General features: G+C 38.0%; 53 protein-coding genes (1 of these 53 running past the window's edge). 37 read left to right on the plus strand and 16 right to left on the minus strand.

Annotation, left to right across the window (positions count from 1 at the left end):
• The first annotated feature begins 142 nt into the window (after positions 1-142).
• Positions 143-511: a LytTR family transcriptional regulator gene (locus tag K1X82_02550; protein ID MBX7180966.1), complete on the plus strand. Its 369-nt coding sequence runs from the start codon at positions 143-145 to the stop codon at positions 509-511.
• Between the two features lie 359 nt (positions 512-870).
• On the opposite strand, the gene K1X82_02555 is transcribed toward K1X82_02550, so the two are convergent.
• Positions 871-2,652: an alkaline phosphatase D family protein gene (locus K1X82_02555; protein ID MBX7180967.1), complete on the minus strand. Its 1,782-nt coding sequence runs from the start codon at positions 2,650-2,652 to the stop codon at positions 871-873.
• A 540-nt stretch (positions 2,653-3,192) separates the two neighbouring features.
• Between K1X82_02555 and K1X82_02560 the strand changes: the two genes are divergently transcribed.
• The 25 genes from K1X82_02560 to K1X82_02680 all read left to right on the plus strand — a co-directional run bounded on the left by K1X82_02560 (position 3,193) and on the right by K1X82_02680 (position 31,921).
• On the plus strand, positions 3,193-3,783 hold the full coding sequence (locus K1X82_02560) for a DUF445 family protein (GenBank protein MBX7180968.1): 591 nt from the start codon (positions 3,193-3,195) through the stop codon (positions 3,781-3,783).
• Positions 3,784-3,788: 5 nt separating this feature from the next.
• Positions 3,789-4,427 carry a hypothetical protein gene (locus K1X82_02565; GenBank protein ID MBX7180969.1) on the plus strand — a complete coding sequence of 213 codons (639 nt, stop codon included), beginning with the start codon at positions 3,789-3,791 and terminating at the stop codon, positions 4,425-4,427.
• Between the two features lie 8 nt (positions 4,428-4,435).
• Entirely contained in the window at positions 4,436-4,855 is a 420-nt protein-coding gene (locus K1X82_02570) for an SRPBCC family protein (GenBank protein MBX7180970.1), read from the plus strand.
• A gap of 537 nt (positions 4,856-5,392) precedes the next feature.
• The gene (locus tag K1X82_02575) at positions 5,393-5,848 is read left to right on the plus strand and encodes a hypothetical protein (protein MBX7180971.1); all 456 of its coding nucleotides are present in this window, start codon (positions 5,393-5,395) and stop codon (positions 5,846-5,848) included.
• A gap of 144 nt (positions 5,849-5,992) precedes the next feature.
• The gene (locus K1X82_02580) at positions 5,993-6,718 is read left to right on the plus strand and encodes a carbon-nitrogen hydrolase family protein (protein ID MBX7180972.1); all 726 of its coding nucleotides are present in this window, start codon (positions 5,993-5,995) and stop codon (positions 6,716-6,718) included.
• Complete coding sequence (locus K1X82_02585) at positions 6,715-7,305, plus strand: DUF1572 domain-containing protein (GenBank protein ID MBX7180973.1); 591 nt, start codon at positions 6,715-6,717, stop codon at positions 7,303-7,305. The genes K1X82_02580 and K1X82_02585 overlap by 4 nt, the downstream gene beginning before the upstream one ends.
• 63 nt (positions 7,306-7,368) lie before the next feature.
• A complete protein-coding gene (locus K1X82_02590) occupies positions 7,369-8,178 on the plus strand; it encodes a hypothetical protein (protein MBX7180974.1) in 810 nt (269 codons plus the stop codon).
• 19 nt (positions 8,179-8,197) lie between these two features.
• Positions 8,198-8,689 carry a hypothetical protein gene (locus K1X82_02595; GenBank protein ID MBX7180975.1) on the plus strand — a complete coding sequence of 164 codons (492 nt, stop codon included), beginning with the start codon at positions 8,198-8,200 and terminating at the stop codon, positions 8,687-8,689.
• Between the two features lie 32 nt (positions 8,690-8,721).
• Positions 8,722-9,123 (plus strand): hypothetical protein, encoded by a 402-nt coding sequence (locus tag K1X82_02600; GenBank protein MBX7180976.1) that lies wholly within the window; start codon positions 8,722-8,724, stop codon positions 9,121-9,123.
• 10 nt (positions 9,124-9,133) lie between these two features.
• A complete protein-coding gene (locus K1X82_02605) occupies positions 9,134-9,619 on the plus strand; it encodes a YdeI/OmpD-associated family protein (GenBank protein MBX7180977.1) in 486 nt (161 codons plus the stop codon).
• A gap of 4 nt (positions 9,620-9,623) precedes the next feature.
• Entirely contained in the window at positions 9,624-10,175 is a 552-nt protein-coding gene (locus K1X82_02610; protein MBX7180978.1) for a GNAT family N-acetyltransferase, read from the plus strand.
• Positions 10,176-10,305: 130 nt separating this feature from the next.
• Positions 10,306-12,252: a flotillin family protein gene (locus K1X82_02615; protein ID MBX7180979.1), complete on the plus strand. Its 1,947-nt coding sequence runs from the start codon at positions 10,306-10,308 to the stop codon at positions 12,250-12,252.
• A 3-nt stretch (positions 12,253-12,255) separates the two neighbouring features.
• Positions 12,256-12,720 carry an SRPBCC domain-containing protein gene (locus K1X82_02620; protein MBX7180980.1) on the plus strand — a complete coding sequence of 155 codons (465 nt, stop codon included), beginning with the start codon at positions 12,256-12,258 and terminating at the stop codon, positions 12,718-12,720.
• A 167-nt stretch (positions 12,721-12,887) separates the two neighbouring features.
• Complete coding sequence (bla, locus tag K1X82_02625) at positions 12,888-13,646, plus strand: subclass B1 metallo-beta-lactamase (GenBank protein ID MBX7180981.1); 759 nt, start codon at positions 12,888-12,890, stop codon at positions 13,644-13,646.
• A gap of 309 nt (positions 13,647-13,955) precedes the next feature.
• Positions 13,956-14,456 (plus strand): hypothetical protein, encoded by a 501-nt coding sequence (locus K1X82_02630; protein ID MBX7180982.1) that lies wholly within the window; start codon positions 13,956-13,958, stop codon positions 14,454-14,456.
• Between the two features lie 10 nt (positions 14,457-14,466).
• Positions 14,467-14,775: an MmcQ/YjbR family DNA-binding protein gene (locus K1X82_02635; GenBank protein ID MBX7180983.1), complete on the plus strand. Its 309-nt coding sequence runs from the start codon at positions 14,467-14,469 to the stop codon at positions 14,773-14,775.
• 54 nt (positions 14,776-14,829) lie between these two features.
• On the plus strand, positions 14,830-15,456 hold the full coding sequence (locus K1X82_02640; GenBank protein ID MBX7180984.1) for a YdeI/OmpD-associated family protein: 627 nt from the start codon (positions 14,830-14,832) through the stop codon (positions 15,454-15,456).
• Between the two features lie 783 nt (positions 15,457-16,239).
• Positions 16,240-17,148, plus strand: coding sequence for a T9SS type A sorting domain-containing protein (locus K1X82_02645; protein MBX7180985.1), 909 nt, complete (start codon positions 16,240-16,242; stop codon positions 17,146-17,148).
• Positions 17,149-17,763: 615 nt separating this feature from the next.
• On the plus strand, positions 17,764-18,111 hold the full coding sequence (locus tag K1X82_02650; GenBank protein MBX7180986.1) for a hypothetical protein: 348 nt from the start codon (positions 17,764-17,766) through the stop codon (positions 18,109-18,111).
• Between the two features lie 34 nt (positions 18,112-18,145).
• Positions 18,146-21,751 carry a SprB repeat-containing protein gene (locus K1X82_02655; GenBank protein ID MBX7180987.1) on the plus strand — a complete coding sequence of 1,202 codons (3,606 nt, stop codon included), beginning with the start codon at positions 18,146-18,148 and terminating at the stop codon, positions 21,749-21,751.
• 3 nt (positions 21,752-21,754) lie between these two features.
• Complete coding sequence (locus K1X82_02660) at positions 21,755-22,861, plus strand: hypothetical protein (protein MBX7180988.1); 1,107 nt, start codon at positions 21,755-21,757, stop codon at positions 22,859-22,861.
• On the plus strand, positions 22,830-28,595 hold the full coding sequence (locus tag K1X82_02665) for a PKD domain-containing protein (protein MBX7180989.1): 5,766 nt from the start codon (positions 22,830-22,832) through the stop codon (positions 28,593-28,595). Before K1X82_02660 ends, K1X82_02665 begins: the two co-directional genes overlap by 32 nt.
• Positions 28,596-28,601: 6 nt before the next feature.
• Positions 28,602-29,672, plus strand: a complete 1,071-nt coding sequence (locus K1X82_02670) for a hypothetical protein (protein MBX7180990.1) — start codon at positions 28,602-28,604, stop codon at positions 29,670-29,672.
• 591 nt (positions 29,673-30,263) lie between these two features.
• A complete protein-coding gene (locus tag K1X82_02675; protein MBX7180991.1) occupies positions 30,264-30,911 on the plus strand; it encodes an LUD domain-containing protein in 648 nt (215 codons plus the stop codon).
• A gap of 185 nt (positions 30,912-31,096) precedes the next feature.
• Positions 31,097-31,921 (plus strand): phosphatidate cytidylyltransferase, encoded by an 825-nt coding sequence (locus tag K1X82_02680; protein MBX7180992.1) that lies wholly within the window; start codon positions 31,097-31,099, stop codon positions 31,919-31,921.
• 7 nt (positions 31,922-31,928) lie between these two features.
• Here the strand turns inward: K1X82_02680 and msrA are convergent, their stop codons facing one another.
• The 7 genes from msrA to K1X82_02715 all read right to left on the minus strand — a co-directional run bounded on the left by msrA (position 31,929) and on the right by K1X82_02715 (position 37,345).
• The gene (gene msrA, locus K1X82_02685) at positions 31,929-32,549 is read right to left on the minus strand and encodes a peptide-methionine (S)-S-oxide reductase MsrA (protein MBX7180993.1); all 621 of its coding nucleotides are present in this window, start codon (positions 32,547-32,549) and stop codon (positions 31,929-31,931) included.
• Positions 32,550-32,604: 55 nt separating this feature from the next.
• Positions 32,605-33,237 carry a DUF4412 domain-containing protein gene (locus tag K1X82_02690; protein MBX7180994.1) on the minus strand — a complete coding sequence of 211 codons (633 nt, stop codon included), beginning with the start codon at positions 33,235-33,237 and terminating at the stop codon, positions 32,605-32,607.
• Between the two features lie 42 nt (positions 33,238-33,279).
• Complete coding sequence (locus K1X82_02695; GenBank protein ID MBX7180995.1) at positions 33,280-33,981, minus strand: SCO family protein; 702 nt, start codon at positions 33,979-33,981, stop codon at positions 33,280-33,282.
• 67 nt (positions 33,982-34,048) lie between these two features.
• On the minus strand, positions 34,049-34,522 hold the full coding sequence (locus K1X82_02700) for a cytochrome C oxidase subunit IV family protein (GenBank protein MBX7180996.1): 474 nt from the start codon (positions 34,520-34,522) through the stop codon (positions 34,049-34,051).
• Between the two features lie 32 nt (positions 34,523-34,554).
• Positions 34,555-35,292, minus strand: coding sequence for a cytochrome c oxidase subunit 3 (locus tag K1X82_02705; GenBank protein ID MBX7180997.1), 738 nt, complete (start codon positions 35,290-35,292; stop codon positions 34,555-34,557).
• Positions 35,293-35,372: 80 nt separating this feature from the next.
• Positions 35,373-35,762 carry a cytochrome c oxidase subunit 3 gene (locus tag K1X82_02710; protein MBX7180998.1) on the minus strand — a complete coding sequence of 130 codons (390 nt, stop codon included), beginning with the start codon at positions 35,760-35,762 and terminating at the stop codon, positions 35,373-35,375.
• A gap of 413 nt (positions 35,763-36,175) precedes the next feature.
• Positions 36,176-37,345: a T9SS type A sorting domain-containing protein gene (locus tag K1X82_02715; protein ID MBX7180999.1), complete on the minus strand. Its 1,170-nt coding sequence runs from the start codon at positions 37,343-37,345 to the stop codon at positions 36,176-36,178.
• 210 nt (positions 37,346-37,555) lie between these two features.
• Here K1X82_02715 and K1X82_02720 point away from each other — a divergent pair, with 210 nt between their 5' ends.
• From K1X82_02720 to K1X82_02750, 7 genes are read left to right on the plus strand one after another with little or no spacing between them, the layout of a single operon-like run.
• On the plus strand, positions 37,556-37,882 hold the full coding sequence (locus K1X82_02720) for an iron-sulfur cluster assembly accessory protein (GenBank protein ID MBX7181000.1): 327 nt from the start codon (positions 37,556-37,558) through the stop codon (positions 37,880-37,882).
• A gap of 38 nt (positions 37,883-37,920) precedes the next feature.
• Positions 37,921-39,372 carry a Fe-S cluster assembly protein SufB gene (sufB, locus tag K1X82_02725; protein MBX7181001.1) on the plus strand — a complete coding sequence of 484 codons (1,452 nt, stop codon included), beginning with the start codon at positions 37,921-37,923 and terminating at the stop codon, positions 39,370-39,372.
• 18 nt (positions 39,373-39,390) lie between these two features.
• Positions 39,391-40,143 (plus strand): Fe-S cluster assembly ATPase SufC, encoded by a 753-nt coding sequence (sufC, locus tag K1X82_02730; GenBank protein MBX7181002.1) that lies wholly within the window; start codon positions 39,391-39,393, stop codon positions 40,141-40,143.
• 4 nt (positions 40,144-40,147) lie between these two features.
• Positions 40,148-41,422 carry a Fe-S cluster assembly protein SufD gene (sufD, locus tag K1X82_02735; GenBank protein ID MBX7181003.1) on the plus strand — a complete coding sequence of 425 codons (1,275 nt, stop codon included), beginning with the start codon at positions 40,148-40,150 and terminating at the stop codon, positions 41,420-41,422.
• A gap of 2 nt (positions 41,423-41,424) precedes the next feature.
• Positions 41,425-42,663 carry a cysteine desulfurase gene (locus tag K1X82_02740; GenBank protein ID MBX7181004.1) on the plus strand — a complete coding sequence of 413 codons (1,239 nt, stop codon included), beginning with the start codon at positions 41,425-41,427 and terminating at the stop codon, positions 42,661-42,663.
• A gap of 1 nt (position 42,664) precedes the next feature.
• Positions 42,665-43,075, plus strand: a complete 411-nt coding sequence (locus K1X82_02745; GenBank protein MBX7181005.1) for a SufE family protein — start codon at positions 42,665-42,667, stop codon at positions 43,073-43,075.
• A gap of 1 nt (position 43,076) precedes the next feature.
• The gene (locus tag K1X82_02750; protein MBX7181006.1) at positions 43,077-43,406 is read left to right on the plus strand and encodes an iron-sulfur cluster assembly protein; all 330 of its coding nucleotides are present in this window, start codon (positions 43,077-43,079) and stop codon (positions 43,404-43,406) included.
• A gap of 353 nt (positions 43,407-43,759) precedes the next feature.
• Here the strand turns inward: K1X82_02750 and K1X82_02755 are convergent, their stop codons facing one another.
• From K1X82_02755 to K1X82_02780, 6 genes are all read right to left on the minus strand, one after another.
• Entirely contained in the window at positions 43,760-45,919 is a 2,160-nt protein-coding gene (locus K1X82_02755; protein ID MBX7181007.1) for a gliding motility-associated C-terminal domain-containing protein, read from the minus strand.
• Between the two features lie 559 nt (positions 45,920-46,478).
• Positions 46,479-46,958, minus strand: coding sequence for a hypothetical protein (locus tag K1X82_02760; GenBank protein ID MBX7181008.1), 480 nt, complete (start codon positions 46,956-46,958; stop codon positions 46,479-46,481).
• Complete coding sequence (locus K1X82_02765; protein ID MBX7181009.1) at positions 46,958-47,338, minus strand: SRPBCC domain-containing protein; 381 nt, start codon at positions 47,336-47,338, stop codon at positions 46,958-46,960. The genes K1X82_02760 and K1X82_02765 overlap by 1 nt, the downstream gene beginning before the upstream one ends.
• Positions 47,335-47,559, minus strand: a complete 225-nt coding sequence (locus K1X82_02770) for a DUF3820 family protein (GenBank protein ID MBX7181010.1) — start codon at positions 47,557-47,559, stop codon at positions 47,335-47,337. The genes K1X82_02765 and K1X82_02770 overlap by 4 nt, the downstream gene beginning before the upstream one ends.
• An 8-nt stretch (positions 47,560-47,567) precedes the next feature.
• Positions 47,568-51,404, minus strand: a complete 3,837-nt coding sequence (locus tag K1X82_02775) for a PKD domain-containing protein (protein ID MBX7181011.1) — start codon at positions 51,402-51,404, stop codon at positions 47,568-47,570.
• Positions 51,405-51,449: 45 nt separating this feature from the next.
• Positions 51,450-51,791 (minus strand): septum formation initiator family protein, encoded by a 342-nt coding sequence (locus K1X82_02780; GenBank protein MBX7181012.1) that lies wholly within the window; start codon positions 51,789-51,791, stop codon positions 51,450-51,452.
• 242 nt (positions 51,792-52,033) lie between these two features.
• Between K1X82_02780 and K1X82_02785 the strand changes: the two genes are divergently transcribed.
• The 4 genes from K1X82_02785 (at position 52,034) to rnc (ending at position 55,188) form a co-directional block, all read left to right on the plus strand.
• Positions 52,034-52,846, plus strand: coding sequence for a DUF3825 domain-containing protein (locus K1X82_02785; GenBank protein MBX7181013.1), 813 nt, complete (start codon positions 52,034-52,036; stop codon positions 52,844-52,846).
• Between the two features lie 95 nt (positions 52,847-52,941).
• Entirely contained in the window at positions 52,942-53,178 is a 237-nt protein-coding gene (locus tag K1X82_02790; protein ID MBX7181014.1) for an acyl carrier protein, read from the plus strand.
• A gap of 14 nt (positions 53,179-53,192) precedes the next feature.
• Positions 53,193-54,446 (plus strand): beta-ketoacyl-ACP synthase II, encoded by a 1,254-nt coding sequence (fabF, locus tag K1X82_02795; protein MBX7181015.1) that lies wholly within the window; start codon positions 53,193-53,195, stop codon positions 54,444-54,446.
• Positions 54,447-54,453: 7 nt separating this feature from the next.
• A complete protein-coding gene (rnc, locus tag K1X82_02800; protein ID MBX7181016.1) occupies positions 54,454-55,188 on the plus strand; it encodes a ribonuclease III in 735 nt (244 codons plus the stop codon).
• On the opposite strand, the gene K1X82_02805 is transcribed toward rnc, so the two are convergent.
• Both K1X82_02805 and K1X82_02810 read right to left on the minus strand, forming a co-directional pair.
• Entirely contained in the window at positions 55,185-56,117 is a 933-nt protein-coding gene (locus tag K1X82_02805) for a polyprenyl synthetase family protein (protein MBX7181017.1), read from the minus strand. The genes rnc and K1X82_02805 overlap by 4 nt on opposite strands.
• 97 nt (positions 56,118-56,214) lie before the next feature.
• On the minus strand, positions 56,215-57,671 hold the 3' portion of the coding sequence (locus tag K1X82_02810) for a SpoIIE family protein phosphatase (protein MBX7181018.1). 655 nt of this gene lie beyond the right edge of the window; only the last 1,457 of its 2,112 coding nucleotides appear in the window; the start codon falls outside the window, past its right edge; its stop codon occupies positions 56,215-56,217.

Here is a 57,671-nt window from a genome sequence, read left to right on the forward strand (position 1 = left end):
TATGGAAATTACCATCAGTTTACCTCAAACAGGTAAAACTTTGACCAAAACACTACTTCTAACAGATGAACAAAGGCAATTAAATACCATTTTTGATTTTGGGTGTTAAAACGCGGAAGTCAGGAGAGCAACACAAAAGGTATTGGACGCCTGCCAATTGAGAACGAAAAAGGTTTTAAAGAATGAGACTTATATCTACCTCAGAGCAGATTATAGTTTGCAAAAAATAGAGCTAAGTGAGATTCAATGGATTGAAGGTTTGGATGATTATTTGAAAATTCAATTAAAGGATAAGAAACCGGTAGTGGTTCGAATGACCATGAAAGCTATTTTGGAAAAATTGCCATCTTCAGAATTTGTTCGTATACACCGTTCCTACATAGTGCCCTTTGAAAAAATTCAGCATGTTCGAAACAAAACTGTTTTTTTAGAACAAAAGGAATTTCCTATTGGAAACAGTTATGAGGAGGAGTTCATGAAATTATTTTCTGGGAGTTCCCGGTCGCTTTAACCCCAATACTATATTAGAAATCGCATTGAAGTTTTCAAATGCAATAAAGGCGAGGGATTAACTTTATTATTCCGGTTCTTTGCTAAGTTTTCTATAGGGAAATTGGGAAATAGTATCAAATAAGTGGTCGTTTATCGATACATTTTATTTTTCGCCTCAACTTTTTTCCTGTTTACCTCAAATTATTTTTCATAAGCCAGATTGCATCCACCTTTGTATCATCAAAATTGAAACAAAGTAATTAACCATTTATAAATAGCAGATGAAAACAGGATCAACAAACATTTTGGAGTACGGAAAAATCAAAAATCTTAGAATAATTATTAAGAAATAGTTTTTCCATTCAGAATTCGGCCTGCTTATTCTTTCAGCAGTTTCTTATTCCAAGAATCTCCGTTACAAGAAATTTGTACGAGGTAATATCCGGGAGTAAGTGATTGAGTTGAAATCATAAGCAGGCCGCTTTGTTCTTGCCATTGTTGAAGAAGTTTGCCTTCTAAGTCAAACAACTGAACTTTAACTAATTCTTTGGTGTTGTAGTTGAATGGTAATTCGATAAATACTTGATCCAGGCTTGGTACCGGAAATAGTTGAACCTCATTGCTAAAAGTCTGAATTGGTTTATTTCCAAGTATGGAAGAGTGTATAGAAGTGAAGCAACTCAGGGCAATATCGTCTTCATCAATTACACATAATTGAACCGAGTCGCTCCCAAAAACCTGGATTTCTCCAAAAGCATTTTTGAAATTCATATTACCAAGTCCATTTCCCCCTTGGTTCCACAAGGAATCTTGTAAGGATGGTTGGCCAAAAACCGGGGCATAAAGATTGAGGTAATAAGCCAAGCTGGTATTGGTTACGCTTAATCCGCTTGCGTTAATTTCCGGAATACCGGAGTTTGTTCCATCATCCATCACATTGTGGTGAGTATCGCCCGAAATAAATAAAACGTCATGCAGGTGGTTGTTTTCAATGAAATCCAGCAATTCGGTTTGGCTGGTTGGGTAACCCGGCCAATAACCGGCAAAGGCCAAGGCCAAATGCATTCCGGTGCTGTTAATTCCTTGAGACGATAATTGGAAGGTATAGGATTGTAATCTAATTCCAATTTCAATCAAACGACGCATACTTTTATTAAAAGGAACTCCACCGGCAATAAATTTCCAATCTGCAGTAGATTGAAGCAAACCGGTTTTAAGCCAATCCATCTGAGCCTGGCTGATGATTCGATGGCCGGTGTCAGGAACAAAGCTCCATAAGTTGCTGTCGGGATTGTAAACAAATGCATCGGCTTCGGCATCTTTGTCGTTTCGAGTGTCGAGGAAAAAGAATTCGCAATTTCCAACCTTAAAAGAATGGTATAATGCCACGGAAGTGTCGGGTAATTCATAGCCGGGGAAATATTCTACGTATGCTTTTTTGACGTTGGTGCGGTGAATTTCCGGGATGCTATCAGTGAGAATAAAATTAACCAAGTGACCGTTTATGGAGTCGAAGGTGTAGTAGGTGTTTTTGTATTTTGCAGAGCCCCAACCATCGTCATCGTCGTTGATATAATCGATGGGAACCGACCATAACATTTCTTTGGTTCGGTTTTCATTGTATTTCCTACGCCACGATTTTTGCACCTGGCTGTATACTGCCGGATAGGAGTTATCAAGTTGGTAACTGGGGTAAGTAAAGTCCCCTGTATGAATAAATAAATTCGGACGATGAGCTTTCATAACATCGAAAACCTTCATATTAGCGGTTTCCTGGCAGCTGCCGGTAGTAAACTTCAAATAAGTTTTACTTCCCTCCATCGGAAAAGTTTTGCAACTTCCAATCCGTGAATCGATTTGTGAATCGAAACGAAAGCGGAAGAAATAGTTGGTATTGGATTGCAAATCAGAAAGGGTAACAATTTTAGAATAGTCGAGCAGACTATCGGTAGCATCGGACCAGGTGTTAAAGGATGAAAAAAGGGAATCGATGCCATATTCAATGGTAAAAGCCTGTGCAGAAGCTGTGCGAATGTATACCCGTATGGAATGGTCGGTCACCCCACCAAAGACAGGACCATGGCTTATGAACTGTGATTTGGAAGAAGGTAAAAATGAAAAAAGGAAAAGAAAGGTAAGCAGGTTAGTGAAGTGCTTCATACAGGTATTTGGTAAACAGTTGGAAAGGTGAAGATAGGAAAACAGAAGGATCCGGATACAGGAAATGAAGAAATTAGTAATAACTTAAGATTGCAAATTAAACTCGCCAGCATATTCTATTTCCGGACCTACTTGTTGGGAGAATGCAGCCTGTCCGGGTAAATGGAAGAAAAAAACTTAGAACTCTATTTTATAAAATGACCAATTGGAGCATTGCAGAATGTTGGGTTGGGGTCGGGTAGGGATAGAGGCAAGTAGCCCACAGGCACACGCGGCGTTAGCCAAGTGGGCCGAGGACTACAGCCGATAGCCCGACCATGAGCCTTGCCGTTCTTGGGAAAATGGAAGATGCCGGGTGCGAATGGGACCCGCCAAAAAATCAAACTCTAAGAAAGCGGAGGTCACCGAACCTTGATTTGGAGGAAACGTTTTATTAACATTTCGGTAATGCTCGGTTGTGGAAAACCTTTGGGTGGCAACGAAACCAAAGCAAGACTATGTCGTTTACATTTATCAACTGTTTTACCTAACGCCTTCGGAATGCTATATTCATTGCCCTTTATTGCTGCCTTTGTAGGGTGGTTAACCAACTGGATTGCTCTTAAATTGATGTTTTATCCTCAAAAGCCGATTAATTTTTATTTTTTCGAATTGCAGGGAATTTTTCCGAAAAGGCAGCAGGAAGTAGCTCAACAAATTGCCAAAATGGTATCGGCAGAATTAATTTCATTCAATGATATACGTACTAAATTGAATAGTCCGGAGCAGTTGAATGATATAAAAATGCATATTGATGAGAAGATTAATGATTACTTATGTCATACATTCCCTTCAAATTATCCAATTACATCCTGGTTTTTTGGCCATCATCAACGTCAAGGAATTCGTGAAGATTTAATATTGGAAGTTGAGAAATTTACTCCTGAAATTATTCAGAAATATACGGATAATTTGGAAGGTGAGTTAAATATTGAACGAATGGTTGGAGAGAAAATATCGACGATGGACCCTATGCATTTTGAAGTAATAATTAATGGAATTATGAAAAAAGAGTTTGCCTTGCTAAGCATAGTAGGCGGAGTATTAGGGTTTACAGTAGGTTTGGTACAACTGGCCATTTTGAGTATTTAGTGCAGATGGAAAATGAATACGAATACCTTAAATTAAACAGGTTTACATCGGTTCCTTTTGTGTTTGATTTGGTTAATAGAAAGGTGTTGACCTTGGTTAATCCTGAATTGTGGGAGGATTACAACGACCGGGCAACCATGCAGGTTTACAAGGAAAAAGTGGGTGCCAAAAGTATTTATGCTTTGTGTTTAACCCACCGCCATGAGACTATACATCATTGGAATGCATTTGCTAATGGACCGGGTGGTTGCAAAATTGAGTTCAGGTATAATCAGTTAATAGCTGAATTGGAGCAAAATAAGGGTGTTTTGCATGGCGAAACCAAGTATATGAAGGTAAATGAATTGACTCAAAATGCTAATTTTCCAATAGCACAATTACCTTTTGTTAAACGATTGCCATTTAAGCCGGAGAATGAATACCGTATTCTGGTTGTATCCGATTTAGATCAAACATCGGTGCTGGATATTCCGATACAGTTGGATTGCATTCGAAGTATTACCTTTAGTAACAAATTGCCTAAACCTACCTATGAGAGTTTGAAACGAACCTTGTTATTGGTAGAACCCGGTTTAAAAGGAAAGATTTTGAGGTCGACCTTGTACAAAAATTCACAATGGATAGATTATTTTAATTCGATTTAATACCCTATATGAGCACAAATTTTATTGAAATTGAAGTAGAAATTGGATTAACTCCGGAGAAAGTATGGAGCTATTGGACAGAATCCAAGCATATTATGAATTGGAATTTTGCTATTCCGGAATGGCATTGTCCGTTTGCCGTGAATGACCTTAGAGTAGGCGGAAATTTCACCTATCGCATGGAGGCAAAAGATGGAAGTTTCGGGTTTGATTTCGGCGGAACTTTTACAGAAGTTGAACCACATAAGCTTGTGGCATATACCTTGGGAGATGGTAGAAAAGTTAGGATAGTCATAGAGCCGGTGGAAAATGGGGTAAAGATTACCGAATTTTTTGAGCCGGAGAATCAGAATCCATTGGAGATGCAACGCGGAGGCTGGTTAAGCATACTAACTAATTTTAAAACCTATGCGGAGTCGCAAGGATAAGGCAATTGGGTAGTTAAAGTAAGCTGAAAAATTCTGCCGGGATGAAGGTCTATTTTTTATAAATTTATTGTATGCGGGCCCCCTCCGCCCAACATACTAATTTGCATGCCCCAAAAACTTGCACGGGCGTTCGGGTCACGCTTTCGGCTGTAGTCCAAGCCCACTCCGCTTAATCGCTTCGTTGTCTTGGAGCTACTTGCCTCTATCGTTGCCCGAGACGGTATCTATTCGTGTGCTTGCTAATCAAACTTAGTATGGTATCTATTAGGTTTCTGCAAGGGGAACTTTTTCAAACTCAGGATAAATTTCTATTGACTTAAATCAAGGATGCTAACAAGAGAAGTGTCTTTCAGAAGCAATAAAGTGTAAAGAGTAGAATAATAGGCAATTGTATTCGAATGGCACTTTTTTCATCTTCGCTTAACACAGAAGGATTCCACTTTGAAGGATGACAAGGTTGAAAAAAAGCTCAATACTGATTTTAGATTTTAGAACAGATCCCTTACTTTTGACTAAACCAAATTCAAAATTCCACCTATGGATAATCCGCATTACCACCTTTTGTTTAACCACCTTCCCATTTTGATACCTTTTGTTGGACTTTTGGTTATGGTAGTGAATTTCAAGTTTAAATCCAATCCGGTTACCCGAATGGCCTTAGGGATTTTTATTCTTGGTGGTCTTTGCACTTTTTTAGCCCATGAATCAGGCGAAGGGGCAGAACATGCTTTAAAAACAGACTTAAGCATTAGCCATGAATTAATTGAGAAGCATGAAGAAGCTGCAAAGCCATTTACTATAGTTAATAATTTGTTGGCTCTTATTTCAATCATAGCTTTATGGGCCAATTGGAAAGAAAAGTCCTTTAGCAATATATTGACCATGTTGGCCTTGTTATTGGCCTTACTTTCTTTTTATTTTTCATACCAAACCGGACTTACCGGAGGACAAATCCGTCATCCCGAGATTAGGTTTGACAGTATTGGTATGTAGACAGATAATGCAGATTAAAAGGAAATAGCCTTAAATTTTGGTAAATTTTAATAAAATCCACCTTGTGTTTCGATACAGGAAGATGGAATATGCATTACTATTCATTTTTAGTGTTTCTTTGTTAGTAAGAAATAAATATATTTTATGAAAATAGGGCTGGCTCAAATTCAGTCGAAAGTTGGAGATATTGACCACAACATCCAATTGCATCTGAAATATTTTCAAATGGCAGATGATAATGGTGTTGATTTAGTTTGCTTTCCTGAATTGTCTCTTATGGGATATGAGCCACGAATAGCACGAGAACATGTTTCAAATACCTTATCGGAAATTTGGAATTCCTTTCAGTTATTCAGTAATAGAACAGGTATGATTGCCTGTATTGGTATGCCTTCTCCGGGTAAGGAGAAACCTAGAATTTCCATGTTTGTCATAATGCCTCATAATCCTATTAAGATTTATTCCAAGCAAAGACTACATTCCGACGAATTGCCATATTTCGAGGAAGGCGATTCTGACTTGCTTTTAGAATGGGGCAATCATAAAATTGCACCGGCCATTTGTTATGAATCTTTATTAGAGGATCACTCTAAGCAAGCTAAATTGAATGGAGCTACCATTTATTTGTCAAGTGTAGCAAAAGCAGATACCGGAATAAGCAGGGCCAAAAGCTATTTTCCTGAAATGGCGGCCCAATTAGGTTTAAATGTTGGAATGGTAAATGCCTTGGGTCCCAATTCCGGATTTCAAAGTATGGGTCAATCTACAGTTTGGAGTTTAGATGGTAGTAAATTGGGTAGTTTGGATTCCATGAATGAAGGACTGTTAATTTGGGATGTGAGAAACTCCACTGTAAGTAAATCACAATGAAACAAATAGATAACATATTGGGGATTAGAAAGCTCTTTGAATATTATAAATCATTGGGTGATAAAACCTTAAGCAGAGTTACAGATGAACAACTTTTTTGGCAACCAAATTCAGAGAGTAATAGCCTGGCAACCTTGGTTTATCATCTGCATGGAAATATGTTGTCAAGATGGACTGACTTTTTGACCTCCGATGGAGAAAAGGAATGGAGGGATCGGGTTTCAGAATTTGAGAATAATCACCATTCAAAAGAAGAGTTATTAAACAAATGGGAAGAAGGGTGGATGTGTTTGTTTTCTGCAATTTCAACCTTAAGGGAAGAAGATTTGGATAAGGTTGTATATATCCGAAACCAGGGACAAACAGTCATGGAAGCTGTTCACAGGCAATTGGCACATTACTCGTATCATGTTGGTCAGATGGTTTTTCTTGGTAAGATGTTGGTAGGAAAGGAATGGGAGAGCTTATCGATTCCCAAAGGAAATTCGAAAAATTACAATGTGGAGAAATTTTCTAAACCTTTAAATCAGGATCATTTTACCGGAGAATCTTTACCTGAAAACATCAATAAGGCAGAAAACCAATGATGCTTTAAGGAATCAATAAATACCCGGAGAAAAATTGAGAATGAAAAAAAAACTATCGACCAAATGAATAAAACTTTTTCGATGCAATCCATTATTCATCTTAGAAAATTGGTATGGGGAATTGGACTAATGGTAATTTTCCTATGCGCTTGTAGAAATAAAGGTGAACTTACCAAAGATGAGCAACTTAGCGTGAATCCTGACGATGAAACAGCGATGTTAGATAGTGCAGGTAATGAGCTTACAAACACCATGATTATGAATGATACGGCAACCTATCCAAGTTCTGTTGTTCTTACCGGATTGCCCCAACATCGATTGGTAAGTATTTATAAGAAAATGAAGGTAAAGAACTCCCGTTCCGGTTCCTTTTACTCCTCCGGTGAAACCGGATATTCCGAAGAAAATAATGAGCATTTTATGCCTGGAATTGATGTGCTATATGGCTTCAACCTGGTCAATATTGCACATTATGATTTTCTGACAGAAAAACAAAACCTATTGTTTAAGAAACCGGTCTTGATAAAATCCTTATACTATCCTTCATTTGTGCAGGATTCCATTGATAAAAAGCCTGTAAATAGGGATTATTATTTAGTTTCGGTGTATGATGAAGATACGAATAAGGATACCTTGTTAAATAAGAAGGATTTACGTCATTTCTATTGGTTTGATGCAAATGGTTCCCAGGTAACCAGGTTGCTACCGGATGACTTTTCAGTTATTCGATCAGATTATGATCCTGGAAATGATGTGATGTTTTTGTTTGCCAGAAGGGACAAGAATAAAAACGGGGAAATTGATAATAACGAGCCACTACATTTGTTTTGGATTAGCCTAAAGAAACCCGAAAAAGCAAAACAAGTTTATTAAAGCAATTAAATTGTAGAGTATGGAATCCATTGAAAGGCAAGCACTCGAACGGAAAATTAGAGTTTTTACCATTCTATTTATGGTTGGATTAGTTTTAAGCGGATTAACGGCATTTCCAATTGAATCTCAATTAGATTTTGGAGCAAACATTATTAGTTTTTTCCCGGATTTGTTTCAAGCTTGGTTTAATAAGATTTATTTGGCTGTAAAGGAAACTAACCAAAAGTATCCCTTTATGTCTTACGGAACAGATTGGTTGGCTTTTGCTCATTTAGTTATTGCGGTTGTTTTTATAGGGCCTTTAAAAGATCCTGTCCGAAATAATTGGGTATATCAATTTGGGATGATTGCCTGTGTAATGGTTTTCCCGCTTGCCTTTATCTGCGGCCCAATTCGAGGAATACCTTGGTTTTGGACATTAATTGATTGTTCGTTTGGAGTTTTCGGATTCATTCCACTTTATTTGTGCTATAAATGGACAATATTATTGGAAAAAAATCGGACCAATTAATTCTTTATTTTCGAAAAAAAAATATGCAAAAAATGATAATTGGTTCGAAAGATTCTCCGATGGTTTTGAAAACCCCTCCGTTAAGTTCTGAATACACCATGCATGTAGAAAGCAAAGATGGAAAGGAAATTTTAGTTTGTACAGTAGGGAAAACGGTACTCCATTACAATATACAGTGCTTGCAAGATTTGCATGCCATGTTGAAAAAGCATGGAGATTGGATGGAATTAGGTAGTGCAGACGAACAAAAACCTGCTAAAGAAGGTACCGTAGAAGCATGGGGTAGGTCTCCGGAAAACCCGGTTGGAGGATGGTATGGATTAAAGAAAGGCTTAAGAGGAAGGTTTGGAATGTACATTCCCCCATTAATGGAAGCTCTTGGATTAGCGGAACTAACCCACGAACCCAAAGGAAATAAAATGCGTGCAAAATAAACTTTGGTAAGTGTATAGATTTGAAGCCGTAATTCATTTAATTGGAGTAAATCCCTTTGTTTTCGTCCCTGAATTGATTTTGGAGAATTTGTTCTTGAAATCCGGCAAAAGAAAAGGCAGTATTCCAATTTCAGGTCAAATTAACGGTAAAGATTTTCAACAGACCTTGGTCAGGTTTGACGGCGAATGGCGGTTGTATATAAATACTGCTATGCTGAAGAATTCTCCTAAACGAATTGGGGAAACAGTGAAGTTGATGATTGATTTTGACCCATCAGACCGAAGCATCGCATGTCCGGAACAGTTAAAACAGGCCTTGGATCAAAATCCGGATGCCAAATTGATTTTTGAAAAATTATCCCCTTCCAGGCAAAAAGAAATTGTTAGGTATATCGCCAGATTAAAATCGGAGCAATCCATTCAAAAAAATTTGGAAAAAGCCATTGCCTTTCTCAAGGGACAAGGTAGATTCGTAGGACGAGCTAAACCTGAGTAATCTCATGATAGAAATTGAAACATCCAGACTTCTCTTGAAAGGCATTGATATTTCAACCTTTCATACACTTTTTAGAAACCATACCGATCAAGAGTTGATGGTGTTTTTTGGAGTAGAAGGCGACGGATTTGATTTTTATAAGGAAATACATGAAAAAGGAGGAGCAACCTTTCGGATTTCTCAATTCTTTTTTGTTATACAACGGAAAGAAGATGGAAGAGCAATTGGTGAATGTGGTTTTCATACCTGGAATACCTTTCACAAAAAGGCTGAACTGTATTATAAACTTCATCAGGATGCATTTAAAAACAAAGGGTATATGGGCGAAGCATTGAAGGAAATAATTGAATTTGGATTTTTGAAACTGGATTTGCATCGAATTCAAGCATTAATAGATCCCAATAACCTGCCCTCCTTTAAGTTGTTGAAGAAAAATGGGTTTGAATTGGAAGGTAGGTTGAAAGAGGATTATTGTGTGAATGGAATATTTGAAGATTCTGATTCTTATTGTTTACTCAGACCAAACTGGGAATTGAGGAATGTAAGACAAAAATAACGAAGTTTTTTGTTCTGAAAAAGTTTTCAACTCTTCTGAATTGGTATATAAACCCTTGTATTTTTGGAAGGTAATTGCATGCATAAATATGTAATTTCCTCTTATTTTTTTAATTCTTAATTTTTTTCAAATGGGCTTTCTTCTTTCTTATGGTTGGATAATACTATTGGTTTTATGTTTAGTATTATACAAATACATTCTTCGATTTATAATGGGAATGGTTATTGTTCCTGAGGATAGAATTGGTTTGGTAACCAAGAAATTTGTCTTGTTTGGCCCGAATAAAGAATTGCCCGGTGGACGAATCATTGCAACTAACGGAGAAGCAGGTTTTCAGGCCAATACATTAGCACCCGGTTTATACTTTGGTATGTGGTTTTGGCAATACGAAATAACCATGGAACAATTTACCATCATACCTGAAGGTAAAATTGGTTTGGTTTTGGCCAAAGACGGAGCGGAAATTCCAACTGGTAATATACTTGGACAGAAGGTAGAATGTGATAATTTTCAGGATGCAGGTAAATTTCTTCAAAATGGTGGACAACGAGGTCGGCAAACAACCTATATAACAGCCGGTTCTTATCGGATAAATACGATGTTGTTCCAGGTATCTATTTCAGAAATGATTCGGATTCAGGAAAGCAGGGTTGGGATTGTAACAACCTTGGACGGAATGCCGGTTGAACAAGGGCAAATTGCAGGAAAATTGGTTGATGGTCATAATAATTTTCAAGATTTTGATGCTTTTATAAAAAATGGAGGTAACAGAGGTTTGCAACCTCAGGTAATTTTGGCCGGCTCATACAATTTAAATCCTTGGGCAATTCAAATTGAAGAAACCCCAATGACCGAAATCCCTATTGGTTATGTAGGGGTGGTTATATCCTTCGTAGGTAAGGATGGGGCAGACTTAACCGGTAAGGAATTTACCCATGGTAATATAGTTGAACGCGGTAGCAAAGGTGTTTGGATGGAACCACTCGGACCCGGTAAATATCCTATCAATAAATACACTATGAAAGTGGAGTTGGTGCCAACTACGAACCTCGTTCTGAATTGGGCATCTGCACGCAGTGAAGCACATAACTTGGATAAAAATTTGTCCACTATCACTGTTCGGTCTAAAGATGGCTTCCCTTTTAATTTAGATGTTGCACAGATTATTCATGTTCCATCCATCGAAGCTCCAAAAGTTATAGCACGATTTGGTAATATGGTAAATTTGGTTTCGCAGGTATTAGAACCAACCATTGGGAATTATTTTAGAAATTCGGCACAGGATAGCGATGTCATTGCATTTTTGAGTACAAGGAAGGAAAGACAAGATTCTGCAAAAGCCCATATTAAAAAGGTTTTGGATGAATATAACGTGAATGCAGTTGATACCTTAATCGGAGACATTGTTCCTCCTGAAACCTTAATGAAAACCTTGACCGATCGTAAAATTGCCGAAGAACAAAAAATTACCTACGATACCCAAAAACGTGCTCAGGAAACAAGGCAAGGTATGGAAAAGGAAACCGCTATTGCCGATATGCAAAAGGATATTGTAAGAGCCCAGCAAAGTGTAGAAATCGCAGAACGAACAGCCAATGCTACCGTTAAAAAGGCAGAGGGAGATGCTGCAAGTGTGAAATTGGCTGTAAGTGCAGAAGCAGAATCTACTAAAATGAGAGCTCATGCCGAGGCCGAATCTACGAAATTGCGTGCAGAAGCCGAATCCCAAGCCATTAAATTAAAAGCATCTGCCGAAGCAGAAAAGATCTCTTTGACCGGTAATGCCGAAGCTTCTAAAATTTCTGCCATTGGTAAATCTAACGCTCAAGCCTATGAATTAGCCGTTAAAGCTCTGGGAGGAGATAACTTTACCAGGTATAAAATCACCGAAGAATTGTCAAAAGGTCATATCAAATTAATCCCGGATGTATTAATTGGTGGTAATAACTCCCAAGGTAATGCAATGGATGGCTTGCTTGGCCTGAAGCTGATGGAAATGATGGACCCTAATAAAAAAGTGGAAGGCTCTCCTAAAACGACCACCGATCCAACCGGTAGTCCGGATTTAAATCAATAAGGAATGCTCCCAAACTATGAAATAACAGTAGATTCCAATTGTGTAATTGAATCTATCCACGAATTTAACTTCTCCGTCAATAGATTGTATACGGCTTTTTCAAATGCTGAATATCTTCAACAATGGTGGGGACCTCATGGTTTTACCAATACCTTTTATATTTTCGACTTTAAACCCATGGGAAATTGGAGTTTCGTCATGCATGGACCTAACGGAGCAAACTACCAAAATGATTGTCAATTCCTGGTAATTAAACCCAATGAGAAATTGGTATGGAATCACCATTCCAACCCCAAATTTCAAATGAATGTGCAGTTTGTCCCGTTGGAAGAACAAAAGTCGAAATTAATCTTCGGCATGAGGTTTCTTTCTTCGGAACAATGTCAGGCTCTTAAAGCGTTTATTCTTGAGAAAAATGAAGAGAATTTTCAAAGGTTAACCCCAATTCTATTTAAAATTCCAGGATAATAGCTGCTCGTTTTTTAAGTATGCAAATCCCTGTTTTTTTGTCTTCACAGCATTGCATTTCCAATAGAATGGATGCTTTTATTGAATAGTTGCTGTGCCCGATTCCTATTCTCATTTTTTTTTCGGAAGGAGTACCTCGAATTAATTTCATTTTACCTTTGAAAAGCATGCGAAATTTAAAAAAGGCCAGGTTTCTAATTTGCATTGTATTCATATTCAGTTGGATACGGCCTTGTTTCGCACAAGTTGATGTGCCTGGACTTGCTATTTCCAAAGTTACTGAGAACCTGTATGTTTTTACAAGCTATCGTTTAATTGGCGATAGCCCTTTTCCTGCTAACGGACTTTACATGGTTGCCAAAGATGGTGTATATATGATTGATACTCCCTGGGATACTACCCAATTTCAACCTTTACTCGATTCCATTGAAGCAAAACACCACCTCGCAGTTAAAGCCATTGTTTCCACTCATTCCCATGATGATCGTACCGCCGGACTTACCTATTATCGAAAAAAAGGAATCGCTACCTATACCAGTAAATTAACCGATAAACTCTGTATTAAAAATAAGGAATCAAGAGCCGAGTTCCATTTTGATCAGGATACCACATTTATTTGGGGAGGAGTCAAGGTTTTGGTCCATTATCCAGGACCCGGACATAGCCCTGATAACCTGGTAATTTGGTTCGAAGATCAGGCTCTGCTATTTGGCGGTTGCCTCGTTAAAAGTGTAGAAGCTACAAACCTTGGAAACCTAGAAGATGCGGATGTGAAAAAATGGGAAAGAACCTTGCTTCACCTCATGGATCGTTTTAAACAAGCAAAGTGGGTTATTCCCGGACATCAGGATTGGTCTGGAAAAGTCGCTATAAAACATAGCTTAAATTTGGTGAATGGTTATCTGCACTCCAATCCTAAGAAGTAATTGGCGGTTTTTATTGGAGGTTCAGTAAGGAAGATTTTTGAAAATTTATACTTCCCCAAACGAATGCTCCCAAAAATAAGCTTAAGCTCAAATGAAATTAGTTGAAAGGAACGAATTTTACCGGAAAAAGGTATTCTATTAAGGCCTCCCCATTTTTTTCTTCCAATATTCCATTTTCATTCCTAGCCCATTAATTGGGGTGGAGGTATTTTCAATGTTTCGTTCACATGCCTGTATTTTGGCATTTCACTCTCTTTTACCCAAAAAAAAGTTTGATATTTCAACCTGATTTAGAACTTCGCAGATTCCATGTTTAATTTTTCCATTTTTCCAACCCAAACCTATCGTTTGAATCTATCCCATTCATCCGAGAAGGTACTCCAGATACTTCGAAAGCATACTACTGAACTTGGTTCCGATAACCAGCAAAATTTCCTTTTTGAAGGTGAAATAGGTGTCAATTCGTTTAAAATCAGTTTGTTAGATAAAAGTTCTGCCTTGCTTAAACAGCCTTTCCCTACAATTTATGGAAAACTTGTTGCTGATCATGACAAAGGTTCTACCTGGGAAATTGGTTTTTATGCCAATCGACTTTATGCATTTGTTTTGCTACTTATTTTAATTAATAATTTCTACCTAGCTGCCAAGAAAGGTTACTCCTGGGGATATTATGGAGGTATGGCAATTTTCTTCTTCGTTTTCTATTCAACCATGTTTTTAGTAAATAGAAATCATTCCCGAAACTCCAGAATGCAACTGGAAGAACTCTTGAGTGAAGGCATTGCTGAATTTAAATCATTTGATAACTAATTCAAATAATATGAATTTTGAAGAATTGAAAACGGTAGTTTATTCCTTGCCAAATGTGGTAGAAAAGCCTCACTTTGACCGTGTTTCTTTTTCCTCTGCCAAACGAATATTTGCCACCTACCATCAACCGTCCAATTCGGCCAACCTGAAACTGTCTGATGTGGATCAAGATGTTTATTCAGTTATTTGCAAAGGGATGGTTTATCCTGTTCCTAACAAATGGGGAATACAAGGTTGGACTACCTTCGAATTAACAAACATACCTGAAGATATTTTTTTGGAAGCATTGAACCAAGCCTATCAGGATTCCTTAATTTAGACCTATCAAAACTAAGATTCCATACAAATTAACTTTTATTTTTTATTTCCGCTTATGGCAATTACTCGTGATATAAATACCTATTTTGAAAGTGGTTGTGGTCGGTGCGAATTGGCCGGAACTCCTGAATGTAAAGTGCATACCTGGCAACACGAACTCAGGCTTTTCAGAAAGTTACTTTTGGATTGTGGTCTCACCGAAGAGGTTAAATGGGGCTCGCCAACCTACACCTACAAGGGAACTATTCTTTTTATGCTGGGTGCCTTTAAATCCAATTGTGTCCTCAGTTTTATCAAAGGTGTTTTGTTAAAGGATGAAGCTAAGATCCTTCAAAGCCCTGGTGAAAATTCACAATCTGCCAGGGTTTTTAGAGTTGCTAAAGTGGCTTCTATACAGGAAAATTATGATGTGTTGAAGGCTTATATTTTTGAAGCTATGCAAGCCGAAGATGCCGGATTGAAAGTTGAATTTAAGAAAGCAGAAGAGCATGAAAAACCGGAAGAATTACTAGCCTGTTTTGATAAAATTCCTGGATTAAAAGCTGCCTTTGAAGCTTTAACTAAGGGTCGTCAAAGGGCTTATCTGCTGCATTTTACCGGTTCAAAAAATTCGTCTACCCGCATGTCCAGAATTGAAAAATATGTTCCCAAAATCCTAAGTGGCAAGGGAATGATGGATTAGCTTTTTCTCCAATTTTTAACTCCTGCCTTTTTCCTTGGGCCATTTTTTGTTCATTTTTTAAATTATAAGGGGGGCCCATTCGCATACGATTTTTTTCCTTTTCTTTCATTGGTAAGGCTCATGGCCGGGCTTTCGGCTGTAGTCAGCGTTACCCTCCGCCAAAAGGCTGCGGGTAACGCTGAGCTACTTGCCTCTATCCCTGCCCCGACCAAACCCAACCAGTGTGCAAGGAACTAGTTGGTGCTGAACCAGCGTTGTTGCTTCCGGTAGTATCCAACTAAACTTAGGGTCTGCAAAAAAAAACTAAAACCAATGATTAGCCGGAAAATAAATAGTCTTTTGCTCTATTGGATTGCATGGTGTAATCTTAACTTGCCTGGAATTCCATGTTTCCCTTTTGCACTGGATCAATAGCTACAGAAATAGGTTGGAAGAAAACTTTCAGGTTGAGGTTGCGCCTCGGGCAACGATAGAGGCAAGTAGCTCCAAGCCAACGCAGCGTTTAGCGGAGTGGGCTTGGACTACAGCCGAAAGCGTGACCCGAACGCCCATGCACATTTTGGGGATTTTGCAAAAAGTAAAGTAGGGCGGAGGGGGCCCGCAAAATAGGAATTTTAAAAAATAGGCAATTCGTCTTGTTTGACCTTTTTAGCCGACCCTGAAATCCCCAATACACGGGTAGATTGCTGTGTTTTTGCAAATTCTAACTAGTAAAAGTCACCTGCTGATAAGTTCCGGTTGCTGAGGTAAATATGGAGCGAAATTGTTCTAGTTTTGCAGGAGATGAAATTTCTGAAATGCTTGTTTTTATTGATGTTTCTAAACGGAATAGGTGTAAAAATTTGCCATTCTCAAACTACCTTGGAGTTGAGTGATACAACCAATAAATGGTACGAATTTGGTTTGTACTATGGGGCAGATTATTACCAGCGTTCGCATTTGGTTAATTATTTTGAAGGGGATACCAATTTGTATAACATGGATTTCAGGAAGTTATACAGCAAAAACAAGGACACTGTTTTTTATCCAAGCACTATTGTTCCAATCGAAAATACCATATACAGAGGGTGTTTCAGGCAAGAGGGACAAAAGGTTTACTTCATTTTACCAAACCAGGAAGTTCCACGTTTGTATTGTGATTTTGATATGCAGGAAGGCGATACGTTAAAGTATTATTACAATCCGTTGGGTGCCAAAGTGCTTGAGATTAATTCTGTTATGTTTGGGGCTCATGTACTTAGGGAATATCGCTTAGATAACGAATTTGTTTTTTTTGAAGGAATTGGTAATGGCTTGGGACTATTTCGTGATTTCAGTGCCGGATTTGAAGGTGGGCAGTATTTAGTATGTTTTGAAAACCAGGGATTAGACCAGGATGTTTATCAATTGTTTGGAGATGTGCCAACTTGTATTACTGATCAGGTTTTATCTGTTCAGGAGATCAAGCCGGAGCATGAAAAGAAGAATTTGTATCCCAACCCGGTTCGCGACAATTTATATTTTAATAAGCCGGTTTTAGGAAATCAGCTTCGTTGTTTGGTCTATACCGGCATGGGAATGCCTGTAAAAGTGGAGGCCTCCTGGCTTCATACCAACCACCTCGAAGTAAGCGATTTGCCTTCGGGAATTTATTTTATACAGGTTTGGAGCGGCAAAAGCATATTGCTTTGGGAACGATTTGTGAAGGAGTAGGCAAATTTTTATTCCAGGTATTAATTCAGGAACTTTATGGTTGGTTATAAACTATTGCTCCTATTCCTCCTATTGCATTTTATTGTTCTAGTCGGGTAGGATACATACTAATCCATTTGGGTATTGTGGAACTATAAGAAAGGCATTTACTGGAAAAAGCCGGGAATGGGAAAATAAGGTTAGGATAATAGGGAATAATACCCCCAACTTTATGAATATAGTAGTGAAAAAATCGAAAAAATTTTAAGAAATCAATAGTTTTGAATAATTGATTTAATATGCTAAAATTGTCTATTGGTATAAATAAAATGCTAGTTTATAGATAACGCATTGAAAAAAGTATAGATAAAAATCAAAAAAAAATATTCATAATATATTGTAAATCAATATAATAAAAATATAATAAGGTCAAAAGTGTCAAAAAAAACCAAAAAATAATAATGAAAATTCAAGGTAAAATTAATATTTAAATATTTGATAAAGAATATTTTATGGAAAAATTAAAATAAAATCATGTCGGAAAAATTAAAAAAGTTTATGGAATGGAAATTTTTCATTTTTTGAATTTTTGCTTCATCAAATTTTTTAACTACTAACCTTTAAAATTTTTAACAAATGCTAAAAAACAATTACGGTGGTTTGGAAGGTTTATCGTCTTTCTCTACCAAGAAGTCATGGAGTAATTCAAATGTTACCTTAGACAGTCAGAAGTTTCGATTTGTAGATCAGGAGTTCCCTACCTATTATGATCGGAGGACTTATTCGGACAATTTCGGAGCGGAGGTGTTTCCAATTCGGATCGTTCATGAGCCTGAAGAAATCCTTGGTTATTATCCGAGTAACAACGAATCGAGTGGGGATATAATCGGGGGATTGGAGTTTATTCCTTCCAGGGCCATTTATTGCCTGTACCTGCCACACACCTGGGGTGGACGCACTTTGCCTCCTGCACCTAGGAGTTAAGACAGACTTTTTATTATTTATTAATTCTTTTTTTATGAAAAATATACACTATTTAATTTCGATGGCCATGGTATTATTGGGCTATCAAGGTATTTCTCAAAATGGTTTTCAATTAATTACAACAAAGGCTCAATTGGCCGGAGGCTATGATGTATCATGCAACAATGCTATGGATGGGAAAATTTTTGTAGCAGCATTCGGAGCCAATCAATTGGATTTGGAATTGTATAAGGAAGGAGTATTGGTTAGTAGTTATTCCAATGTTGATTTGCCATTTGGCTTTAATAATTTGGGGGCAGGGAGGTATTTGATCAAAGGTAGGAACCAAGGATTTGAGGCTTTTTCAGATACTATTCAGCTTTTTCAACCTGCTCCTATTTTGATAACAAGTAATTTAATCAGGGCTGCAGGCTGTTATCCGGGAAATGATGGAACAGTTGAAGTAAATATGCAAGGTGGGGTAGGTCCATATCAATTGGTATGGGAAGGACTTCCTGTTATTGGCAATCGATTAGAAGGCCTGGGCCAAGGCAATTATACGGTTCAGGTAGTAGATGGGAATCAATGTTCGTTTTCCACCGAAATCAATATACCGTTAGCCTTGGCGCCACAAGTAAATCCGGTAGTTGTTCCACTAAATTCTCATGGCTTCCATTTGAATTGCGCCAATGATAAAAATGCCTGGATTCATTTAAATATATTAAACCCTACAGGATCAGAGCGGGTTTTTTGGGAAGTTGACCAAGTGGAACGAAGTTTCCAGGAGAATTCTATTTTCGGCTTAGATTCCATTGAATCAGTACAAACCAATTATTTTGCAGGAGTTGATTCATTGACTAATCTTGGACCTGGTACTTACAGATATAAAGTTTATAATGATGCAGGATGTCAAACAACTGGAAATCTAGTTTTATTGGCGCCCTGGCCTTTTTATGAAAGAAGAAATTTGGAATGCAATCCAAACTATACGCCATCGTGTAATTGTGCTCCTTTAAATTTTCAATACCTAAATGCAATTGGAGGGATTGAGCCTTATTCATTGGTAGGAATCTCAGGTGGATTATACGATGTGCATGGACTTGAAATGGGACAAACCTACCAGTTTAAAATGCAAGATGCATATGGTTGCTCCGGACAAGGTGAGGTGCATTTGGCAGTGAATGATGGATTAATTAGTGAATTGTGTCCTATTGTTCAGATGCAGCTTTCGGAATTGAGAATTGGAGGTGTTCGAACCAGTTTATATGCAGGATATCATATTTCTAAAGAAAACGCAAACGATGGAGAAATTAATTTTTCTGCCATAGGAGGGAGCGGAAATTATGAATACAAAGCAAGGAAAATACAAGATCAGACAGAATTGGTACAAAATCATGGAAATTTTTCAGGTTTAAGCAATGGAAAATACTTTCTTTCAGTAGAGGACCTCCAAACCGGACAAAGAGATACAACCAGCATAGAGTTAAAGCAACCCGGCGAGCTTGCAGTAACAATAAATCCGCAGTTCTATCAATCTTGTGAAACACCCCAAGGTTTTTTAACTGCTTATGTTACCGGTGGCACACCTGGATACAAATTGGAGTGGCATTACCAGGGAAATGCAGGTGAAACAACAGATTTATATGGAGATATAGTTAAAATGGAAGGGTTGGGTTCTTATCATTTAGTGGTGGTAGATGCGAATGGAGATCGAGTTGAACAAGATTATTCCTTAACTCAATGGGCACCATTGTCGGTAACTGCAAATGCAATAACTCTGTCAAATGAATATCATACTCGTTGTGATCAACAAGATGGTAAAATTTCAGTTGAAATGTCCGGTGGATTTCCTCCATTTATTGTTCAAATGAAAAATTTAAAAGTGGAATCCGGTGATTTTGAATTTCAACCTGTGGTAACGAATGAACATCAGGCAATAATTGAAAATTTAGGCAGAGGTTATTATGAATTGACCATTATTGATTCTATGGGATGTAAGCAAGTGGTTTATACCGAAATTAAATCACCTGAAAGTGCAAATTTTGCTGTAACGGTAGATACCTATCCCAATGGTTATCATTTTAGTTGTGAGACTTGTGGTGATGCAAATGCCACAGCAACTAGTTTAAATGGGACAAGCAATCAATATAGTTGGTACCAAGATGTAAATCATGTAATGTCTCAATTGCCTCAATTGGAAGGAGCCAGTAGTCGGCAGGTTGTAGCTTTACCTGCCTCATTTGATTTTAGTCAATTGACTAGTCTTGGAGATGGAAATTCAATGCAATTAAATACACCTGATATGAACTATTTGGTGGTTGCCAGAAATGAGTTTGGATGTCTTTCTGCAGTTGGGATTCAGTTAGAAAAGCCAAGAACAAGAGATGGTTGGGGATTTAATGGAAACCAATTATTGGGGCAAGATGCGTTTTTAGGCACGACTGATAGTTTGCCATTGGTATTAAAATCTAATCAATTGGAAGGGCTAAGAATAACCACTCAAGGCAAAGTGGAGGTTCCGGTTTCATTAAAATCTGCCAAAATTTTTAGTCCTGAAATTGGTACACAGGAATTTGCTGATTTTCAAATTAAAACAAATGGAGAAAATGCCATTCTAGTAAAAGCCAACGGAAATGTAGGTATTGGAACTCAAATGCCACAAGCTAAATTAGAGGTGATGGGTAATTCTGTATTTAATGGTAATACCAATTTTTTAGGAAGCCTGGTTGCTCCAAATTTGCCTGTTTCTTCAGGTAATTCGGTTTCAGATTTGTCCCTTTTAAGTATTAATTCTCAAGGTCAGATAAGCAAACAGCCTTGGACTTCTAATCAGGATGGTTGTGCAACGGTTACAACTACCGGAACTACAATTTCTGCACAATATAGCGTAATACCACAATGGGAGGATGAAATCAATAAAATTTATACACTTTGTGGTAATGTAGGTATAGGTTTGGATAATCCTAACAGTAAATTACATGTAGCAGGAAATGGATTGTTTGATGGAGACCTGACTACTTATGATATTCATGGCAGAAGAGCTTATTTGCAAAGTTGCTTTATTCAGGAAAACATGGCTCAGAATGTTCCCTTTTTAACCTTGGAATCCAACAATTCCGCCTTAAGGTTTATTCCTAATTTGTCAGGAGGTGGTTATAATAATGTATCTCATGCCAATGATTTCGGAATAATTTGGTCGAGTGGCAATGCAAATACCCAAGGAAAAGGATTGGTAATTGCACCTGCATCAACGAGTGCAATAGGATTGAGAATCGATGCCAGCGGGAAAGTTTCAATCAATTCAACTACCCAAGTTCCGTATGGATTTTCTTTAGGTGTTGGAGGGGCCATTATTTGTGAAGAATTGGATGTTAGGTTGCAAGGGGCTTGGGGTGATTATGTTTTTGACAAGAACTATAAAAGGTTAGGCTTAGAGGAATTAAAAAAATACTTGAATGAGAACAAGCATTTACCGGGTTATCCTAGTGCTCAGGAAGTGGAGGATAAAGGCCATTTTTCATTAGGTCAAAATATTCAAAACCTAACTGTAAAAACGGAAGAACTATTCTTGTATCTTTTGGACCTCAATGAGCGACTCCTAGAAGTTGAAAAAGAGAATAAATCATTAAAAAATCAATTATTACAAACCATTAAAAATTAAGCCATGAGAAAAATTTTTGTAAGCCTATCCTTTGTTTTCTGGATCTTTTTTTCAAACGCACAAACTGTCCGAGTTGATTCTATTCAGGCAAAGGCAAATTGTAGGTATTTTCTAATGGAAACACCCAATCAAATTCAAACAGTATTGGAATTTCAAATTCCAAACTATGAAAAAGGAGAACAACCTGTAATTTATGATTTAAAGTCCAAAAAAGCACTTCGTATCGGAAAGGATGAAAACTTGATTGGAGGAGCAGGTAGCAGAATTGTAACAACAACGTTACCGGATGCGAAAGTAGGGAAATCTAAATTAACCATTTATTCTTATCAAAAGGATGAGGTTGTAGTTGAGAAAGTTATTGAAAGGGAGGATTATTTATTCGCCCAGGAAGTAAATGATCGCTACATGGTTATTTCAAATACCATGGACGCCAATACAACCAAGCTCGAACTTTATGAGTTTGCAAATGGAAAATCTTACCCTATTGAATTGCCTGCCAAGGAGTATGGATTAATTAAAATCTCATTTAATTTGGAAGAAGGAGTTGTTGCTTTTGGCGGTGTCAGAAAGGGTGAAGAAAAGGTAGGTGATGTTTGGGTTTGCGATTTAAATGGTAAACGACAATTTTCTACTAAAGTAAGTGGTGGAATGTCCGTAATAAATTACCTAAGCTGTATTTCCAGAGACAAAGTATTAGTAAGTAATTTTGGTGAGAACCTCCTTTTGGATTCAAAGGGAGGTTCTATCAATGTTTCTGACAATGGTCGGAAATTCTTTGTTGATTTAAAACTTTCTGCCAACACCTACTTTGGCCATTATTCCGAGAAAGAAGTTGGGGTTTTTAATTGGGAGACTAAGCAATACAGCAGTGTGCCCAATGAGGCCAATTTCTCCTTTGGTTCGGTGCACGTAGCCGGACTAACACGAGGTGATTATAAAGCCAATGTATTGGATTTGGGTAATAATTTATTTTATAAAAACGGCGAATATTATAACCTAAATTTAGGTGGAAATGTGTCCTATTTTAATTCTGTTTTCTCTCAAAAATATAATTTATTAATTTCAAAATTTCACAATTATGTCTACATTCTTAAACCAATTAAGTCTTAAATTTTTTATAGTTATATTAACACTTCATTTTTCAGCTTTATCACAAAATTTGAATTGGCCTTTGGATCCTGTTACGAGTCAGCACCGGATAGTTGGCACCACAGGTGAATACAGGCAATTCCAGCGTTTTCATCAAGGGGTAGATATACATGATGCAGGATTACAACAAGTGAAAGCTATCCTTTCAGGAATTGTCACCTCGGTTCATGATGCCGGTTCAAATTCCTTTGTTAAAATTACCTCAAATGGCGGTATAACGATAACATACATTCATATTCAAAGATTGCCTGGAATTGAATTGAATTCATTGGTAACTACAGGCCAGGAAATTGGAACAATGTATAATTGGAGTTCCCCGCATGTTCATTTAGAATCGGAACAATTTAACTTTCTGGATCAGCATTTAACTCCCTTTCAAAATTATACCAATACCTTACCTGTAGTTTCCGGACCAACTCCTCCTGCTTATGCTAACAAATTCTTTTTTAAGGATGGGCTTAGGCATTCCAATACTACCTCTGCATTTCCTTTAATACCAGGTTCTAATCAACAGTATATTTTTGGGAAAGCCGATATTGTTGCCAATATTGAACATTGTCACATCCTTGCCAATGGTGGTTATGAACAGGGCAGCTGTGCTCCTTACATTATTAATTGGGAAATCAGTGATGCAGAAGGTCATTCTTCCGGTGAAATTGAAAATTACAGGTTTAGTTATGTGCCGGATGATGCAGATGCTGATGAATGTTTTCTTTATGGATCCACCATGGACAATCCCAACTACATCTTAACTGCCAGACCCAATCATGCCAGTTCCTCTTATCCGGATCTCCCTGTTGAACGGTATTTTAATTCTAAAGAAAAACTAGGTTTTATTGAAAACACATGGAATACCAATAGTGCCATTTCAGATGCATCAACCTCTGCTCAAACCAAATATCCGGATGGACTTTATAATTTGTTGATTCAGGCAAAAGTTGCTGATCAGGATGGAATTCTCGAGGATCAAATCGGAAGCAGAAATGTTTCTTTTCGCATTGATAATTATCGCCCCTACATTTCCAATGTCCAGGTAAAAGAGATTAGTCAAACCGGGAATGAAGAAACCCTTCTTTATGATGGTACTTGGGAATACACCAACTCAACTCTGCATTTGGATCCCTTTCAACTTGGAAATAATCAAACGGCCGGGATGAACAACGTTCGGCTCAAAGAAATGTACCATAATGGTAAGGATATTGAAATAGTAGTTCATTTTAGTGAAGCCATACCAAATATTCCGGGAAACCCAAGAGTAAGATTAAGATGTGGAGCAACCTATTCCACATTAACATCGGCTAATTCAACCTATTATGCATCTTCTGATTTAAAATACTATACTTACCATGTTCCAAGTTCAACCTTATCCGCTTTGTTTCAATCACCGGATGAGAATGTATTTATCGAAGTGGAGGCCAAGGATTATACCGGTGCTGATTTATTAGGGTTTAATCCAAATCAGACTGCAACGAATTACATTTCAGGAAACAATGAGTTTTCGTATTTGCAAATACCTTATCGAAATTGGAATGGAGGGCAAGTTGAATGGTCACAGAATCAATTATTTTCAAGTTCAACCATTGACAAATCTCACCTTTTTAAACGGGTAAATCCTTGCAGTGGAGGAACACCAACACTCGGAGGTTCATCCGCATGTCCTTTGGCAGATTTTTCTGCAAGCGTAGTTAGTATTACAGCAGGGGAATCTGTTACCTTTCATAACCTCAGTGAGAACTTAAATAATGGATATACCTGGGATTTTGGTGATGGAAATACAGGTACAACAATTACTGTAAATCAAAGTATTTCACATACCTATAATGTTGCAGGAACTTTTACTGTTAGGCTAAATGGAGTAGGAGTGGGGGTTAATGGTCAAGAAACTTATATAAGGCAAAGGTTGAATTATATTGAAGTTTTGGAACCTGAAAGTGTATCTAATCCCGGTGGAAATGGAGGTACCAATGGCGTATTGTATTGTGATTTTAATTTCTATCCAAGCAATCCTTTAGTATTAGAAAATGTTGATTTTGAATTTCTGGGAAGCGGTGGTGTTCCTCCATACCAATATTTTTGGTCATTTCAAGATGGTAACCCTGCCAATTCCAGTTCAGAAAATCCATCAACTGCCTTTATTTCTTCTGGTTCTGTAAAGACTATTACCTTAATCATTACAGATTTTACCGGGCAAACAGCTTCACATACCGAATATATTCCGGTAGGATCCAATGAACCGGTATTGGCATTTACCAATGGTCCGGGTCAATCCTGTATGACGCTTGTTCCCGGTTCCACGAACCAGTTTTCTACCGGACAAATGGTTTCTTTTGTGCCTGCTCCTATTAATAATTCACAAGGACTGGTAATATACCATTGGGATTTTGGAGATGGAAGTTTTTCTCAGGAGTTTAGCCCTGCACATGTTTATTCAAATCCGGGAAATTATTTGGCAAGCTTGACTATTACTGCCTTTAATGGGCAAACCCTTTCCTGTAACCAAGCACTTTCCGTTACAAATCCTTATCAAATTTCTAATTTAACAGTTCAAAGCACTAACGGAACAAGTCGTCAGTTGGTTGGTAATACGGCAGAAGCATTCAATTTACAGGCTAGTTTTGATGGTGCCGGTGTTAGTCAGCCTAATATTTACTATTGGAATTTTCATTTTATTGGTTTCCAAAGTACAATTCAACAGGCTGATATTTCTGTACAAACAACCTCTCCTACCCTTAGCCAATATCCCGGAATGATGCCGCCCAATTTGGTTCCAGGGAATTGGTTTGTTACGGTAACTGCCTGTAATTCTCAAGGTTGTATTAGCTCAGAGGCATTGCATTTGATAGTAAACATGGATCAACAAATTACGGAATCTAGTCCCTTGGAATTTGGTAACCTTAATTTTCAGGAGCAATGTTATTCCACTGAATCGGATGCAAATCATCGAATTGGTCTTGATTTAACGATAGGTGTATTGGAATCAAGCTATCCCAATGCCTTGAATCATCAGTGCATGTGTCAAGATCCAAGCATTCCAATAAGTTTAGCACCTTATGGGCCCTATATAACCTTTGCACCTTTACAAGCCAATGCGGATTATTATTTTGACAATACAATTGGTCCTAATAGTTTAAACAATTGGATGGAATATGCGAATTGCAATTGTACAAGTGGTAGAGGGTTTGCATGTGTTGTTTTAGACAATTTTTCAACTACGGTTTTTCCAAAACATATTGAAGGTAAAATATCTGCTGCAGCATGTGAGGTTGGTACTATGGTTGGTGATCCTGCAACCTTAGTTACTCGGACATTTGAGTTTGATATGTACAAATGTTTGAAAGCCTCTGATATTTCCATGCCGGCTTCTGTTGATTTATGCCCTGGCACTACTTATCAATTAAATGCAATAAATAATAATAAAGCCAGACCACCTTTTACTTACCAATGGACTTCAACTGATCCGGGTGCCATGGACTATATTTCTGATCCTACTATCTTAAATCCTCAATTTACTTTTCCTTCTGGATTAGATGCCGACATCACTTATAAATTGCAAATTCATTCGGGTGAAATGACTTGGAATTTTAACCAATATGATCCTTACAAGTTGATTACGTTTCATTTGCATCCAATTGCAGTTGAATTGCCGGTAACCACCTATCATGTGTGTCTTGGAAATACCATTGATTTACATGCTTCTAGTACCGGAGGGGATGGAATGAATAACCAATATATTTGGATGAGGAACATTAATATTTCACCTACTACACTGCCAAATTTTGTTCCTTCGCCTAACCTAACTAATGCCAATACGGCCGATCCAACATTTGAAGGTCCTTCAAATGGAAGTTATGATTTATATGTATTTGTAAATTCCTTGCATGGACAATGCATGGGTTATGGTATGGTTACTATTATTGTAGATGATCAGGTAGAACCAGTTTCAGCCGGAGAGGATATTATTTCATGTTCAGGCAAGGAATTGCATCTTGATGGAGAAATGCTATCGACCGCCAGCAGTGCGATGTTTCAATATCGCTGGTATAAATCAGGGGTTGAAGAAGGAGATTTTCAGCTTTGTAATCTTATTCAACCAACTGGTATTTCAATGTTTTCTCCAACATCAGTGGCTCCTTACCAAACCACTGAATATACTTTGGAAGTTTTACAACCCAATGGTTGTTCCTCCACAGACGAGTTGGTAATCTTCATTGATGAAACTTTAAATCCGATTGTTACCTATCCTGAAGATCAATTTTTATGTCATGGTGTTGGTGATTTGGAATTAAGCCTGCAAGTTCAAGGTGGAATAGCTCCTTATTGGATTGATTGGTGGAAGGAATTAGGAAGTACAGGTTATATTCAGCTTGCTAATGACCAACCTTCTATTTTATTAGGTTACAATACTATTTTCCAATCAATATCACCTCAAGATCATGTAGTGAATATTGTGACAGATGTTGTAGATGCCAATGGATGTCATACGAAAAACTTTGACCATCCAATTCGGGTGGAAGCTAATTCGCAAATTAAGGTAATACCTTCAGGTGATCAACAATATGTTTTCTACAGGGACGGTAATCCTCTTCCTCCTTTTGAAAATATTCTGCAAATTGAAGGTGGAGTTCCTGACTATTCTTACACCTGGACAAAAAATGGGGACGTTGTGTCAACGGCTTTTTCTTTCCAACCGGATGTGGTTCATGCTGGAGAATATATCTTGGACGTTTTTGATTCGAAAGGGTGCCACCAAAGCACCAGTAATTCCGTAGAGATAAATTTCTTTGATAAGAACCCCAATCCGGTTTTAGACCTCCCTATTGAAGTTTGTGAAGGACATCGGTTTTCAATTTTTTTAAAGCCTTACCTGGAGGATCCTTTTAATCCATATTTGAGTGGTTGGGGTCTGGCAATTTTTGTAAATCATCCGGATTTTGTGCCGCCAATGGATATTATAGGAATTCCCATTATTCCTGCCACTGGAGGTGAAATTGAATTTTTCCCTGAACAAGCCGGTGACTATAATTTACACTTTCAATTTGGATTTAGAGATTTGGACTGGATTCCTCCACAACCAATTTATGTTGGCCCCAATTCTATTTATGATTTTACCATTCCTGTTCATGTGGTTCCAGCAGTTGGTGTTGTTGAACCTAACGTGAGCCAATGTTCGGACATAAATACTCAGAATGAATTAGAAAATACGTATTGGGCCCAGCAAATCTTAGCTTGTCCTTCAGGTCCAGTCTCTGTGGAACCATGGGCCGTTGGAAGGTATTATGCCGGTCAAAGCATTAAGTTGTTACCAGGATTTAAGTCAAATTTCCAATCGGATTTTATAGCCAAAATCCAATGTGTTGAAACAATTGTCGAACGCTTGGATGAAACTAACCCTAGTTCCAATCAACCTGCTGTGGATACCTTGGTGAACCATCGATTTGATTCCTTCAATTATTTCCCCAATCCTTCTACCGGCAAACTCAATTTCGAACTGAATTTGTCTACAGATCAAAGGTATTTCATTGATTTACTCGATTTAACTGGTCGAAATGTGAAAAAAATAACTGCCGGGATTGGAAGTTCGGGAAAAGGGACGGTCGACCTTTCTGATTTAAGTCCGGGAACTTATTACATTAAATTAACCTGTGATTTATCATCCTTGGATCAGCGGACTTATAAACTAATTAAGCTTAACTAAACAAAAATGAAAAACTATAGCCTCTTTTCTCTGCTAATTTCAATAGCATTTTTATTTAACTCTTGCAAAAAGGACCTTAGTGAAAACGATTTATTAGCAAGACATGGAATTGCAAACAATAGCACTTATTCGTGGTTTCCGGATACGATTACCGGTTTTGGAATGAATTCGGATGGAAAATGGGCTATGGTTTTTAATAGAAAAAAATGTTATTTCGGTAGATTGGAAAACTTGATGTTGGTACCGGAAGATTCATTGGTTTTTAATATGCTTTTTTTGAATGATGAGTATATGGATTGGAATGAGTTTATTTATACTGAAAATAATCGATTAATAGGGAATTGGAGGTCATCCAGTTTAATCAACATTACGGAGGATACGGCACAACTTAATTTCTTTGTTGATTCTATCAGGAATTTGACTTTTTTCAATGATTCCATTTGGTTTTCAGGAGGAAATTTGAATATGAATTTTGTTTATCAGTACTATGAAACTAATTCAAATCTTGTATTAACGAGTTTTAGAGATTCTATTAGTGATTTTTCACTGATAATAAAGTCATTTGACATAGATCAGAATAATAATTTTTGGTTTTTAAGCCAATATCATAATCGCTTATATCACTATTTATATGGTGATACCAATCGAGTATTGGTTCCGGTTTATTCTGATACCAAGGGGTATAATAGTTTGGATGGTTTCTTGAATCCTTGGACTAGAGCTTGCATTCAGGTGGATGAGAGCCAACAAGTTTGGATTCTGTTCCAAAGTAAAATTTGCCTTTATGATTCAAAACTAAATTCGTTTAATTATTCATTTCACCTTCCTTATTACGATCCCGCTCAACATTCATTTTATAATTTATTCTGGGATAAGGTTAACAAACGCATGTGGTTAATTGGTGACAATAATTCAATTTCTTATTTCGAGAATAATAAGTTCTACACTTTGCCGGTACAAACCCTGGTTGGAAGTTCAGATTTAAAAGAAGGTTATTTTAAATCAATGGCTGTTACGAAGGATGGGACTTGTGTTTTTTGGGGTAGGCACCAACTATTTGTCTATAAGCCAAATTAATGACATCTCTTGTTGATAGATGGGATTCTCTTTCATTTAGGAAGAGGTCCCATTTTTTTTTTGATTATTGGTCGGGCCCCCTCCGCCATCCGACTGGTATGCCAAAAATCTACTTTTTGTTGTTGGCGTTCGGGTCGCGCTATCGGCTGTAGTCCTCGCCGCACTTGGCTAGCGCCGCGTGCGACTGTGGGCTACTTGCCTCTATCGTTGCCCGTGGTGCAAGCCCCAACTAGTTGGCTTTTTATTGAATTGGTCAAGTAAAAATGTTATTTCTGTGTATCTTTTCTTAAGGTCGAAGGAGAGCTGTTTGGGGTTGCACGGACCCTCGGGTAGGGATAGAAGCGGAAAGCCCACAACCCGAACACTTTCGGGTGAGGACTTGTAGCGGATAGCCCGACCTGAGCCTTGTTTCTGTATTTATTTTGCACAAATACTTGTGGCGAAGGGACCCGCCCAATAAAATTTAAAAAAGTTCGCCTCCGGAATAATTTTCCAAATATTATACTTGGGTAGTTTGGTTACCTCATTTTAATCGTTATTAAATCCTGTTAAGATAGATTTTCCCCTTTCTTTTTTTTTATTTTTGCCCTAATGCTAACAACTAAAGATACAGAGAGTAGGGAGCGGGTTTTAAAGAAAGTCCGAAATGCCTTGATTCCTAAGTCCAACGACCATTATGCACAAGTTGATTTGACGAAATCAGTGTACAAGGAAGACCATGACCCATTGGAGGTAGTATTTGCCAAGAACTTTACAGCCCTTTCCGGGAAATTCACCTTTTGCGAAAATGATGATGATTTGGTGACCCAATTAAAAGAGACTGCCGATCTTCAGAAGTGGTCAGGTATCTTATGTTTGGAACCGACTATTCAGAATCTGTTAACAAAGGCAGGAATACCTTATGTTTCGGATTTGTCAAGAATTTCGGAAACTAGAATTGGCATAGGTGCTTGTGAAAGTCTGGTGGCGAGGTATGGTTCGGTAATGGTATCTTCGAAACAAGCATCGGGAAGAAAACTTCCCACCTACCCGGATACGCATGTGGTAATCGCGTATACTCAGCAAATTGTAATGGATTTAAAAGACTCCTATTCATTGCTGAAGGAGAAGTATCAAGGTAATTTACCCTCATTAATTTCAAATATTGCCGGACCTAGCCGAAGTGCAGATATTGAAAAAACTTTGGTCATGGGGGCTCATGGGCCAAAAGAAATTTTTGTTTTCCTGGTAGAGGGTTAAGAGATTGTAGTAGGGCTTATTAATTTCTTCAAACGCTTTACCTAGGTTTTGTTGAATTACTATCAATGGCATGCAAAGAAACAAGGATGCTTTAAAGAAAGTGGTCCTACTAAAAATCAAATACAAGAAAGTTGAATTAGGATAACAGTCTAAGCTTTGTTTCATTTACCCACACATTCAATCTCATGATTAATATAAAAGATGCAACTACCCGAATTGGTTCAGGGCTCATATTCCTTTCCATTTTTATTGGTAGTATTTGGTATGGTGGGTATTCCTTTGTATTGTTGTTTACTTTACTTGCCGGAATGGCTTTAAAGGAGTATTTCAGTTTGTTTAGGAATGGGGGATTATCGGTTCTGGTATATGTACCTAGTGTTTTGGGGGCATTGTTATTTTTGGTATTGGGTCTTGAGCAATTAAATATGATTCCTTCAGGAAAGTATATAGGAATACCAATTGCTTTATTTTTCTTATTTTTCTTTTATGAAATGTTGAAGAATGAAACGAAGCCAATCGATAATTTATCAAGTTATGCACTTGGATTAATTTATGTTTTATTGCCTCTTATCTTTTTTCAATGGATGGCATTTTATAAGTACCAAGAATATACTTTTCAGGTAATTCTTGGACATTTAATTATCATTTGGGCGAATGATACCGGGGCTTATGGTTTTGGAGTCACCTTTGGAAAGCACAGGATACTGGAGCGAATTTCTCCGAAAAAATCCTGGGAGGGTGCTGCAGGAGGTTTGTTATTTGGTTTAACGGCAGCTTATATATGGAGCCAATACAATCCAATATTATCTACTGTTAATTGGATAGTAGTGGCAATAATTATTATGGTAACCGGAACTTTAGGTGATTTTGTTGAATCCATGTTTAAGCGACATCTTGGAGTAAAAGATAGCGGAAGCATAATGCCGGGCCATGGAGGCATGTTGGATCGATTTGATAGTGTATTATTATCAGCGCCTTTTGTTTGGGCCTATTTAGAAGCTTTTTGTTAGAAAGGCTTTATTGCTTGAAAACCTTTTTGAATTTTTCAACTTTCGGGGTAATCACAAAACTGCAATAAGGCTGATTTCCATTTAAATTGTAATAATTTTGGTGGTAGCCTTCAGCTTTATAGAACACGGTAAAAGGTGCAATTTCGGTTATTACAGGATTGTTAAACGCACCTGATGCATTTAGCTTGGCCTTGTATTCTTCAGCCAATCTTTTTTGTTCCTCGTTGTGGTAATAAATTACGGAGCGGTATTGGGTACCAACATCATTTCCTTGTCTATTCATGGTTGTAGGGTCATGACTGGTCCAAAAGGCTTCGAGTAACTTGGTAAAATTCACTTTGGAGGGGTCGTAGGTAATTTGGCAAACTTCGGCATGTCCTGTAGTTCCGGAACATACTTGTTCATAGCTTGGATTTACAACTGTTCCACCGCTGTACCCACTTTCAACTTTTATGACACCATCTACCATTTGGAAAATGGCTTCAACGCACCAAAAACAACCTGCACCAAATGTTGCTGTTTCCATATTATTCGTACTACTTATTTTTTTTTCTGAGCGTTGGGAGCAAGAATTCAAAGGTGATAATTGAAGGATTGCTCCAACTAAAAGAATTAATTTCTTAAACATAAACCAAAAGTAGTTGATGTTTAAGAAATTAAAAGGATATTAAGATAAATTTAGACTATCTGGCTTGGTTGGGTTGAACAACAAGTTTTGGCGCTACGAAGAGTGTTTTTTCAACCCCGTTTGGATTGATTTCAGTAACTTGAAAGGAGGAAAGTTCAAAACCATTTTTATCCTTTACAACTGACTTTAAAGGCATTCCTTTTAAGCCTAGTTTATGAATGCTTTGGGCGGTTGCATCGTCTTTCAAATAGGGAGCAATGGAGCTGTAATCAACCGGACTAGATTCGGTTATCCAAACTTCAGTTATATTACCGTCTTTTCCCAGAATTTTAACCAATTCACATTCATAACCCAAGATTTGGGCTTTTTCACCAGTTCTCATTACTTTTTCTACCTGAACACTTGATTTAATATCATTGTCTGAAAGTTCAACACCTTGTTCATTACCCATGATATTGTATTTCAAGTATTTCTTACCTGAGTTTAAAACAAGGTAATCAACTGAGTTGGCTTGTCCATTGGCTTCCAAATTATATCGAATGAGCAAATTTCCATCGCATACGTACATAGAAGCTGGTGCTGTTTTTGAATCTTTTGATATTGTCAAAGAAATAACACCACAGAAATTTTGAGCAGATAAAAGTAAGGTGTTAGTCAAAAAGAGGGTAAAGATGAAAATTGTTCTCATAGTAAGATGATTGGTGCAAGTTTAGTGAATTATTAAATAGGATTAGTCTTTATTTAACCATTTATTGCTTTTTAGTTCTAATTGATACTCAGCCATAAGAACTTTGATATCTTCCATTAATCGATCAACTTCAGTTGTTTTGGTTCCATCATAATAGCCTCGGATTCGTTTATCCTTATCAACCAAAACAAAGTACTCACTATGTAAAAAACCACCTGGTGCTTTGGCATCTTCTTGGGCGGGCAATTTATAGTGATCAACTCCCAAGGAATAGATTTCATCTCTATTTCCTGTGCATAAGTGCCAAATACTGTCATTTGCACCAACCAGTTGGGCATAATCTTGCAGAATTGACAAGCTATCGGCAACAGGGTCAACGCTGTGACTTACAATGGCAAATCCCGGAAAAGTTCTGAATTTCTCTTGAACTCTTACCATTTGGGAAGCCATGTCTTTGCAAATTCCAGGACATCTGGTAAAGAAAAAATCTGCTACATAAATTTTCCCATTTAAATCAGCCTGGGAAATAGTTTTTCCGGATTGATCGATCAAGTTAAAATTAGGAATTTTATGATAGATGGTGTCGGTCGTTTTTTTGCCGTTTATAACAGTATCCTTTGTTCCTTCCGGATAAAAGATAGGAAGATGAACAAAGTTATGCCTACCTGTTGTGAGCAGTAGGTATAAAATGGAGGGCAATAAAAGTACTCCGAAAAGAATAAGTGCTTTGGTACTAAATTTCATTTTTAATCAAAAAAAAATCCAATAAACGTAATCATACATTTATTGGATTTAAAAGATAGTCTAAAAATTAATGGTGCTCTTCGGCTCCATGACTTTCGCTTGAATGAGTATCTCCGTGACCTTCAGATGCAACTGGGGCAGGAGTGGAGGCATTAAGTTCTTTGTAACTGATTTCAATTCCGGCTTTATTTTCAGAATTGTAAGTTGCTTCAGTTAAGCAAATCCAAATCAGGTAGCCGATTAGGACAAAGTAAGAACTTAATATAATGTAACGAAAGTTTTTTCTTTCATCTCCTAAGTGCATAAAGTAATAAACGATTCCTCCCGCTTTAACCAAGGTCAAAGCAATGAATAACCATTTTAGAGTTTCTTTTAAACTCTCAACTCGTGAAAATTTAAAACCTAAACCTACCTCAACTGCGGTAACAATGGAAAGCAAAATCAATACTACATAAATCTTTTTACGTACTTCCTTTCCTGTTGCCTCATCATGATGGGTGTCTAAAGAATACTCGTAAACGTCGTCTCTTTCGTGGCTCATGTTTTGTAATTATGAAATTAAAAGTTAGAAAATTAAATAAGATAGAAGAAGGTAAATACGAATACCCAAACCAAATCTACAAAGTGCCAATAGAGTCCTGATTTTTCAACCATTTCATAATGGCCTGTTTTTTCAAAGGTACCATTCCAAGCCATCAAGAAAATGATGAAGTTGATAACCACTCCTGAAAATACGTGAAAACCATGGAAACCAGTAATGAAGAAGAAGAAGTCTGCAAACAATGGATGTCCGTACTCATTATAGGAAAGGTTGGCACCATGTATTACTTTGGTAACATATTTTCCTGTTTCTTCATCCCAAATACTTCTCAATGCACCATGTTCGGTTCCATGAATAAAGTGCATCCATTCCCAAGCTTGAGACCCAACGAAAATAAGACCTCCAACAATGGTTAATGCCATCCAAAACAATACTCCTTTCTTATCCATTCTATGTCCGGCTTCCACAGCCAAAACCATAGTAACCGAAGAAGCAATTAAGACAAAAGTCATAAAAGCAACATAGGCTAATTCAATATGTCCTTCATAAAAAGGGAAGTGTGTAAATACATCACCTGCTAATGGCCAATTGTCTGCGTACTTGTGACGCATGTAACCATATGCTGTTACTAGGGCAGAGAATGTAAAAGCATCGGAGACAAGGAAAAACCACATCATCATTTTTCCATAGCTCATGTTGAAAGGGGAAATTCCTCCTCCCCAAGGGGTAGTGCCTGTTGGCTTGTTTACTGCTGCGTGTCCGTGGCTCATTGTAGCAAAAAACTTAAAGTTTAATTGTTAATTGAAATAAAATTGCTAAAAAACTAAAATTCGGCGCAATATTAGCGATATTACTGAATGAAATACAAAAAGGCAAATAAATATATCCACAAAATATCCAGGAAATGCCAATACATGCCACAAAGTTCAATATCTAACATGTTGCTAGCAGTGTATTTTGCCCTAAATGCCTTTATTAATACAATGAAAAGGTAAATCAGTCCACCGAATAAATGGGCCAAATGCAGACCCGATAAAATGTATTTGAATCCGCTGGAAACATTGAAAGCCTTATTTATTTTCTCATCCAATGGCTTTTTTAACTGTAAATCCTGTGGACCATAGAAATGACCATTGTTGTAAATGAGGTCTTCACCCTGAACTTTGATGGAATAGTCAACCCCAAAATCACCTTTTAAATCCGATATTTTACCTGCTAAAAAATTTCCAGTACCAATCATTTCCTTCCAGGAATAATACTGAGTTGCACTAAATATCAAACCTAAAGTAAAGGTCAATAATAGTCCGGTTTTAAGTCCGGATTGATTATTGGATGCCAAAGAGCGTTTTGCAAAAATTAAGGTTGCGCTACTAAGTAAAATGGTTCCTGTGCTTATCCAAAACATGCGGGGTAAAGGTGCACTAACCCAAAAGTTATCTCCTTGAACCACTACATAACCGGAGGTTAATCCGGCAAAAAGCATAATTATGCTTATAATACCTAGCCATAATAAAGGCTTAGCAACTTTATTTCTGGTTTCTTCTTTTTCCTTGGCAGAATACATTTCTCTTTATAAAATCGGTGCAAAGATAGCATAAACAAAAAAGCCCCCCGATAACTTCGAGAGGCTTTTTGGAAAATAAATTCGATGTATTATTTAATCACAATGAATTTGCCATTAGCTACGGCATTACCATTGGATAAAGTGTAGATGTAATTTCCTTCAGCAAAAGTTGAAGTGTTTACAGAAATAGTGTTACTTCCTTGAGTGGCATTCACTTTAGAAGTATAAACCAAAGTTCCGATAGCATTGTAAACATTCAATCCAACGCTAGTGTTTTTGTCTGAACCAAAAACTATTGCAGTTGATTCGTTAGCAGGATTTGGGAAATTAGCTAAAATGCCAAAACTGTTAGCATCGTAAGTAATGTAACCAATCGGACCTTGAATTACGATTTTGTAACCATTAATGGTAGTTGATTGAGGAACTGGGCCAAAAGGAGTAACAACAGTTGCAGTTACGTTAACTCCCAAAGGATAAATTCCTACAGCAGAAGTTACGTTTGCAGCAGTTAAATCTAAACAAGCTGCAGAACCACCTGGGAAAACACCGGTTGCTGGATTAGAAGAGTAAGAAAATTCTGCTGGTAATCCTGAAATGTTGTCCAAAGTAAAATCTTGAATTGGTAAATTACCCAAACCTGGAACAACAGTATCGGAAGGTACATAAACTTGGATGGTAGCACTGTATGGAGTGCCTTGAGTGGCAACTGCCAGGTTAACAATGGTATCAGGAACGATGTCGCCACCAGGACCGGTTAAACTTGGAGTACATCCGGAAGAAGAAGCTGCATCAATAACGATTTTATAACCATTTAGGCTGGTGCTTTGTGGAACTGGGCCAAATGGAGTAACAACAGTAGCTGTAACGTATACATTTAATGGATAAGTTCCAGGAGCAGATGAAACATTGCCTGAAGAAGCAATCAATAAACAAGCTGCTGAACCACCTGGAAATACTCCGGTTTCAGGACTGCTTAAAAATCCAAATTCAGATGGTAAACCTACCACTGAATCTAAAGTGAAATCCTGAATAGGTAAACTTCCTAAACCTGGAACAACAGTGTCTGAAGGAACATAAACTTGAATTACAGTGCTGTAAGAAGTTCCTTGAGTAGCTGGAGGAAGATTGGTAATGGTGTCAGGTACAATATCACCACTTGGTCCGGTTAAGGACGGAGTGCATGGTGATGGTGGGCCTACTTGAGCAAAAACTGCTGCTGAAATAGCAATTGATAATACAGTAGTAAAGATTTTTTTCATTTTGATTAGAATAATTGAAGTTGTGCAAAGATAATCAAAATTCTTTTCATCGATTGGATTTTCGAAATCATACCCTTTCAGCCTATTTTAAAAATTCAATAGTAGTTTTTGGGTAATTTTTATTAAAATCGAATCCTCCTACCATTTTTGTGGTATCTTTGCACCATAAATTCTTATTTAGAATTATTATAAATAAGTAAATTTCTATCCATGATTACTGTAAGTGAAAGTGCCAAAGCAAAAATTTTAAGCGTCATTTCAGAAGAAGGTGCCGCAGCAAATAGTTTTATTCGTGTCGGTGTTGAAAGTGGTGGTTGTAGTGGTTTAAATTACAAACTTAATTTTGATACCGATCTTAAACCCGAAGACCAAGTTTTCGAAGATAAAGGAGTGAAAATTGTTGTTGATAAACGAAGCTTTCTTTATCTCATCGGAACGGAATTGGATTATTCCGGTGGCCTCAATGGAAAAGGGTTTACCTTTAATAATCCAAATGCCTCCAGAACATGTGGGTGTGGAGAAAGTTTTGCTGTTTAATTACTTGATAACCAGTCTCTGAAACTGGATTTTTGTCTATGTCAAAGGATATTATTGAGGAAGTAACCTCATCCGACTATAAGTATGGTTGGAGTACCGCCGTTGAAACCGAATTTGTACCAAAAGGACTTTCGGAAGAAACCATTCGCCTGATCTCAGCTAAAAAAAATGAACCTGAATGGCTTTTGGAATACAGATTGAAGGCCTTTCAATATTGGCTCAAAATGACTGAACCGGCTTGGGCCCATGTTCAATATCCTACCATCAATTTTCAGGATATCATTTATTATGCAGCTCCAAAACCTAAACCTGAACTGGAAAATCTAGATCAGGTGGATCCGGAGTTGTTAAAAACCTTCGAAAAACTTGGAATATCCCTCGAAGAACAAAAACGATTGACTGGAGTAAAATCCAATATAGCCATCGACGCTGTTATTGATTCGGTTTCTGTAAAAACAACCTTTAAAGAAACTCTTGCCGAAAAAGGAATTATTTTCTGCTCCTTTAGCGAAGCTGTGTTGGAACACCCGGAATTAGTCAAGAAGTACCTGGGTTCAGTAGTGCCTTACACCGACAATTATTATGCAGCACTTAATTCCGCTGTTTTTTCAGATGGTTCTTTCTGTTATGTGCCAAAAGGAGTGAGATGTCCTATGGAACTAAGTACCTATTTTCGAATTAATTCAGCAGGTACCGGACAATTTGAAAGAACCTTACTAATTGTGGATGAGGGTGCTTATGTGAGTTACCTGGAAGGTTGCACTGCCCCTATGAGAGATGAAAACCAATTGCATGCCGCCGTGGTGGAATTGGTTGCTCATAAAGATGGAGAAATTAAGTATAGTACTGTCCAAAATTGGTACCCCGGTGATAAAGAAGGTAAAGGTGGTATTTATAACTTCGTTACCAAACGAGGAATTTGCCTTGGTGATCATTCTAAAATTTCATGGACTCAGGTTGAAACTGGTTCAGCCATTACCTGGAAATATCCTTCCGTTATTCTGAAAGGTGATCACAGTATAGGTGAATTCTATTCCGTTGCAGTTACCAATAACTATCAACAAGCCGATACCGGTACCAAAATGATTCACCTTGGAAAGAATTCCAAAAGCACCATTGTTAGTAAAGGTATTTCGGCCGGACATAGTAACAACAGCTACCGTGGCTTGGTCAGAATGTCTAAAAAGGCTGATAACTCAAGAAATTTTAGCCAATGCGACTCCTTGCTATTGGGCGATAAATGCGGTGCACATACCTTTCCATATATTGAAGTAAATAATCGTTCCTGTAAAGTGGAACATGAAGCAACTACTAGTAAAATAGGCGAAGATCAAATCTTTTATTGCAAACAAAGAGGTCTCAATAATGAGCAAGCCATAGCTTTAATTGTGAATGGGTACTGCAGAGATGTTTTGAATCAATTGCCAATGGAATTTGCTGTGGAGGCTCAAAAGTTGCTTTCCATTAGTTTGGAAGGTAGTGTAGGATAAATTAAACGAATTAAGATCATGTTGTCTATTAAAAATTTATGCGCTAGAATTGAAGAAAAGGAAATTTTAAAAGGATTTTCTTTGGAGGTGAAACCAGGTGAGATTCATGCAATTATGGGACCGAATGGTACCGGTAAATCTACCTTGGCTTCGGTTTTAGCAGGTAGGGAAGAGTATGAAGTTACCAATGGCTCTGTTACTTTTAACAATAAGGATTTATTGGAATTAGAACCGGAAGACAGAGCTCGAGAAGGTCTATTTCTGGCTTTCCAGTATCCGGTAGAAATTCCGGGTGTAAGTAATATTAATTTCCTCAAAACCGCTCTAGCTGAAATTCGAAAATACCACGGACTGGAACCTTTTTCTGCAAAGGATTTTCTAAAGTATTTTAAAGAAAAACAAGCTTTGGTGGAATTAGGTACTGAATTAGCTAATCGCTCGGTTAATCAAGGGTTTTCCGGTGGTGAAAAAAAACGAAATGAAATTTTTCAGTTAGCTATGCTTAATCCTTTATTGGCTATTTTAGATGAAACAGATAGCGGACTCGATATCGACGCTCTCCGGATTGTTGCGCAAGGGGTTAATAAAGTGAAGAATGAAAATAACGCATTTATCGTTATTACTCATTACCAAAGGTTGTTAGATTATATTGTTCCTGATTTTGTGCATGTAATGTACGATGGGCGAATTGTTAAGTCCGGTACTAAGGAACTGGCTCTTGAATTGGAAGAAAAAGGGTACGATTGGATCAAACAAGAGTTAGCCAGGTAGTCTAATGGAAAATAAACTTGAAATTCAAACTGAAATGGAAGCTACCAATCTAGGTTGGTCTCCTTCTATCAGACAATTGAAAAATGATTCCAAGAATATTTTTCAATCCAAAGGATATCCGGCAACTTCCAATGAAGAGTATAAGTATTTGCCTATCCAGAAACTAACCAAAGCAATTAATCAGGAAAAACTAATTGCATCCACCTCCGACTTTTCTCTTCCAATTAATCTGGATGCTTACGTGGTTTTTATTGAAAATGGACAATTTAGGAAAGATCTGTCCACATTGAATGGATTGCCCGAGAATGTGCTGGTTGATACCTTTACAAATGCATTTTCCGTCCTTCCGGAACTTGCTGAAAAAGTTGGTAAGCTTGCGGATATTTCAGATGGTTTTGTAGCTAAAAATACCGCTGAATTTGATAATGGTATTTGTATTTTTATCCCCAATAACCTTCAATTGAATAAACCAATTTACTTGGTTCATTTTTTTTCAGGATCGAGTTCAGGTTGTGTTTATTGGAGAAATTTAGTTGTTTTAGGCGAACAATCCTCGGCCGAACTGGTTTCACATACCTATGATGCTAACTTAAACGCCCCTGTTTTATTAAATACTGTTTCAGAATTTTCTGTAGCAAAAAATGCCCGTTTGGACATAAGTTCTTTACAAGAAACCGGCTCTTTGCTGAGTGAAGTCAATTATTCCATCGGCAAAATTCATTCATCCGGTTTAATCAATCATTTTGCCTTTTGTTTGAGTGGAAGTTTAATTCGAAACAATACGCAATTTCTCCTCCATGGTGAAAATGCAAACTGTAATATGTTTGGGGTTTTTCTGCCAACAACCGGTGAAACAATCGATAACCATACCTTGGTCGATCATAGGGTGCCTAATTGTCAAAGCAATGAATTATATAAAGGTGTTGCTTCGGGTAAAGGAACCGGGGTTTTTAACGGGAAAATCTTTGTCCGTAAAGATGCCCAAAAAACCAATGCATTTCAAAGCAACAAGAACCTTCTTCTCAGCGATGATTCTGCCATTTACACGAAACCTCAACTTGAAATTTATGCCGATGATGTGAAATGTAGCCATGGCAGTAGCACCGGCCAACTAGACGAAAAGGCTTTGTTTTATTTGCAAACTCGTGGAATTGGATTGGAAGCCGCCAGAAAACTCCTTGTTACTGCTTTTGCTCAGGAAATTTTGAACGAAGTTGGCAATTCAACTTTGAAGGAATACTTGGAATTGGCTATTGAAAATAAATTATCCACTTTCTAACCATGATCACTAAAACAACCGAACTGCTTGATTTAGTTGAAATTAGAAATGAGTTTCCAATCTTAACTAGAACTGTTAATGGAAAGCCTTTGGTTTATCTGGATAATGGGGCAACCACCCAAAAGCCTTTATCAGTCATTCAAGCCATTTCAAACTATTATTCCTTCCAAAACGCAAATATCCATCGAGGTGTGCATACCCTAAGCCAGGAAGGTACTGAAAGTTACGAGCTTTCCCGAAAAGCTGTTCAATCCTTTATCCATGCTTCTTCCGCTAATGAAGTTATTTTTACCAAAGGAACTACCGATAGTATCAATTTGGTTGCCAGTTCTTTCGGTAAAAAATACATTCAAAAAGGGGATGTTATTCTGCTCTCTGCAATGGAACACCACAGCAATATTGTTCCGTGGCAACTAATTGCCGAAGAGAAAGGTGCAAGAATTGAGGTTATCCCAATGAATACTTCCGGGGAATTGATTTATGAAGCTTATTTGGATCTTCTGAAACTGAATCCAAAAATTGTTGCTATTACCCATGTATCTAATTCCTTAGGTACCATTAATCCGGTAAAGCAAATGATTTCCGATGCGCACCAACTAGGCATTCCGGTATTGATTGATGGGGCTCAGGCAATTCAACATACCCAGGTAGATGTTCAGGATCTGGATGCTGATTTTTATGTCTTCTCCGGCCATAAAATGTATGGACCTACCGGTATTGGAATTCTGTACGGTAAGGAAAAATGGTTGAATGAAATGCCTCCTTACCAAGGTGGTGGTGATATGATTAAAACAGTAAGTTTTGCCAAAACTGAATTCAACGAGTTGCCATTTAAGTTTGAAGCCGGCACGCCCAATATCGAAGCTGCTATTTGCCTTCATTCCGCTGTAAATTATTTGCAAACTATCGGCCTGCAGGCAATTGCCGCACATGAATCCGATTTGCTTTGGTACGGATTGGAAAAATTGTCCGAAATTCCGGAAGTGCAACTGGTCGGTAATGCAAAAAACAGATGTTCTCTTATTTCATTTAATCTGGCCAATATTCATCCCTACGATGCCGGGGTTATTCTGGATAAAATGGGAATTGCTGTTCGAACAGGCCATCATTGCGCTCAGCCTGTTATGGACTTCTTTAATATTCCCGGTACCATCCGTGCTTCTTTTGCATTGTACAATACCCGAGAGGAAATTGATTTACTTTTATCCGGCCTGAAAAAAGCCATCCGAATGTTATCCTGATATGAGCATTGAAGCCAAAAAGCAAGCATTAATTGAAGATTTCGCCCTGTTTGATGACTGGGAAGGTAAATACGAGTATATCATTGATCTTGGTAAAAATTTACCCCTCATTAGTCCCAACCTGAAAACCGACGATAAGTTGGTGAAGGGATGCCAAAGCCGGGTATGGATCGATGCTTCTTATTCCAATGGATTAGTTTTTTTTACTGCCGATAGCGATGCCATCATTACCAAAGGTATAATTGCTTTGCTCATCTCCGTTTTTAATGGGGAATCTCCCCAAACGATTGCGCTTTCAAATACGGATTTTATTGACCAAATCGGTTTGAAAGAACATTTATCTCCTACACGTTCCAATGGCTTGGTAAGCATGATTAACCTCATGAAATCCTTTGCCTTAAAACATTGCTAAAATGCCCGCTATAATTGATTCGAAAGATAGTGTAATGGTCGAAAAAGTGCTGGACGTTCTTCGCACCTGCTATGATCCCGAAATTCCGGTCGATATCTGGGAATTAGGCCTCATCTATGAAATTAAAATAGACGATGACAAAAATTTGGATGTCCTAATGACCCTAACTTCGCCTTCTTGTCCTGTGGCTGAAACATTGCCGCCCGAGGTGGAAGATAAACTGCGCGAAATTGAAGGGCTACGTTCGGCCAAGGTTACCATAACTTTTGAACCTTCCTGGGAAAAGGATTTTATGAGCGATGTGGCCAAAGTTGAACTAGGCTTTATGTAGTTTTTGGGGATTAATTTTTGCATTTTCTCCGGTTAATACTAGTCTTTCGCTTAAATTTCCTTTCTACTTCACCTGTATTTCTCCTTCCTTATTATTTTATTTTTTTATTATTTGGCGGGTCCCTTCGCACAACTAAGCATTTCATCCATAATTTTATAAGGCTCAGGTCGGGCTATCCGTTCCAAGTCCTCGCCAACCTTGGCTAACGCCGCGGTTGTCTGTGGGCTTTCCACTTCTATCCCTACCCTGGGGGAAAGTGCAAGGTATGATTGACTTAACTTTCACCGAAAGCTAATCTGTATAAGTGCAATTAGGATATGCAAATATTTACCTGAAATGCTTTTGCTTCGGCCTTACCTAACTAAGGTAACATGACCATAAAATAACCTCGTTTCAAGGTCTACACCGTATAAGTATAGCTTATAGGCATATACATCGCTCGGACAAGTTCCCAGGTCCTGACCACGGTAAGTACCGTCCCAGCCTTCATTAAAATTGTTCGATCTGAAAACCAGTTCCCCCCAACGATTGTATATCTCAATCTTAAATTCTTTGGCTCCCATTCCCACCGGTTTAAATGTTTCATTCATTTTGTCGCCATTCGGGGTGAAACTATTGGGTATATAAAAAACGTACTCAGGCTGAATATAGAGGTAAACGTAATTTACATCCGGACATCCCAAATCATTGGTTACAATTTGTTTTACCACGATGGCGCCGGTATCGCCTTCAAACCTATATTTTAAATCACAGGTATCCACCATGACGCCGGTACTAAACTCCAGCCTGCAATCAACCGAACCGCTTGAAATATCCTGGAAATTAAATTCGGGATCAAATTGGGATGCTGTTAAGGTGTCAACTTCCAGCATGGCAGTTGGTGTGGGTAAAACAGTTATTAAATTAATGGCTGTATTCATTACCGTATCTTTACAACCAAAATCCGACATAACGGTTAAACTTACGGTGTACTGTCCCGGATCGCTGAAAATGTTAAATGGGTCAGTTTGGGTAGAAACTCTGCCATCTCCAAAATCCCATAAATAATCCAAACCAAATTCATATTGGCTGGTATTGGTGAAGTTTACCTTGAATGGTGCACAACCGGTTTGGGGAATTAAGTTAAAGGATGAAATCGGGTTTTCGTATAACATCACATCCAGGCTGTCGGTGCTAAAACAACCATCTGATTCAATGGTTAAAAATACCCGAAACGTATCTGCCGCATTAAAACTAATATCGGTTGGATCCTTTAATGTACTTGTACTAGGATTACCCGAAGCGCCAAAATTCCAGGAAAAGGTTGAATAACTCTGAAATACTCCTCCTGCTTGAAAACTAAAATCATTGCCATTGAAGCATTGACTTTCCACAGAAGGTATATCTGCCTCCAAATATTCTTTTACAACATAATCTAAAATGGCAGTATCTGCACAAGGCCACCCCGGATTTGCAATTAAGGAGATTTGATAGGTTCCGGTATCCTGGTATGAATAGGAGGGGGTTTCCAAATTGGAAGTATCGTCTGTTAAATTGGTAACACCAAAATCCCAGTGGTAAAAGGTGGAGTTGACACTGCTATTGGAAAAGCTGACATTTCTACCCAAACAAAAACTGGTTTGATCCGGAATAGCTGCAATAACATTGGTTGTACAATTAACTACATTGAATTGAAAATCCCTCTTATTGGTACTGATTAATTGCCCATTTCTATATTCTTTAACACAAACGGCAACCACATATTGTCCAACCTGCGAGGGTGTTACAGTTAATACACCTGTATTAGGGTCAATTGCCAAAGCAGGACTGGATGGCATAGGGAAGCTTGCAGAATAACCAAAGCCATAATTGACAAAAGGATAAGCCGGTGCCGGTGCGGTGGTTGGATAAGGATCGGTTGAGTTGGCACCTTGGTAGGCATCACATAATTCATACACCAACAAATCACCATCCGGGTCGGTTGCGGAATGGTTAAAAATTAGCTGTTCGCCGGCGCACAATGCGATGGGCGGAAATTCATTATACCGTGGACTGCTATTGCAAGATGCCAAGCTCTGAGGTGGTACAAAACACATGTAGGTACTACCTTGATCGCCGGGTGCTGTTAGGTTCAGAATGGAATTGTTTCTACAACAACGTTGATAACTGATAAAATAACCGGCAGCATTGGGTGGTAAAGTAACAATGTATTTGTAGGTAGCTTCCCTAACACAAATATTGGGCGGAGCCTGCAAGCAAGGGTTGTTGATTATGACAGGAACTGAAATACTATCAACCTCCGTTAAAGATGGATTCAAAAAGGGGGTGCTTAAGTTGGATCCGTCATAAATTGTTAAATAAGCCGGATTGTCAAAAGGGGCTTGTCCGTTAATACAATCTCGGTACACCTTGAGTGTAATTTCATATTCATTATTCCCTAAACAGGTGTAATAAATTTCGCCTCCAACAATATGCGTAGCCAGCAGGTAAAAAGGCATGCTTAGCAAAACAAAAAGGAAAGCGAATTTTTTCAAAGGAGTTTACCTATTGCTAACAAAAATCGTAATTAATTGATTATCTAATTGGTATTTTTTATCAAATTGAATTCTTTTGTAGGAAATTTTAACTTAACCATTCAGTTTTCATGCTTTTTTGACCTGGAAATTAATGCCAGGCAGTTTATTATTCATTTTAAATAGCTGACTAGTAGAGTCTTAACCTGATTGTTAGCCTTTTGTTAAAAAATTGGGTATACTATTGAAATGGAATTTTGAAAACAGGAGAACGGCTTACTTATTATGGATTTATTGTAGGCGGGATTAGCAATTTATAGGTAATAGTACCACTATTTTGGGTTTGCACCTCGGGCAACGATAGAGGCAAGTAGCCCACAGGACCCCGACGGCGTTAGCCTAGGGGGACGAGGACTACAGCCGATAGCGTGACCCGAACGCCCATGCAGGCAAACTGAATTTTGCAGGAAGAAAATGGGCGGAGGGGGCCCGCCAAATTGTATTCAAAAACTCATCCATCGAGTTGGGGAAGTTTTTGGACAAATAAAGTAAGACGGCCTAAACTTTATGGCGTATGATTCTATTTCTTTACCAGACTTTGAAGGAGATCATCATAGTCATGCTGTAAATCGGGATGAAGCTGCTGTAGCGCTTTTTCAATTTTTTTCAGAATAGTTTCATTCAATTTTTCCCAAACCATAGATTTAGGAAAATAGCGGGAAAGGAACTTGAAATTCGTTAAGAAATGTGCAAAAAGTTCGATTTCTGTAGTTTTAATTCCTGAATATTTGATATGTTTTTGAGTAATACGCAAGGCTTTTCTAACACCTTTTTTAGCATAATAAAAACTAGATTTATTAATTTCGGAGAATGCTAAGTCGATTTCTTCTTTTACTTTAATGATATAACCGGATTCGTGGTCTTGTTCAAAAAGAAGGTAAATGAGAAGTTCTTTATTTTCTTTTTTGTATTTAGAAATTTTCAGGCAAAGTTCAACCAGTTCCTGCGGATCGCGCTGACTAAGTTCTTTTTTTATTTCTCCAAGTTTAACAGCTTCCATTACAGATCAGCGAAGTATTCTTCCAGGTTACCGAAAATTACATCATCCCATCCTTCGACCATATCAGAGTAAGCTTCGTCGGGAATATTGGTATGTTGAAGTTCAATGGACGTACCTTTTTTATGTTCGTGGAAACGCAGTATGACTTTTGATTCGGTTTCATCGCCAAAATCCCAGGTTTGAACAAGTTCTTTGTTGGGGACAAAATGAATATTTTTGCCTGTAATATTGCCATCTAACCATGAAAATTCTTGTCCGGGTTCAGATGGCATAACAGCCTTTTGGTTGGTCCACAATTCGATGGTTAAGGGGTTAGTGAAAGCGATATAAACTTCCTCCGGGCTGGCATTTAATAGATAGTATTTTTTAAAATTTTTCATTTTTTCAAAGGGGTGAGCAATTGCTCAAGTCCATTAAGTTTTATTTCATATATGGTGTGAAGCATCATCCCTAACTTACCTGGAGGGAAGCCTTTTCTATTAAACCATTCGAGATATGAAACCGGTAAATCGCATATAAGTCGACCTTGGTATTTTCCAAAAGGCATAGGGGTTTTGACCAATTGTACTAGTAATTCGGAATTGGGTAAGATGGGTTCCATGATAAAAATTACCTAAAAAGCATCACGGTTCCTCGGAAAAGATGAGGGTAGTCTCGCATGTCTCTGATACTGATTTGATAGGTATACATATCTTGCTTTAAATCAGATCCGGTATCCCTAAGGGTTCCGTCCCATCCTTCTTCAATATTTCTGGTACGGAATACAATTCCGCCCCATCGGTTCATAATTACCATTTCGTAGGAAGCAATACCAATGCCTTTGGGTTTAAAGGTTTCATTAACTCTATCCTGGTTAACTGTAAAAGCATTTGGGATATACAGGGTAAATGCAGGACTTACATAAACCTGTCGCATAATTTGGTCTGAACAACCAAACGAATTAGTTACAGTAAGGTAGACATTAAAAAAGCCGGTATCGGAATAGGCATGGAAAGGATTTTGTATGGTATCACCACCACCGTCTCCAAAATTCCATTGCCAGGTTAAGGAATCACCTTGTGAAGAATCTTGGAAAAGCACGATGGGGTCCATTAGGATATCGGCCGGATTGGGTTGGGCTGTAAAAAATGCAGAAGGTTTAGGGGAAGTTTGCACCGTATTCGGAAGAACAAGAGAGGCAGAGCAATTTTTGTCGGAGGTGGCAGTTAAGCTTACTGTGAAATTTTCGGCCAAATTATAGGTTGTACTTACTACATCTCCTGAAGGTAATGCCCCATTTCCCAAGTTCCATTGCAGGGAAGCTATGCTACCAGTTAGGATGGTGCTGGTACTGGTAAAATTGACATCTAAGGGAATACAGCCAGTTGTAATTGGTTCAGCAGTAAAAGAAACTTCAGGTAAGGGATTAACAATGGCTGTTAAGGTGGTATCGTGTTGGCAGCCTTGGTCGGTAGTAGCTTCCAGGTTAACCGTGTAAGAGCCGGGAGCCTGGTAGGTGTAAACAGGACTATTATCGCTGGATAGGGAACCGTCGCCAAAATCCCAATTGTAATTAATAATTGCACCGGTGGCAACAGTGGATAGGTTAGTGAAAGCAGAAGGGAAATTTAAGCAGGGTTCAGAGACACTAAAGTTAACAAAAGGTACAGGGTTTACTTGTAAAACCATTTGGTCGGTGCTGGTACAGTTGTTAATGTCTGTTACTGTCAAAACATAATTGGTAGTTGAAGTTGGATTTGCCTGAGGGGAAGGAGAGTTGGGATCATCTAAACCGGTTGCAGGAGACCAGCTAAACGTGTTACCATTTCCAGAGCCTTGAATACCAATGGTTTCACCGGAACAAATTTCCAGGTCAATACCAGCATTCGCGGCAGGTGGGGGGGTAACAGTAATGATTACCATATCGGTATTTTGGCAGCCATTGTTATCGGTAACATTGACGGTATAGGTTACACTTCCGGCAGGGCTTGCCACAGGGTTGGAGATGTTGGCATTGGAAAGAGCTATTGCTGGGCTCCATTGGTAAAGGATTCCGCCAGAAGCATTAAGAGTTATAGTATTTCCAAAACAAATAGAAGCATCATTTCCGGCATTTGCTGTTGGCAGAGGATTAATAGTAATATCTACATCATCCGTATTTACACAACCATTGGCATCCGTCACAGTAACGGTATAGGTTGTATTGGTAGTTGGATTTGCATTGGGGTTTGAAATGGAGGGATCGTCCAAATTTGTTGTAGGGTTCCAAGAATAACTTATTCCGCCACCTGCTCCAAGGTTTACAGAACTGCCGAGGCAAATAGCTTCATCCGGTCCTGCATCAGCCGGTGGTAATGGATTTACAGTTATCAGGATATCATCACTTCCTAGGCAATTATTAGCATCGGTAACAGTAACGGTATAAGTAGTGGTAGTTCCGGGAGTGGCAACCGGATTAGCTATGGAAGGATTATCCAAAGTAGCAGCAGGTAACCAAGCATAGGTTAATCCACCACTTGCAGAAAGGTTGGCAGATTGACCTAAACAAATTGCCTGATCCGAACCTGCGTTAGGGGTGGGCAAAGGATTGATGGTTAGTGTCATTTGGTCGGTATTTACACAGCCATTGGCATCTGTAACCGAAACGGTATAGGTGGTAGTACCTGGAGGTGTTGCAACCGGAGCAGCACTATTTGGGTCACTCAATCCGGTAACAGGAGACCAAACATAACTGGAGCCACCTGAAGCACCCATGACAAAGATGGAGTTTAAGCAAGCAGTTGCGTCTGCACCTGCATTGGCATTAGGTAAAGGGTTTACAGTTATGATTACATCATCGGTATTAGAGCAGTTGTTTCCATCGGTAACGGTAACAGTATAGGTTGTAGTAGCATTTGGGCTGGCGTTTGGGGTTGAAATTAAAGCATTGTCTAAGCCTGTTGTCGGAGACCAAGAAAAACTTAGTCCTCCTGTAGCAGATAGGCCAGTAGAACCACCCAAACAAATGGATTGATCCAATCCGGCGTTGGCAGAAGGTAGGGTATTAACGGTAATGGTTATATCATCGGTTGCGCTACAGTTATTTCCATCAGTTACAATAACGGTATATAGAGTAGTTACGAGTGGGCTTGCAACCGGATTGGAGATATTATTAGCCGATAATGTAGCGCCGGGACTCCAGGAATAGCTAACTCCTCCGGAGGCTTGTAAATTAGCATTAGCGCCATTGCAAATGGATTGGTCAGAACCGGCATTAGCATTAGGCAAAGGGTTGACAGTTAAAACAAGTTGGTCTGTATTGACACAACCATTGGCATCGGTGACTGTTAAGGTATAGGTTGTAGTTGAAGAAGGGCTGGCGGTAGGCGATGCTATACCCGGGTTGGAAAGGCCGGTTCCCGGCGACCATACATAGGTACCACCTCCACTACCATTCAAAAAGGCCAACGCGTTTTGACAAATAGCAGCATCGGTTCCTGCATCGGCTAAAGGAAGAGGATTAACAGTAATAGTAATATCGTCGGTTGCGGTACAACCAAAAGCATCTGTTGCGGTTAAGGTGTAAGTGGTGGTATTAGCCGGGCTGGCTGCAGGATTAGGGATGGAGGTTGAGCTTAGACCGGTTGCCGGAGACCAGGAATAAGAAACACCCCCGCTAGCGTTAATATTGTAGGAAGCTCCTGCGCAAATTGAATTATCGGAACCTGCATTGGGGAAGGGTTGATTAATAGCAACTGTTAGAGATTGAATGCTGGTACAACCATACCGATCAGTCATAGTAACTGTATAGGTCGTGGTAGTAGTAGGGGAGGCAATGACTGTTGATCCTGAGGTGGTATTTAGACCGGTTGCCGGAGACCAGGTATAGTTGTAAGGCGGGGATCCTAGAATAGTTGCGGCTGTAAGGGTAACGGAGTTTCCAATACATACACTAGCGCTGGCAGGGTTAGGAGTAATTGTTGTTTGAGGGCATAAATTAACTTCAATTACACTTTTGCTATTATTGGAATTGCAGTCTAAATCGTTCCAGGAGCCATCTGCATAAATTTGAACACAATCTTCATTTCCAGATTGGTTTGGTTCACCGGAAGCCCAATTGGTATAACCGACATTTGCCTGATCAAACCAGGTAAAGGAACCTTCATTCGTGATATCATTAAAACCTATCCAAATTACCCCACCGTAACCGAGGGTATTGAGGTTGTTGAGAATACAGGTATTTTCGGCTGCACTTTCAATGGAAGTAAGGTTAGTGCCTAAATTTTGGGCGAATGCTTGAGCCGCACTTCCAGACATTTGTTGAGGAAGAATAAAATAAAGGCTGCAAGCGTCCTGGCAGGTAGTTAATTCAACACAACCGGCATTTGTAAAGGTTTGTCGGATTAATTGTAGGTTGCATTGAGCCTTTGCGTAAAACCCAAGGCTGCTATAAAGAAATGCACAGAGAAGAACCTTAATAAGTTTCATTTTCATAACAAAGGAAAGCAAAATTCGATTAGGTTCTATGAAATCTTAACCAAAAATGGAAACAACGCGATCTTTAAACTTTTCCCACCAGGATTTATTAATTACTTTTTCTTCTTTGAGGATGACAAAAATTTCTTCATTGTCTTTTTTCATCAGGTATTTTTCTCTTGCAAATTTTTCCAGAGTTTCTTTGTTGGTAAGCAATTCCTGAAGTTCTTTTTCGTTTTCCTTTATTTGATCTTCATAATATTGTCGTTCCTGTTCCATAACTTGAAGTTGTGTTCTGTTTTCATGTTGGTAAATGAAATTATTTCGGTCGAAAAAAGTCATCCAAACCAAAAAAATAAGGAAACAAATCAAGTATTTATTAAGAATCCATTGCCGCATTGTGCAATAATACGTAAAAGTATGGGTTAAGGTAGATTCCTGGAGCTGAATATATAAACAGGTTTTTGGTGATAATTTCAGGTAGATTAAATTCGGCATAAAAATTATTGAAAAGTGTTTGAAGGTTTATTAATTAACTACCTTTGCAAAGACGGAACAATGAATTAACAGGGTTAAAATCAACTATTTCAAGATTATTTAATTAGCTAGGTCAGAATAAAATTCAAAGCATTATTTTCAATATGGAACCAGTTTCTCCCATTCAAAAAACCACTTACACTTCCCAATTATTTCGATTCGCAGTATTTCCAAATTTTGATAGTGGGATAGCTTATTTAGCAGAAAATTTAGCAGATAAGGAGGATTGGGATTTTTCAGATTCTGCGTTAAAGTCATATAGTGTTTTGAAAAATTATCTTGAATTCACCTTCAGGAGGTTGCAATATGAAAAGAAGATTGCTTTTACTTCGGATAATGTTTGGGCTTGTTTTAATACTGGTTTGGTAACAGAAAACCTGGAGGATATTTATGCTTTTTTTGAAGAATATAAGAATCCGAGACCTGAGTTTAATACACCTTATTGTTTTAAGGCATTTTTGAAAAAGAGTGATCCGGTTTTATTGAAGTACTTTTCTGGGAATTTGCCTGTCTGCGCCAATTATTTTGACAGACCGGAATTTTTGGTTTTCAATCCAAATTGTGAATTAATTCCGGATATTGATAATATTATTAAAGATAATATTTCAAGATTTCCTTCTACTTTGCAATCGTTGGGAGAGGCCGAGATACGTTGGCAAATAATGGGAGCAGTGGATGAGGTGAAGAAACGGGTTAAAAAGAACTATCTCATGGCGGTTCCACAATTTTATGATGGTAAAATTCAATTATTGTTGCCACTTAATTTAAATCCGGGATCTTCTGAACCTTCCTTAGCCATGGTGGCCCATCGGGTTACTGATCGCACTTACACTGCCAGAACCTGTTTAACTTTGAAAATGGCGTATAACAATGCCAGATTAATTGCAAAACCACAAAGCGACTGGTTAAAACCATAAATCTTTGTTAACACTTGAGGTTGTGGAAAACAAAATATTGAATCAAGAATAAATTTTGCTTTCTTTGCTGCCCGAAACAATAAAATTTCAAAACAATGTCTGATATTGCATCACGCGTTAAAGCCATTATCGTTGATAAACTAGGTGTAGACGAAAAAGAAGTAACTCTGGAAGCAAGCTTTACCAATGATTTGGGTGCTGATTCACTTGATACAGTTGAGTTAATCATGGAGTTCGAAAAGGAATTTAATATTGCTATTCCTGATGACCAAGCTGAAAATATTGCAACAGTAGGTCAAGCCATAGATTATATCGAGAAAAACGTTAAGTAAGCCTTCAGGAGCCCATGCGGTTAAAAAGGGTTGTAGTAACTGGAATAGGAGCATTAACTCCTATTGGAAATTCGGCACCATTGTACTGGGAGAACTTAATTGCCGGTACAAGTGGTGCTGGTCCTATAACCAGATTTGATGCATCCAAGTTTAAAACCCAATTCGCCTGTGAGGTTAAAGGTTTTGATCCAAACGATTTCTTTGATCGGAAAGAAGCAAGGAAATTAGATCCGTGTACACATTATGCTTTAGTTGCAGCAGATGAGGCTGTCAAAGATTCCGGTATTGACTTAACTAAAATTAACCCTGATCGAGTTGGGGTGATTTTTGGTTCCGGAATTGGCGGTCTAGAAACATTCTACAATGAATGTGTTGAATTTGCAAAAGGTGATGGTACGCCAAGGTTTAACCCTTTCTTCATACCTAAAATGATTGCCGACATTTCGGCAGGTCATATTTCTATCAAATACGGTTTTAGAGGTCCAAATTTTACTACAGTTTCTGCTTGTGCTTCCTCCACCAACGCCATGATAGATGCCTTTACCTACATTCGATTAGGTAAGGCCGATATGATTGTAACAGGCGGTTCAGAAGCAGCAGTTAATCAAGCGGGAGTTGGTGGTTTTAACGCCATGCACGCCCTTTCAACCCGAAATGATAGTCCTTCCACTGCATCTCGTCCATTTGATTTGGATAGAGATGGATTTGTGCTAGGTGAAGGTGCAGGGGTTGTAATATTGGAAAGTTTGGATTCGGCACTGGCTAGAGGTGCCAAAATTTATGCTGAAATAGTTGGTGGTGGAATGAGTGCAGATGCTCATCATATTACAGCACCGCATCCGGAAGGATTGGGGGCTTTAAATGTGATGCGTAGTGCCTTGGAAGATGCAGAAATGCAAGCCAGTGAAATTGATTATGTGAATGTTCATGGAACATCTACACCACTTGGTGACGTTGCCGAAACTAAAGCAATTCAAAAAGTTTTTGGTGAACATGCTTATAAATTGAATATTTCAAGTACAAAAAGCATGACTGGACATTTATTAGGTGCTGCTGGCGCAATTGAAGCCATTGCTTCTATCTTGGCTGTAAAAAATGATATTGTTCCTCCTACAATTAATCATTTTACCGATGATCCTCAATTGGATTCAAAATTGAATTTCACTTTCAATAAATTGGAAAAAAGAACAGTTAATGCCGCCTTATCTAATACCTTTGGTTTTGGAGGGCACAATGCTTCTGTAGTTTTTAGAAAATTCCTCCCTTAGTTGTTGCATGAAGTTGTTGCCCGGAATTCTTAAAGCTTATTTTTCCCCAGACAAAAAACTTTATATTTCTTTAAAAAATCTTCTTGGATTTTATCCAAAGAATATTTCATTATTTAAACTGGCCTTTACGCATCGATCTGCTGCAGTTGAAGTCAAAGATGGCGTTAAAATCAGCAATGAAAGGCTGGAATATTTGGGGGATGCCATTTTAGGTGCAGTGGTTGCCGAGTTCCTGTTTAAAAAATTCCCTTTTAAGGACGAAGGCTTTCTGACAGAAATGAGAAGTAGAATGGTAAGTAGGGAAAACCTGAATAAATTGGCAGTTAAAATGGGAATAAGTAACCTGATTGAAAGCAATTTAGGTGGTTCCAGACAAAAATCAATGTATGGTGATGGTTTTGAAGCATTGATTGGTGCCATTTATTTAGACTTGGGTTATGATTCTACTAAATTGTTTATCCTAAATCGTATCATTCGCAATCATATTGATTTGGATCAAATACAAGCCATGGACAATAATTATAAAAGTCGTTTGCTTGAATTGGCCCAAAAGCAAAAAAAAGAATTACGATATGAAGTAGTCGATGAGGTAATGCAAAAGAAAGTAAAGCATTACGTAATTGAAGTATATTATGATGGTGAGAGGTTAGGTAAGGGAATGGACATAGCCAAGAAGAAGGCTGAACAAATTGCTGCACAAAAAAGTATAGAGATTTTACAGGAGAAAGGGATGCCGGATTAAATATCTCTTCCTATAGTATATTCAACCAGTCCGGCTAAAGAATCACGAATTTGGCCTTCCGGAAAGTTCATCAAAATGGCCAATGCTTGATTTTTAATATCATTCATTTTGGAGGTTGAATAAGTAATTCCACCTTTTGAAATAACAAATTCGATAACTTGTTTTACTTTGATGTTATCGTTGTTGTGGTTTTTAACAATATTGATAATCTTACGCTTTTCTTGATTAGTGCTATTGTTAAGAGCGTAGATTAATGGCAATGTCATTTTTTTCTCCTTAATGTCAATCCCGGTTGGCTTGCCAGTTTTATTGTGATTTTCATAATCAAAGAGGTCGTCTTTTATTTGAAAAGCCATACCTGCCAACTCGCCAAAATGTCGTAACAGCTCAATTTTTTCAGCATCTTCAGTTACGGAAGCCGCACCACAAGCACAGCATGAAGCTATTAGGGTAGCGGTTTTTTTACGAATAATTTCAAAATAAATGTCTTCTGTAATATCTAATCTGCGAGCCTTTTCAATTTGAAGAAGCTCACCTTCGCTCATTTCTCTGACGGAGTTGCTGGTTATTTGGAGCAAGTGATAGTCGTTATTGCCGACACTTAAAAGCAATCCCCTGGATAACAAATAATCTCCGACTAAAACAGCTATTTTATTTTTCCAAAGTGCATTTATACTAAAAAAGCCACGACGTAAATTACTATCATCAACTACATCGTCATGAACTAATGTAGCTGTATGCAAAAGTTCGATATGAGTAGCAGCCCGATAGGAACAATCATTAAACCCTCCACATAGTTTGGCAGAGAGAAAAACAAACATGGGTCTCATTTGCTTCCCTTTTCTTTTTACAATGTAATGGGTAATTGTATCAAGTAAAGGCACGGAACTACGCATGTTGTCCCGAAACCGAACTTCAAATTCGTCCATTTCGGAAGCAATAGGAGCCTTTATTTGGTCTAATGTTAACAATTGAGGGCGAAGGTAGAACCAATTAAACTAGTTTCCAATACGTTTAGAAATTTTTCTATGATAACTGAACTCCCATGACCATTATATCATCAATTTGATCGTATTCTCTTTTCCAGTTTAAAAAATTATTGTAGAAATGTTCCTTTTGTTTTCTTCCGCTTAACTTATGGATCTCAACTAAAAATTTTTCAAATTCCTTTCTCTGGATTTTTTTATTGAATTCCCCTCCAAATTGATCTGTATAACCATCGGATTGCAGATAAACCCAGACCTTGTTTTCAATAGGAATGGCTGTCTTTTCAAAAGGGATGTTTTGTAGCCTTTTGCTGCCAATGGAACGTTTGTTTCCGTTAAATCGCTCTACTTCACCTGATTCCTTAACCAGGTAGAGAGGTCGACCGGCACCGGCAAATTCCAAAATTTTGGTGGATGAATCATAGCAACACAAAGCCACATCCATTCCATGTTCATGAATTTCAAGGTTGGAATTGCCTTTAAAAACTGCTGACAAATTAAGGTCTAACTCTTCAAGCATAGCGTCGATGGTTGGGGCAGTTTCATTTTTAAGCTGTCTATCAAAAATATCAACACCTAAAATGGACATAAATGCTCCCGGTACACCATGACCTGTGCAATCTGAAATAGCAAAGTAGATTTTGTTCGAATGGATTCCTACCCAATAAAAATCACCGCTTACAATATCTTTTGGAAGATTTAACAAAAAGGAATCATGAACAACAGATGACAATATTTCCCATTCCGGCATCATACTTCGTTGAAGAGTTGCGGCGTAAAGAATAGAATCGGTAATATCTTTGTTTTTCTGTTCTAAATCTAAATTTTGTTTGTTTAGAAGCTTGGTTCGCTGAGCAACTTCAATTTCTAAACGCACATTCACCTGGTCGGTAATTCTATTTATTTCTTGTAATTTTTCAAGGGCTTCTTCCTGGGCCATCTCTTTTTCTTTTTGTACCAATGAAAATTGTTCTGCCATGGACAAGGAAAGGAATATTACTTCAATAGCATTTCCAATTTTTAGGCTATTATAGGTTAAGAAGTTAAGGGGAATTAAGTTTGAATTTGCTAAAACGAAAATGATAGTACCTACAAATAAACTGGCAAAAGCGGCATAGAAATACATATTCCCTTTTCTGTTTTCTCTTCTGCTGGCAACTAGGGAATAGACAATAGCAATCATCGAGGATAATCCGGATGTGTTTACCAGTATTAATCCTAGTAAAAACCAAAAGTCGTTTCCAAAGGAAAACAGTGAACCTAACACTGTAATTACCATTGAACCATCTACCAGCCTGGATGGCCAACGGTTAGTGAGGGTACATAAATTTAAGAACTTTTTGGTGTATAATAATACAAACAGGATGGTGGCAGAAGTTAAAATAATGATACTGCGATCTGCAATCAAAGAGCTGAATTTGAAAAACAGAGTAGCATTATAGCCTTCCAAAGAAATTTGAAGAATAACAATTGAAATTACATAGAACACATACCATA

It is taken from the genome of Bacteroidia bacterium, from assembly GCA_019695265.1.
Lineage (GTDB): Bacteria > Bacteroidota > Bacteroidia > JAIBAJ01 > JAIBAJ01 > JAIBAJ01.

What these genes read in the sequence shown, in the direction of transcription:
- K1X82_02555 (MBX7180967.1), bottom strand. Translation starts at nt 2,652, where the DNA reads ATGAAGCACTTCACTAACCTGCTTACCTTTCTTTTCCTTTTTTCATTT.
- K1X82_02560 (MBX7180968.1), top strand. Translation starts at nt 3,193, where the DNA reads ATGCTATATTCATTGCCCTTTATTGCTGCCTTTGTAGGGTGGTTAACC.
- K1X82_02565 (MBX7180969.1), top strand. Translation starts at nt 3,789, where the DNA reads ATGGAAAATGAATACGAATACCTTAAATTAAACAGGTTTACATCGGTT.
- K1X82_02570 (MBX7180970.1), top strand. Translation starts at nt 4,436, where the DNA reads ATGAGCACAAATTTTATTGAAATTGAAGTAGAAATTGGATTAACTCCG.
- K1X82_02575 (MBX7180971.1), top strand. Translation starts at nt 5,393, where the DNA reads ATGGATAATCCGCATTACCACCTTTTGTTTAACCACCTTCCCATTTTG.
- K1X82_02580 (MBX7180972.1), top strand. Translation starts at nt 5,993, where the DNA reads ATGAAAATAGGGCTGGCTCAAATTCAGTCGAAAGTTGGAGATATTGAC.
- K1X82_02585 (MBX7180973.1), top strand. Translation starts at nt 6,715, where the DNA reads ATGAAACAAATAGATAACATATTGGGGATTAGAAAGCTCTTTGAATAT.
- K1X82_02590 (MBX7180974.1), top strand. Translation starts at nt 7,369, where the DNA reads ATGAATAAAACTTTTTCGATGCAATCCATTATTCATCTTAGAAAATTG.
- K1X82_02595 (MBX7180975.1), top strand. Translation starts at nt 8,198, where the DNA reads ATGGAATCCATTGAAAGGCAAGCACTCGAACGGAAAATTAGAGTTTTT.
- K1X82_02600 (MBX7180976.1), top strand. Translation starts at nt 8,722, where the DNA reads ATGATAATTGGTTCGAAAGATTCTCCGATGGTTTTGAAAACCCCTCCG.
- K1X82_02610 (MBX7180978.1), top strand. Translation starts at nt 9,624, where the DNA reads ATGATAGAAATTGAAACATCCAGACTTCTCTTGAAAGGCATTGATATT.
- K1X82_02615 (MBX7180979.1), top strand. Translation starts at nt 10,306, where the DNA reads ATGGGCTTTCTTCTTTCTTATGGTTGGATAATACTATTGGTTTTATGT.
- K1X82_02620 (MBX7180980.1), top strand. Translation starts at nt 12,256, where the DNA reads ATGCTCCCAAACTATGAAATAACAGTAGATTCCAATTGTGTAATTGAA.
- bla (MBX7180981.1), top strand. Translation starts at nt 12,888, where the DNA reads ATGCGAAATTTAAAAAAGGCCAGGTTTCTAATTTGCATTGTATTCATA.
- K1X82_02630 (MBX7180982.1), top strand. Translation starts at nt 13,956, where the DNA reads ATGTTTAATTTTTCCATTTTTCCAACCCAAACCTATCGTTTGAATCTA.
- K1X82_02635 (MBX7180983.1), top strand. Translation starts at nt 14,467, where the DNA reads ATGAATTTTGAAGAATTGAAAACGGTAGTTTATTCCTTGCCAAATGTG.
- K1X82_02640 (MBX7180984.1), top strand. Translation starts at nt 14,830, where the DNA reads ATGGCAATTACTCGTGATATAAATACCTATTTTGAAAGTGGTTGTGGT.
- K1X82_02645 (MBX7180985.1), top strand. Translation starts at nt 16,240, where the DNA reads ATGAAATTTCTGAAATGCTTGTTTTTATTGATGTTTCTAAACGGAATA.
- K1X82_02650 (MBX7180986.1), top strand. Translation starts at nt 17,764, where the DNA reads ATGCTAAAAAACAATTACGGTGGTTTGGAAGGTTTATCGTCTTTCTCT.
- K1X82_02655 (MBX7180987.1), top strand. Translation starts at nt 18,146, where the DNA reads ATGAAAAATATACACTATTTAATTTCGATGGCCATGGTATTATTGGGC.
- K1X82_02660 (MBX7180988.1), top strand. Translation starts at nt 21,755, where the DNA reads ATGAGAAAAATTTTTGTAAGCCTATCCTTTGTTTTCTGGATCTTTTTT.
- K1X82_02665 (MBX7180989.1), top strand. Translation starts at nt 22,830, where the DNA reads ATGTCTACATTCTTAAACCAATTAAGTCTTAAATTTTTTATAGTTATA.
- K1X82_02670 (MBX7180990.1), top strand. Translation starts at nt 28,602, where the DNA reads ATGAAAAACTATAGCCTCTTTTCTCTGCTAATTTCAATAGCATTTTTA.
- K1X82_02675 (MBX7180991.1), top strand. Translation starts at nt 30,264, where the DNA reads ATGCTAACAACTAAAGATACAGAGAGTAGGGAGCGGGTTTTAAAGAAA.
- K1X82_02680 (MBX7180992.1), top strand. Translation starts at nt 31,097, where the DNA reads ATGATTAATATAAAAGATGCAACTACCCGAATTGGTTCAGGGCTCATA.
- msrA (MBX7180993.1), bottom strand. Translation starts at nt 32,549, where the DNA reads ATGTTTAAGAAATTAATTCTTTTAGTTGGAGCAATCCTTCAATTATCA.
- K1X82_02690 (MBX7180994.1), bottom strand. Translation starts at nt 33,237, where the DNA reads ATGAGAACAATTTTCATCTTTACCCTCTTTTTGACTAACACCTTACTT.
- K1X82_02695 (MBX7180995.1), bottom strand. Translation starts at nt 33,981, where the DNA reads ATGAAATTTAGTACCAAAGCACTTATTCTTTTCGGAGTACTTTTATTG.
- K1X82_02700 (MBX7180996.1), bottom strand. Translation starts at nt 34,522, where the DNA reads ATGAGCCACGAAAGAGACGACGTTTACGAGTATTCTTTAGACACCCAT.
- K1X82_02705 (MBX7180997.1), bottom strand. Translation starts at nt 35,292, where the DNA reads ATGAGCCACGGACACGCAGCAGTAAACAAGCCAACAGGCACTACCCCT.
- K1X82_02710 (MBX7180998.1), bottom strand. Translation starts at nt 35,762, where the DNA reads ATGATTGGTACTGGAAATTTTTTAGCAGGTAAAATATCGGATTTAAAA.
- K1X82_02715 (MBX7180999.1), bottom strand. Translation starts at nt 37,345, where the DNA reads ATGAAAAAAATCTTTACTACTGTATTATCAATTGCTATTTCAGCAGCA.
- K1X82_02720 (MBX7181000.1), top strand. Translation starts at nt 37,556, where the DNA reads ATGATTACTGTAAGTGAAAGTGCCAAAGCAAAAATTTTAAGCGTCATT.
- sufB (MBX7181001.1), top strand. Translation starts at nt 37,921, where the DNA reads ATGTCAAAGGATATTATTGAGGAAGTAACCTCATCCGACTATAAGTAT.
- sufC (MBX7181002.1), top strand. Translation starts at nt 39,391, where the DNA reads ATGTTGTCTATTAAAAATTTATGCGCTAGAATTGAAGAAAAGGAAATT.
- sufD (MBX7181003.1), top strand. Translation starts at nt 40,148, where the DNA reads ATGGAAAATAAACTTGAAATTCAAACTGAAATGGAAGCTACCAATCTA.
- K1X82_02740 (MBX7181004.1), top strand. Translation starts at nt 41,425, where the DNA reads ATGATCACTAAAACAACCGAACTGCTTGATTTAGTTGAAATTAGAAAT.
- K1X82_02745 (MBX7181005.1), top strand. Translation starts at nt 42,665, where the DNA reads ATGAGCATTGAAGCCAAAAAGCAAGCATTAATTGAAGATTTCGCCCTG.
- K1X82_02750 (MBX7181006.1), top strand. Translation starts at nt 43,077, where the DNA reads ATGCCCGCTATAATTGATTCGAAAGATAGTGTAATGGTCGAAAAAGTG.
- K1X82_02760 (MBX7181008.1), bottom strand. Translation starts at nt 46,958, where the DNA reads ATGGAAGCTGTTAAACTTGGAGAAATAAAAAAAGAACTTAGTCAGCGC.
- K1X82_02765 (MBX7181009.1), bottom strand. Translation starts at nt 47,338, where the DNA reads ATGAAAAATTTTAAAAAATACTATCTATTAAATGCCAGCCCGGAGGAA.
- K1X82_02770 (MBX7181010.1), bottom strand. Translation starts at nt 47,559, where the DNA reads ATGGAACCCATCTTACCCAATTCCGAATTACTAGTACAATTGGTCAAA.
- K1X82_02775 (MBX7181011.1), bottom strand. Translation starts at nt 51,404, where the DNA reads ATGAAACTTATTAAGGTTCTTCTCTGTGCATTTCTTTATAGCAGCCTT.
- K1X82_02780 (MBX7181012.1), bottom strand. Translation starts at nt 51,791, where the DNA reads ATGCGGCAATGGATTCTTAATAAATACTTGATTTGTTTCCTTATTTTT.
- K1X82_02785 (MBX7181013.1), top strand. Translation starts at nt 52,034, where the DNA reads ATGGAACCAGTTTCTCCCATTCAAAAAACCACTTACACTTCCCAATTA.
- K1X82_02790 (MBX7181014.1), top strand. Translation starts at nt 52,942, where the DNA reads ATGTCTGATATTGCATCACGCGTTAAAGCCATTATCGTTGATAAACTA.
- fabF (MBX7181015.1), top strand. Translation starts at nt 53,193, where the DNA reads ATGCGGTTAAAAAGGGTTGTAGTAACTGGAATAGGAGCATTAACTCCT.
- rnc (MBX7181016.1), top strand. Translation starts at nt 54,454, where the DNA reads ATGAAGTTGTTGCCCGGAATTCTTAAAGCTTATTTTTCCCCAGACAAA.
- K1X82_02805 (MBX7181017.1), bottom strand. Translation starts at nt 56,117, where the DNA reads ATGGACGAATTTGAAGTTCGGTTTCGGGACAACATGCGTAGTTCCGTG.